Source organism: Streptomyces scopuliridis, assembly GCF_042790125.1.
Classification (GTDB): domain Bacteria; phylum Actinomycetota; class Actinomycetes; order Streptomycetales; family Streptomycetaceae; genus Streptomyces; species Streptomyces scopuliridis_A.
This window is the reverse complement of sequence record NZ_JBHTZS010000045.1, coordinates 1-45,206: the sequence shown is the minus strand read 5'-3', so window position 1 is coordinate 45,206 and position 45,206 is coordinate 1. Positions and strand designations below refer to the sequence as shown.

At 69.3% G+C, this 45,206-nt stretch carries 31 protein-coding genes; 11 read left to right on the top strand and 20 right to left on the bottom strand.

All coding sequences use genetic code 11. The features are described 5' to 3' along the window. The 4 genes from ACFRKB_RS36585 to ACFRKB_RS36570 form a co-directional block, all read right to left on the bottom strand. A partial coding sequence (locus tag ACFRKB_RS36585) for a DUF6079 family protein (protein ID WP_383110925.1) occupies positions 1-1,790 on the bottom strand: 1,790 nt, incomplete at its 3' end. Positions 1,791-1,882: 92 nt separating this feature from the next. Further along, positions 1,883-3,823, bottom strand: a complete 1,941-nt coding sequence (locus ACFRKB_RS36580) for a DNA/RNA helicase domain-containing protein (protein WP_383110924.1) — start codon at positions 3,821-3,823, stop codon at positions 1,883-1,885. 188 nt (positions 3,824-4,011) lie between these two features. Further along, positions 4,012-4,242 carry a hypothetical protein gene (locus ACFRKB_RS36575; protein ID WP_383110923.1) on the bottom strand — a complete coding sequence of 77 codons (231 nt, stop codon included), beginning with the start codon at positions 4,240-4,242 and terminating at the stop codon, positions 4,012-4,014. Further along, positions 4,239-4,478, bottom strand: coding sequence for a hypothetical protein (locus ACFRKB_RS36570; protein WP_383110922.1), 240 nt, complete (start codon positions 4,476-4,478; stop codon positions 4,239-4,241). The genes ACFRKB_RS36575 and ACFRKB_RS36570 overlap by 4 nt, the downstream gene beginning before the upstream one ends. A 224-nt stretch (positions 4,479-4,702) precedes the next feature. On the opposite strand from ACFRKB_RS36570, the gene ACFRKB_RS36565 reads away from it, so the two are divergent. Beyond that, positions 4,703-5,545 carry a helix-turn-helix domain-containing protein gene (locus ACFRKB_RS36565; RefSeq protein ID WP_383110921.1) on the top strand — a complete coding sequence of 281 codons (843 nt, stop codon included), beginning with the start codon at positions 4,703-4,705 and terminating at the stop codon, positions 5,543-5,545. After that, the gene (locus ACFRKB_RS36560) at positions 5,527-5,736 is read left to right on the top strand and encodes a DUF397 domain-containing protein (RefSeq protein ID WP_383110920.1); all 210 of its coding nucleotides are present in this window, start codon (positions 5,527-5,529) and stop codon (positions 5,734-5,736) included. Before ACFRKB_RS36565 ends, ACFRKB_RS36560 begins: the two co-directional genes overlap by 19 nt. Positions 5,737-5,798: 62 nt before the next feature. On the opposite strand, the gene pglX is transcribed toward ACFRKB_RS36560, so the two are convergent. From pglX to ACFRKB_RS36540, 4 genes are all read right to left on the bottom strand, one after another. Then, positions 5,799-9,416, bottom strand: coding sequence for a BREX-2 system adenine-specific DNA-methyltransferase PglX (gene pglX, locus ACFRKB_RS36555; protein WP_383110919.1), 3,618 nt, complete (start codon positions 9,414-9,416; stop codon positions 5,799-5,801). After that, the gene (gene pglW / locus ACFRKB_RS36550; protein WP_383110918.1) at positions 9,413-14,101 is read right to left on the bottom strand and encodes a BREX system serine/threonine kinase PglW; all 4,689 of its coding nucleotides are present in this window, start codon (positions 14,099-14,101) and stop codon (positions 9,413-9,415) included. The genes pglX and pglW overlap by 4 nt, the downstream gene beginning before the upstream one ends. Before the next feature lie 261 nt (positions 14,102-14,362). Next, positions 14,363-15,046 carry a hypothetical protein gene (locus ACFRKB_RS36545; RefSeq protein ID WP_383110917.1) on the bottom strand — a complete coding sequence of 228 codons (684 nt, stop codon included), beginning with the start codon at positions 15,044-15,046 and terminating at the stop codon, positions 14,363-14,365. A 21-nt stretch (positions 15,047-15,067) separates the two neighbouring features. Beyond that, positions 15,068-17,950 carry a toll/interleukin-1 receptor domain-containing protein gene (locus tag ACFRKB_RS36540; protein WP_383110916.1) on the bottom strand — a complete coding sequence of 961 codons (2,883 nt, stop codon included), beginning with the start codon at positions 17,948-17,950 and terminating at the stop codon, positions 15,068-15,070. Positions 17,951-18,560: 610 nt separating this feature from the next. Between ACFRKB_RS36540 and ACFRKB_RS36535 the strand changes: the two genes are divergently transcribed. From ACFRKB_RS36535 to ACFRKB_RS36520, 4 genes are all read left to right on the top strand, one after another. Further along, positions 18,561-19,268, top strand: coding sequence for a hypothetical protein (locus ACFRKB_RS36535; protein ID WP_383110915.1), 708 nt, complete (start codon positions 18,561-18,563; stop codon positions 19,266-19,268). Positions 19,269-19,291: 23 nt separating this feature from the next. Continuing rightward, positions 19,292-19,510: a hypothetical protein gene (locus ACFRKB_RS36530; protein ID WP_383110914.1), complete on the top strand. Its 219-nt coding sequence runs from the start codon at positions 19,292-19,294 to the stop codon at positions 19,508-19,510. Positions 19,511-19,665: 155 nt separating this feature from the next. Beyond that, a complete protein-coding gene (locus ACFRKB_RS36525; protein WP_383110913.1) occupies positions 19,666-20,244 on the top strand; it encodes a hypothetical protein in 579 nt (192 codons plus the stop codon). 65 nt (positions 20,245-20,309) lie between these two features. Further along, entirely contained in the window at positions 20,310-23,042 is a 2,733-nt protein-coding gene (locus ACFRKB_RS36520) for a toll/interleukin-1 receptor domain-containing protein (protein ID WP_383110912.1), read from the top strand. Between the two features lie 198 nt (positions 23,043-23,240). Here ACFRKB_RS36520 and ACFRKB_RS36515 read toward each other — a convergent pair whose 3' ends face one another. Next, positions 23,241-24,113: an acyl-CoA thioesterase gene (locus ACFRKB_RS36515; protein WP_383110911.1), complete on the bottom strand. Its 873-nt coding sequence runs from the start codon at positions 24,111-24,113 to the stop codon at positions 23,241-23,243. 88 nt (positions 24,114-24,201) lie between these two features. Next, entirely contained in the window at positions 24,202-26,775 is a 2,574-nt protein-coding gene (locus tag ACFRKB_RS36510; RefSeq protein WP_383110910.1) for a DEAD/DEAH box helicase, read from the bottom strand. A gap of 75 nt (positions 26,776-26,850) precedes the next feature. Between ACFRKB_RS36510 and ACFRKB_RS36505 the strand changes: the two genes are divergently transcribed. Then, positions 26,851-27,642: a metal-dependent hydrolase gene (locus ACFRKB_RS36505; RefSeq protein WP_383110909.1), complete on the top strand. Its 792-nt coding sequence runs from the start codon at positions 26,851-26,853 to the stop codon at positions 27,640-27,642. Between the two features lie 108 nt (positions 27,643-27,750). Here the strand turns inward: ACFRKB_RS36505 and ACFRKB_RS36500 are convergent, their stop codons facing one another. From ACFRKB_RS36500 to ACFRKB_RS36485, 4 genes are all read right to left on the bottom strand, one after another. Beyond that, positions 27,751-29,532 (bottom strand): ABC transporter ATP-binding protein, encoded by a 1,782-nt coding sequence (locus tag ACFRKB_RS36500; protein WP_383110908.1) that lies wholly within the window; start codon positions 29,530-29,532, stop codon positions 27,751-27,753. Continuing rightward, complete coding sequence (locus tag ACFRKB_RS36495) at positions 29,529-31,361, bottom strand: ABC transporter ATP-binding protein (RefSeq protein ID WP_383110907.1); 1,833 nt, start codon at positions 31,359-31,361, stop codon at positions 29,529-29,531. The genes ACFRKB_RS36500 and ACFRKB_RS36495 overlap by 4 nt, the downstream gene beginning before the upstream one ends. Before the next feature lie 251 nt (positions 31,362-31,612). Further along, a complete protein-coding gene (locus ACFRKB_RS36490; RefSeq protein ID WP_383110906.1) occupies positions 31,613-33,097 on the bottom strand; it encodes a Gfo/Idh/MocA family protein in 1,485 nt (494 codons plus the stop codon). A gap of 149 nt (positions 33,098-33,246) precedes the next feature. Then, entirely contained in the window at positions 33,247-33,690 is a 444-nt protein-coding gene (locus ACFRKB_RS36485) for a MarR family winged helix-turn-helix transcriptional regulator (protein WP_383110905.1), read from the bottom strand. A 136-nt stretch (positions 33,691-33,826) separates the two neighbouring features. On the opposite strand from ACFRKB_RS36485, the gene ACFRKB_RS36480 reads away from it, so the two are divergent. Both ACFRKB_RS36480 and mltG read left to right on the top strand, forming a co-directional pair. Next, positions 33,827-35,668 carry an ABC transporter ATP-binding protein gene (locus ACFRKB_RS36480; protein ID WP_383110904.1) on the top strand — a complete coding sequence of 614 codons (1,842 nt, stop codon included), beginning with the start codon at positions 33,827-33,829 and terminating at the stop codon, positions 35,666-35,668. Between the two features lie 210 nt (positions 35,669-35,878). Beyond that, positions 35,879-36,730, top strand: coding sequence for an endolytic transglycosylase MltG (mltG, locus tag ACFRKB_RS36475; protein WP_383110903.1), 852 nt, complete (start codon positions 35,879-35,881; stop codon positions 36,728-36,730). A 42-nt stretch (positions 36,731-36,772) separates the two neighbouring features. On the opposite strand, the gene ACFRKB_RS36470 is transcribed toward mltG, so the two are convergent. The 6 genes from ACFRKB_RS36470 to ACFRKB_RS36445 all read right to left on the bottom strand — a co-directional run bounded on the left by ACFRKB_RS36470 (position 36,773) and on the right by ACFRKB_RS36445 (position 42,124). Then, positions 36,773-37,846, bottom strand: a complete 1,074-nt coding sequence (locus tag ACFRKB_RS36470; RefSeq protein ID WP_383110927.1) for an NAD(P)-binding domain-containing protein — start codon at positions 37,844-37,846, stop codon at positions 36,773-36,775. An 82-nt stretch (positions 37,847-37,928) separates the two neighbouring features. Continuing rightward, on the bottom strand, positions 37,929-39,137 hold the full coding sequence (locus ACFRKB_RS36465; RefSeq protein ID WP_383110902.1) for an LLM class flavin-dependent oxidoreductase: 1,209 nt from the start codon (positions 39,135-39,137) through the stop codon (positions 37,929-37,931). Next, positions 39,134-40,189 carry an ABC transporter substrate-binding protein gene (locus ACFRKB_RS36460; RefSeq protein WP_383110926.1) on the bottom strand — a complete coding sequence of 352 codons (1,056 nt, stop codon included), beginning with the start codon at positions 40,187-40,189 and terminating at the stop codon, positions 39,134-39,136. Before ACFRKB_RS36460 ends, ACFRKB_RS36465 begins: the two co-directional genes overlap by 4 nt. A 43-nt stretch (positions 40,190-40,232) precedes the next feature. Beyond that, positions 40,233-41,009 (bottom strand): ABC transporter ATP-binding protein, encoded by a 777-nt coding sequence (locus ACFRKB_RS36455; RefSeq protein ID WP_383110901.1) that lies wholly within the window; start codon positions 41,007-41,009, stop codon positions 40,233-40,235. Next, the gene (locus ACFRKB_RS36450) at positions 40,982-41,842 is read right to left on the bottom strand and encodes an ABC transporter permease (protein ID WP_383110900.1); all 861 of its coding nucleotides are present in this window, start codon (positions 41,840-41,842) and stop codon (positions 40,982-40,984) included. Before ACFRKB_RS36450 ends, ACFRKB_RS36455 begins: the two co-directional genes overlap by 28 nt. Positions 41,843-42,040: 198 nt before the next feature. Then, positions 42,041-42,124, bottom strand: coding sequence for a putative leader peptide (locus ACFRKB_RS36445; RefSeq protein WP_349817350.1), 84 nt, complete (start codon positions 42,122-42,124; stop codon positions 42,041-42,043). A gap of 92 nt (positions 42,125-42,216) precedes the next feature. Between ACFRKB_RS36445 and ACFRKB_RS36440 the strand changes: the two genes are divergently transcribed. Further along, the gene (locus ACFRKB_RS36440) at positions 42,217-42,639 is read left to right on the top strand and encodes a secondary thiamine-phosphate synthase enzyme YjbQ (protein WP_383110899.1); all 423 of its coding nucleotides are present in this window, start codon (positions 42,217-42,219) and stop codon (positions 42,637-42,639) included. A 149-nt stretch (positions 42,640-42,788) separates the two neighbouring features. Then, positions 42,789-45,032, top strand: coding sequence for a protein kinase domain-containing protein (locus ACFRKB_RS36435; protein WP_383110898.1), 2,244 nt, complete (start codon positions 42,789-42,791; stop codon positions 45,030-45,032). The last annotated feature ends 174 nt before the right edge of the window (positions 45,033-45,206 follow it).

Sequence of the window (45,206 nt, the reverse complement as noted above, 5' to 3'; positions counted from 1 at the left end):
GGGATCGGGGCGACCACCGAGCCGTAGTTGAGCGCGGACAGGCGGCGGATGGTCAGGTCGGACAGGGCGGGGACGCTCGGGGCGAGCGCCGACAGCAGCAGCGTGCCGACGATCCGGTTGTCACCGGTGAACTGCTTGATCCGGGTGCGCAGATCCGGGTCGACGATGCTGTCGGGCCGATGCGCGTACTGCTCGATGACCTCCTCCGACACGTTGTGGGTGAGGATCAGGTACGGTCGCAGCTTCGTCCGGTACAGCTTGTCGGCCGCCTCGAAGACCACCTTGAGGCTGTCGGTGAACGGCTTGTCGCCGCCCGCCGTGATCAGCGGGTACAGATCGCCGACCGGGATCAGGTCCCCCAGCCGCAGCTCGGCCCGGTGGTCGGCGAGCAGTTGCCCCATCAGCTTCATGCCGGTCCGGTTGCGCTGGAGCGCGGAGGACACGTGCACAAGGGTGTCCATGAACGCCGGCGAGAAGGGATACGTCAGCCGGAAGCTCTCCTCGTCCGCGCCGACACCGTCCGCGCCGCGGTCGGAGCCCAGGAGTGTGTCCCAGACCTCCTGACGGATCTTGCGCGTCTTCTCGAACTCGGCGTCGACGAGGGCGGCGGCCTCGTCGTCCTTGGGCTTGAGCAGGCGGGCGTGCGCGACCTGGGGGAGGTTGCGGTCTTCCAGCGTGATCTTGTCGAACCGGCCCGAGGCCAGATTGAGCGTGTCCTGGATGGACGCCTCGGCCGCCCCCGACACCTCCTCGCCGACCAGTTCGCGCAGGTCACGCTGGCGGGCGATGAACGAGATCACCGGGACGGCACGGCGGGCGTCGCCGCCCTCCACGAAGTTCGTGATCTTGCCGGCTTCCCGGGCCACGAACTTCTGGTCGTGGATGAGGGTGGCCAGCCACAGGATCAGCTCGTCCATGAAGAGGATCAGCCCGTCGTAACCGAGCGACTTGGCATGCTCGGCGATCACGGACAGGCCGGCGTCGAGCGAGACGAAACCGTGCTCGTCCTCGGCGGCGTTCTTCGCGAAGCCCGGCAGGAGGTGCGTGCTCGCGTCCTGGACCAGCCGCGCCCGTAGTTCGGCGGGTGTGGACGGGCTGACCAGATTGAGCGCCTGTCCGCCCTCGTGAACCTCCTCGGCGGCGAGGGCGGTGTCGAGGAGCTGAGGTGTCCAGCCGAACGCCTCGCCCCACTCGTCCTCCTCGTCCGCGGTGCCGTCGCCGCCGTCCGCCGAGGTGAGGCCCCCGATCACCGCCTGGTCGCCCAGGCGGGAGCGCATCGCCCGGATGTCCTCGAACAGGGCATCCGTCCGGTACACCTGCGGCGTCGACGCCTCGGGGTGCAGCTTCTTGACGTGGCTGACATACCCACCGAGGACCCGCTGCTCCAGGGCCTTCGCCCCGAGCATGTGATACGGCACGAGCAGGAACCGCTTCCCCTCCGTGCCGAGCCACTCGTGCTTGGTGAGCACGGGGTCCAGGTCGGTCCGTGCGCGGGCCGCCGGGGCCCCGCTCAGCAGCGCGTGCAGCACCGACATGAAGTGCGACTTACCGGAACCGAAAGACCCGTGCAGGTAGGCCGCCTTCGACGTGTGCCCGTCGAGTGCGGCCCGGATCAGCCCGAGCGCCTCGTCGAAGTTCTCCAGCAGCCGTTCCGTGACCACGTAGTCCCGCAGGGCGCGTTCGGCACCCTCCGGGGTCGTCGCCTCCGAGAGCTGGAGGACGAAGTCCGACGTGGAGATGGACTCCTTGATGTCGATGACATCGCGGAGCAGGGGCGGCTGCTGGACCATGAACGATCACTCTCCGACGGGCGGCTGCGCGGACTCGTCCGATCGTATGGCGTACCACTGACAGCGGATGACCACTTTTCGCATATGACCGACTACACGAGGGCCGGCGCCCGAGCCCCGGACGCCGGATGCACGAGCGAGCGCAACTTGTCGCGCGTCTCCGGGTCTGTCGAGTAGATGATCGTGCCGACCATGCCACGCGTAAGCAGCACCTTGTAGGTATTCCTGATGAGCCGGTCGATCTCGCTGTCCGGCGTCGCCTTCGTGAAGATCGGGTCCTTCGACGCCGACCGGTCCACGACCCAGCCGTCCGTACGCCACACCAGATCGGGCCCGATGATCACGCCCGACCAGTCGTACTCGAAGCCCTGCGCGGTGTAGACGCAGCCGACCTGCCCGAAACCGGACGCTTCGGTGGCCCACAGGGGCGCGGGCGGGGCGCCGAGGACGGACCGGTCGCCGTACACGTTCCAGGGCCGTGCCCACGGCCCGATGACGATGTCCGTGGGCAGCTCGGTCATGCCCGGGGTGACCTTGGTGGTCCACTTCCAGCAGTAGCCGGCCGACATCCGCGCGCCGTAGCCGTCCGCCCGGCGGGCGACCAGGAAGTCCTCCAGTTCCTGAGGGCTCTCGGCGGTCCGCAGTTCCAGCCGGCCGTCCGGCTCCCACTGGCCGGGCGTGCCACCCTCCAGCCCGAGCAGGTCGACGACCCACTTCTCGTACGCGTCACTGCCGCCGCAGCGGAACTGCCCGTCCAGCTCCACGACGGTGCACTCAAGTCCCTGCGCGGCGGCGGCCCGCTGGATCTCCGCCTTCGTCCCCATCTCGCCGGGCCGCACCACCTGGTGCTGGTCGAGCAGGAACACCGGCACCCGGGCCGCGTCGATCAGCTCCGCCACCTGGGGGCGGCCGGTGCGCAGTTCCGCCCTGGTGTAGCGGTTGGCGGAGGTCTTGCGCAGCCGGTGGGCCTCGTCGCAGATCAGCACGTCGAGGTCGTTGGGCTCGGCGTCCATGAAGCTGTTGAAGTACATGAACAACTTCTGCACGGCTGGCTTCCGCGCCCCGGCGACCCTGCGCATGGTCTTGGTGAATGAAGCGGACCCGGTGGCGTGCAGAGCGGTCACCCCGCGCCGGTACAACTCACCGAGCAGCGAAAGCGCGACGACGCTCTTGCCGGAGCCGGGGCCGCCGGTCACCACGACGACCTGCTTGTGGTTGGACCGCTTGGCCTTGCGTACGGCGGACATCACCTTCTCGTAGGCCACCCGCTGCTCGGCGATGAGAACGAACTGCTCCCGGTCGCGGATCTCGGCCGCAGCGAGGGCCATCAGCTGCTTCGATGGCCGGATCTTGGCGTCTCGCAGTACGTCGGCGGCCTCGGCGCCGGGCTTCGCGGCGAGACGGGAGCGCAGGAAGTCCAGGAAGGCGCCGCGTTGTTCGCCGGTGTACAGGCGGCCATGCTGGTCCTCCTTGACGCTCCGCAGACCCGCGATGCGGGATTCGGTGGCGTTGTGCAGGAACGCCACTCCGGCCAGCGACTTCGGCATCCGTTCCAGCGCGCCGTTGAACGACAGCAGGTACTCGCAGTAGCCCCGGACCTGCTCTATGGGGTTGAGCACGGCCTCCGGGTACGCGTCGATCCGGCACAGCAGCGGCTCGTCCTCCTCGGGGTAGGCCGCGCTCCACTGCTTGAGTTCGACCACGACGTACGACGGTTCCCCCGTGGTGGGGTGCACGCCGGCGAGTACGGCGTCCGCGCGCTTGCTGGTGAGGGGCAGGCTGTACTCGATGATGACCTCGACGTCGTCGAGCCCGGCCTCGATGAGGGCGTTGAGGAGAGCGGGGAGGCTGCGTTCCCACGACCGTACCTCCGCCGACGCGGGCCTCCGGCCGTGCAGATGACGGAAGTTCTCGGTCAGATGCAGCGCCAGCGACCCTTCGAGGATGCGGGCGGCAACGGACGCCGCGGACTCACGGAACAGCAAGGAAATGCCCCCAGGCAGCACGAAGAAGACTCGTGCGGGTGGGGGCATGTCCTTCGAGGTCCGCCGCGCGTTCCCGCGAGGCGGATCAGGAAGCCCGTCGGGCCGCTGAGATTGGTTCTCGCCATTCTAGGGGAGCGTGTTGATCACGGGCAGGCGATTTGTGTGGAGTGGGCCAGGGGCGGGGTGGTCGGGATGGGCGGGTGCCCGGGTGCGGCTCCGGATGGCGAGTGGTGACGTCATCTGCGCTGTCTGCTCCGGGCGTTCGCATCGGCCACGAGGGCGCTCAGCAGTTCGGCCGGAGTCAGGGTACGGAGATGGTCGGGGTCGGCGTCCCATTCACGGCCACCGGCGAGGGGGCGCAGCTGGATGTACGGGCCTTCGTTCCCTATGACCCGCCCGACGCGGTCACGGGCGGTGTCGTGGACGCTCTCGCCGACGCCGGGGAGCCAGTGGGTGTCGTCCGTCACCCGGCGATCCCCTTGGTGATTACGTCCGCGAGCATGAGGGCGATGGGCGCTGAACATACGCCGAGGTGGACGAGCGCGTACTCGGTTTCGGCCCTGCGATCGTCGGCCCAGGGGGTGCGGATGTCCATCGCGGGGAGCTGGATACCGGCCTGGGAGAGGGCGGTGGCGAGGGCGTCGCGGGCATCGAGGGCTTCCTGGTACTTGGAGGTGTGGGGAAGGTGCGGCGTGGGGGTCATGTGGGTCCTCGTCGGTGCGGTTGTCGGTACGGTTCCGCTGTTTCCACGACCCGACTGTGCTGCGTGAATTACGCTGCGTAGTCCGGTCGTTACGAGGATGCGCCCGGATGTGAGCGACCGCGCTGTGGACAGGGCTGTGGTTCACCGCCGCGCGGAGGTGGTTCCACTGGTTCCACATCGCTCACACGAACGCACGAACGCACGAACATCCCGGAAGGAGCGGCATGCCGCAACGACGCGTCATCACCGGCCGCAGCCAGGAACCCCGTCAGCGGTTCGCCGAGGAACTGCGGACCCTGCGAACCGGCAGCGGGACGAGCCTGCGGGCGCTTGGCGAACGGCTGGGCTGGGACTGGTCGTTGTTCGGCAAGATGGAGAAGGGCGAGACGCTCGGCAGCCCGGAGGTCGTCCAGGCGCTCGACACGCACTACGGGACGCCGGGGCTGTTGCTGGCGCTGTGGGAGCTGGCAGCCGGGGACCATACGCAGTTCCGGGAGCGATACCGGCGGTACATGGCGCTGGAGGCGGAGGCGGTGAGCTTGTGGCACTTCGCGGTGAGTGTGCTGCCTGGGCTGTTGCAGACGCCGGGGTACGCGCGGGAGGTGCTGGCGGCGGGCGGGCTCAAGGGGAAGGAGCTTGAGCAGCAGGTCGAGGCGCGGATGGGGCGGCGGGAGTTGCTGGAGGGGGACGACGCGCCGCCGTTCCGGACGATCCTGTCGGAGGCGGTGCTGCGGACGCCGTTGAAGGATGTGGAGGAGTGGCGGGCGCAGTTGGAGTATGTGGCGGAAAGGGCGGAGCGGCCCAATGTGACGATGCAGGTGCTTCCGCTGAGTGCGGGCATGCATGGCCTGGATAGCACTGCACTGATGTTCCTACGGCTTCCGGGTGGGCTTACCGTTGCCTATACGGAGAACGCACACCGTGGCGAACTCATCGAGGCGGACGCGCCGGTTGAGCGACTGCAGCGTGCGTACGATGCGATGCGCGACCTGGCGCTGTCCCCGGCCCAGTCGCTGAAGTTCGTCCTGGCCATCTTGGAGGAAGCACCGTGCGAGGCATCGACCTGAGTGGCGCTAGCTGGCGCAAGAGTTCATACAGCAACTCGGATGGTGGCGAGTGCGTCGAGGTCTCCGACGACTTTGCTGGTGTCGTCCCGGTACGGGACAGCAAGGTTCCGCACGGCCCGGTGCTTGTGTTCCCGGCTGCTGGCTGGGGCTACTTCGTTTCGGCAATCAGGGGTGGGCAGTTGGGCGACTGACCAGATATGGCAACGGCCCCGCGATCTGAGCAGATCGCGGGGCCGTTGGCGTGGCCGGCGGGTTACTTCTTGGTGGTACGGCGTCCTCTGGTCGCGGCAGCCGGGCGCCAGGCACGCAGGTCATCGTCGGTGAGGCCGTGCTTGCCCTGCTCCATCTGTCGGTCACCCTCGAAGAACTTGGCGGGGGTCGGGGAGAAGAGCGGATCGGGCTCGTTGTGCCACTGGGTCAGCCAGGGTTGGAGTTCCAGCAGCCCGGCGAGGAGCGGGGTGACCTCTTCGGTGCTCAGGCCCTCGTGGGTGGCGATGTACGTGTCGAGCGCGATGGCCTGATCACGGTGGTCCCAGCCCGCCCAGCCGTACAGGTCGGGGGTGGCCATGTTGGCCCGCGCGTACGAGATGAAGCGCTCCTTGGGCACGTCCAGCTTGCCGCGCGCCCGCCAGTAGGAGGGGCGCAGGAAGTCAGCCGAGGTGTACTTCGGCGGTACGGGGATGGTGTCCCGGATCTTCCGCTTGGCCGGCTCGTCCGGAGCGGCGTCCTCCTGCCGCTGCAGATCCCAGACGTGCTCCCAGTCCGCGCGCTTCTTCAGCGCGGCGGGCTTGTAGCGCAGGGGTGAGAGGAACGGCACGTGCTCGTCCGTCATCAACTCCGCGACGACGGCGGGCAGTTCCCTGCGGGGCGCGAAGATCTTGGCGACGGAGACGAAGTCCTCGTCACGGGAGAGATTGTCGATGAGTCGGGAAAGGGTGACGAGAGCAGGCGTCCCGTTCTCATCGAACCAGTGCGCCCGGTCCTCGATCCGGTCGAGCAACCAGCTTCGCAGAGCCTTCTCCTGGAGGGAGTCCCACCCTTCGGTGGCCCAACGCCGCTTGTACTCGGGCCGCTCGACCATGCCGATTGCCCGGGACGACTCGATGGCATCGATCCGCTTTTGGACGACTTCGCGGTAAGCGGCGGGCCAGTGAGCGGGAATCTCGGTGATGGGCGTGGACCCGTGCCGCTTGAACCATTCGTCACTGACCTCACCTGCGGCGACTCGACGAGCGAGCACAATCTCGAAGGCCCTTTCCCCCAGGGCCAGTTCGGGGATGTCGAGGGAGCCCGGGGCCTCGGAGACACGCAAGTCTTCCGAGTGGAGGTTGTAGAGAGAGTAGACCTGCCAGTCCAGCTCCTCCTGGAGAGCGATCATCCGGGCGCGGATGGAACGCCAGATGGTCTGTGCCTCGCGGAGGGTTGAAAAAGACGGTGTGTCCGCGGCTACGGCTGCGGGGTTAGTGCTCGCCAGTTGCTGGGCGAGAGCGTCGATGGCCTTGGCGAAATTACCTGGGAGGGTTTGTGGTAGGGGGATACGGCCTAGATTGGCTCCCTTGATTTGATAATACCGTTCCCATTCTTGTGACTTGAAGCCCTCGTTTACCCCCTGACTGCCCTTGTCGTGGCAATTCATCTTCAACCAGAAGCAAACGGTAGAGCTGTTAAGTAGGCCTAGGAGTTGTAGATGCTCCTCCTCGCTGGCCCCCTCCTTTAGTTTGATCACTGGGGCTGTGTCCTTGAAGACCTTTCCGCCTCGGTCGAGCGTGAAGTGGTTGAGGGTGGTGGTCTCGGGGATCGCGATAGAAAGTGGAATTCTGTAGCGATTGGTGAAAAACATGGAATATTCGAACCATGCAAGTCCGCGCTGGGCCTGGTCCTTGCCGAAAGCCACGCGCCTGCGCAGCGGTGTGCGGAAAGGCCAGAGTGCGCGTTGCGTTGTGTCCGAAGCCTCTGCCTTCAAGGTGGAAGCGGAGTACGGCCAAATTGACCATTTTGGATCCCAGATTAGGTAGTCGCGAACTTGGGTTCCTTCGACGATGGGCCGCTGTTCGTCAGCAGTGATATCTCTGCGTCGGAGATATCCTGCACCAACCATATAGGCGTCGTCCTCACGTGTGACGGCACCAGCGCCAATCTCCTGGGAGATTTGAGCCAGGGTGGCTACTGTCGTGGCGGAAAGTGAAGCAATAAGCTCCGACCCTCCGTCCGATAGAATCCATGGTCGCTGGCCGAAGTGAGTTTCGCGGCTCAAGTCATCGGAGGATACCCAGCGGCTTGATGAGCCGGGTCTGTCGATCTGGTTAACGATTGCATTCCAGACAAGACCGTCCGCACCGTTCTTGGGCAATGCTGGTTCGCCTTGAATAGTGCGCACCGTGCGGATCGTCTGAGAGTGAAGGTTTCCTGTGCGCCGCCTACCAATTAGAATCACCGTTGGTGTTCCATGCCCGGGGATGTAAGCGCCTGAGGTGTCGATAACTTCGGTCAGTTCAACCTCGTGCACGAAATAAGTCTCGATAAGTCGGGTACCGAACTCCCGTTTCATGAAAGAATTCGCCGTGATCTGGCCGACCGTACCGTACCCGTGCCCGCTCTCGGCGTTGCCTGATTTCGCTAGCTCGAAGAAGCGCTGCGCGAATGGCACCGACAAGGCATAGGTCCCCGCGCAGGCGTCGTACAGACTCCGATAGAGCTCGTTGAGATCCTTATCCTTTACCTGAATATACGGTGGATTCCCCACCACCACGTGATACCGCCCCGGCCGCAAAATCTCCGGGTGCTCGTCCAAGTCCTCCGTCTCGTACTTGAAGTCGGCCAGCTCATCCGCGCCCTCCTCCTCCAAGCCGTCAAACAGGTTCCCCTGCTTGTGCCGGTGCTTAATGAGCGAGTCACCCACCGCCAGATGGATCGGCCACTCGTACTGGGCCGCCTCCGCCAGCGTCCGCACCCCACTCGCCGCCATAGCCGCCACCAGCAACCGGAACCGAGCGATAGCCACCGCGAACGGGTTCAGGTCCACCCCGTGCACCGAGTCCAGCGCCTCCCGCACCCGCTCGTGCACGTCCTTCCCCGGCCGACCCTCACCCCACAGCCGCACCAGCCGCCGGAACGCACCCAGCACGAAGTGCCCCGACCCGCACGTGGGGTCGATCATCTTCAGGCCCTCGTACCCGAACTCCCGCACCGCCGGATTCATCGTCCGGTCGAGGATGAACTCCTCCACGAACTCCGGTGTCTGAAGCAGCGCGTACGTCTTCCGGGCGGCCTCGCTCAGGTCCTGGTACAGGTCGCCCAGGAACCGTGTGTCCCAGCCGCGCGTACCGTCCCCCTCCTCCTCCAGCGGGTCTGTGAAGTCGTGGACGAGAACACCGTCCTCATCCCGGCCCCGCCAGAAGTCCACCAACTCACGCGCACCGTCATGCGACAACGGAATCTGGAACAGCGGGTTGTGCCTCCGGTCGAACAGCAGCCGTCCCGCCTGCCCCGCGCCCAGTTCCTCGAATGCCCGCTCCAGCCAGCCCCGGTACGTCGGGTCCTCCGACCGTGCGACGTATTCCTCGAAGCGAGCCAGCGCCAGGTCACGCCGATCGCCCTCCGGCGCCGTCAGATACGGCTCCGGGATCAGCCCGTTGTCCTCGCAGAAGCGGACGAAGACAGTCCCCAGCACCCACGCCACCGCGACCTGCGTGACCCGCTCGTCCAGCCAGGAGTTCCAGGTGGCCGCGGTACGGCCCAGCTTGCGCGCACGCTCGTACTCGCCGCGCAGCTTCTCGCCCTCCGATACCACCTTGACCTGCTTGCCGAGGTCGGACTCGACCGCCTTGACCTGTTGCTTCAGGTCTTCCAACAGGGCCTTGCGATCGATCACTTGCCGTCTCCCTCGGTACCGTTGACACCCACGACACTCACGTCTGTCACACCGGACAGATAGTCCTTCTTCACCCACGAGTCAGGCAGGTCGATCCACTCGCCCAGGCCGGCCTGGTAGGCAACGGCCGTGTGTCCCAGCTTCGGCTCACGCCCGGGATCCGCCTGCGGTACCAGCAGCCACAGCCCGCGCCCGCCTTGGCGCGCTGCCTCCGCCAGCCGGTCGAGGACGCCCATCCCGTCGTACCGGGCGAACACGGCCACGTCGGTCAGCAGGACCGGGCCCGAACCCGCCCCCGGGGCGAGTAGTTGTCGTACCTGAGGCTCCACCGTGCCCCACGCGGTCCGGGCGTACTCGCTGAACTTCAGCGCGCCTCGTGAGCCGGGCTCCGCGACGTCCGCCTTCAGGAGTGTCTCCCAGGTCGGCTTCGTGCCCGGTGGGACCAGGGCATGCATCGATTCCAGGAAGAGTTCGGTCATCGACACCGCCTGCGCGCCCACGCGCAGGCCCCCCAGTCTCCGTACCGCCTCGACCGTACGGGCGTGGTGCACGGTCAGGACCCGGTAGCCGTCCCGCCGGGCCGAGGCCAGCAGCCTTTCGTCCGCGCGGACGCCGCTCGCCACGAGCGGGTCGTCGGAGTAGCGCGTCACCGCGCCGGCCTGCGTCGACTGACGCCAGTTCGCGCCCGTCAGATAACTGGACGCGCTGTCCATCCGCGTCGGCAGATAGCGCGGTGTCCTCGTGCCCTCGCGGGTCGACAGGGTGAGGTCGAAACCGGCCTCGCGTAGCGCCTTGGTCAACGGGCCGCCGAGCGGCAACTCGTGCGCGCTCGTACCCCGCTTGTCCCTGATGACCAGCTCCGGGAAGCGGGCCCGTACCCGCTCGTGGACGTCCTCGCCCGTGAGACCGGGCTGCCGGGCCTCGGGCACGCCCGGGATCAGCCGTACCAGGCCGGCCTGGGTGAGACGCAGGGCCCGTACCAGCGGCAGGTCGCGCGGGTAGATCTCCAGGCGAGGCGTGGCGGCTGCGTTTACCGAGGCGGCAGCGGCCAGTTCGGCCAGCCGCCGTTCGTCCCAGTCCACCGCACCGGGCGGTGGGGTCAGTGCGCCCAGCTCGCTCAGCACCGTTGTAGCCGTCGGCAGGGTTTCCAGGCGGGTCAGCCGGTCGGCGGTCCTGCCCAGGCGGGCCGCGTAGTCGAGGAGCCCCGGAGCCGTCGGGGTGTCCGGGGCATCTCCTTCCCGCACGTCCAGTGCGAGAAGGCCCGCCGCCAGTACGTCCTCTGTCGCTCTGCGGTTGGCCTGGTGCTGGAACTCCGCCTCCTCCGGCTGGAGTTGTTCCACCTCCACAACGGCCCGCACCGCAGCCAATGCCAGCGCGCGCCGCTGTTCGCGTTCCGGCAGCTGCGTACCGCGGCGTACGGCGAGCGCGTCGGCGATCTCCACGGCGGAGGCGACCCGGCCGAGGTCGACCAGCAGGCCGATGATCTCATCCCGCAGAGACAGGACCGCCGGGTGCTTCTTCCACCGTTTGCGTTCCTCCTTCAGCATCTGCGGGATGCGCCCGGCGGACAGGCCGAGCGCTTCCGCGACGTCCTTCTGCTTGGGCCAGACGCCGATGCCGGGCAGCTCTCCGTGCTCGTTCGGCAGCCGCAGCAACAGCCGTACCATCTCGACCTTGTTGCTGTTGGACCGGTTGTTGTTCAGCTCCGGGACAAAGAGAGTGGCGAGGGTGTCCAGGCTCACCGAGCGGAGGGCGGACTCCGTCAGGCCCGCGGCTCCCTCACTCATGGCCAGGGCTCCGGCGACCGCCGATTCGGTGGCAGTGAGCTGGGCCAGCTCTTCCTTCGCCTCGGCGCGGCCCTTCGGGGTGAGCGGGGAGAGCGGTGCCTCGCGCAGCAGCCTGCCCCACTGGCGCTGGCGGCGCTGCACCTCGGTGCGGGTCTTGGTGCCGAGGCCCGGCGCGTTGAGGAGCTTGCTGCGGCTGTAGTCGAGGAGGCCACCCACGGTGGTGATCTCGAGGCCGTAGAGGAAGGACTCGGCGGCCGGGGTGAGACCGGCCGCGGACAGATGGGTATCGCGGGTGACCGCGGCCGCCAGGCGCTCACGCTGCTCGTCCGCGGTGAGCGGCTCGGCGTCTTCGATCGTCACCGCGCGCTCGCCGACCGCTGTCTTCTGAGGTACGGGCTCGGGGTGGCGGGAACGGTGGCTGGACGGAATCGTCTGCGAGGCGTCCAGGAAGATCTTCTTCCAGGCGTCCCGCATCGGCTTCAGCTCGGGGAAGCGCTTCGCCGCGTCCCGGTGCAGGGCCTTGCGGAAGAAGGCGACCAGGCCGTCCCGTACGGCAGGCTCGAAGGCGTCGGCCTGGACCGTCGGATACGGGAGCGCCTTCGGGTCCGTCATCCGGGGCGGGACCGAGCCGTCGCCCCACTTGGGCAGTTCCCCCGAAGCCATCTGGTGCAGGGTGACGGCGACCGCGTACCGCTCGGCGTGCGAGTCGTACGCGGTCCGGGTCAGGGTGCCGATGAACGGGTCGAGGTAGCCGTCGGTGCCGGCCTCGTAGTCCTTGGCCGGGTAGCCCGCCAGGGAGAAGTCGATGAGGACCAGCTCGCGGGTGCGGTTGGGGCGGATGCGGATGGCGATGTTGTCCGGCTTGATGTCGCGATGCCAGACGCCCTCGCCCTCCAGGAAGTCCACGGCCCCGAACAGGTAGTCGCCGTACGCCTCGAGCTGGTCCATCTTCAGACGGCCGTGTTCCCGCAACTGGCGCGCGACCGTCTCCTCGCGGCGGCGGGTGCGTGTGCCGGTGCCGGATTCGGCGGACTCGGCGTCCTGGTCGGCGGTCTCGCGCTCGTCACCCACGTACTCCAGGGCGAGGACCGTACGGGGTCCGATGCGCAGGGGTTCCGGCTCGACGAGCCGGATCACCCGGGAGTCGGGCCGCAGCCGGTTCATCACCTCGGCCTCGTGGACCAGGACCTGACCTCTGCCGTCCGAGAGGCCCACCTTCAGGACAGCCAGCGGGCGGGTCCTGCGCGCATCGGCCTGGAGGTCGCGGACGAGGAAAGCCCGGCTGGTGGAGCCCGTGCCGAGGCGGCGGCGCACTTCCCAGCGTCCTCCGAGCACATCGCCGGCCACCGCTTCGAGGGGGTCCTTCTCGGGGTCCTCGGCCGGTTCGGGGTCGGGTGCCGAGGCCGGCGCGGTCAGGCCGTCCTCGACGATCTCCAGCATCTCCAGGAACTCGTCCACCGAGGACAGCCGCTGTCCGGGCCGGTAGGCGGTCGCCGCCTGTACCAGGAAGTCGATGTCCTCGGAGAGGTCGTCGACGAGCGAGCTGGGGCGCAGGCCCTCGCCCGCCTCCAGCCGTGCCAGCAGCTCGGCCTGGCTCGCGGCCGGGGCCCTGCCGGTGACCAGTAGATAGGTCAGAACGCCGAGGCCGTACACGTCGAGGTAGACCGGGTCGGCCTTGAGGGCGGTCAGCTCCGGAGCGAAGTAGGGGTCGGAGCCCTCCGCCAGATGCATGGACGAGAGGGCGGTCGGCGCGAAGCGGGTCATTCCCTGTCCGCTGTCGCCATCGGTGCCGGAAGGGCGCTGGGTGGCGATCTGCCAGTCCGAGATCTCCAGGCGGGGAGTGAGCCAGGCGGTGTCCTCCCCGACTGTCTGTCCGCGGCGGCCTCGGTTGCGGGGGACCACATGAACGGCGCGGGCTGCCAGCGCACGGTGGTGGATGCGGGCGGAGTGCGCGGAACGCATCGTCTCGGCGAGCTGACGGACCAGCGCCATCCGACCGAGGATGTCGAGGGCCTTGCCGTGCTGGAGCAGGTACTCGTCCAGGCGGAGCGTGCGCGGGTCGTAGTCGAAGATCAGGGCGGGGCCCGCGGAGTGCCCGGACGGGTAGTACTGCTTGAGCTGGACGACGCCCGGGTGCTTGAACCGCTGCAGTACTGCTGCCTCACGACGGGCCGCGTTCTCCACCGACCGGCGGATCGACGCGTCCGATCCACGCTCGCTCAGATAGACCCGGACGCGAGCGATCTCGGGCAGCTCGCTGTGGCTCGCCTTGTAGTCGGCCCAGGTGGGGCCCGAGTCGAAGGACTTGCGGTCCAGCTCGTATGGGCCGACCTTGTATTCGGCGTCACTGCGCCGGATACCGATCCGTTCGAGCGAAGTCCTGATCTCACGGGATTCGACGGCTGTGATGCGGCGCCGCTCGTCGCGCGGAGGCTGCTTCAGCATGGTGACCAGCTCGTCGACGCTGTGAACGCCGTTCTGGTCGTGGGTGGGCAGGCGGACGCGCAGACCACCGTCGGTGAAGCAGACGGCCTCGCCGACCCACACCCGCCTGCCGTTCTGGCCGAGCAGCGTGGCCAGCTCTTTCGCCTTCTTGTTGACCAGGTGGAGCGGGTTGCCGTGCGGGCGGCGGTGACCGCTGGGGGTGGTCTGGACCCAGGTGCCGTTCTCGCTGGTCACGGAACCGTGCCAGTCCTTGAGTTCGATCATGTACACGCCGCCAGGGGTGACGACGAGGAGGTCGACCTCCCGGACGTGGCCGGTGTGGGCGGTGAATGTGAAGTTCGACCACGCCCGCCAGGGATCGGCGTCCGGCAGTTTCTCCCGGATGGCTTCCAGGCCACGGCGCTCATGGTCGAACTCGGACTCGGTGACCGTGCTCCACCGGCCTTCCCGCATGCGCCGTCCCCGCCCCTTGGTTCCGTCCCCGGTCACTGTCCGTTCGTGGCATTGCGTGCCGTTACCGCCACATCACAGACCTGATGAATCCTAGCCGTGGCCTACGACAGCGGGGGAGCCGTGCACGCGAGGTTCTGCGGGGACTGGACAGCGCCCAGGTCCGCTTCGCCCCGCCTGAAGCGCCGCGAATCACGGAAGGCGTGAAAGGGTCGGAACTGCTGACTCCGGAGGTCGTGCTCATCCTCGGGTACCAAGGCCGCGTCAGGAGACGACACGGGGTTCGCCAGGGGTCAGGCGGTCCCCCTCTCGTGTCCAGACTGTAGTGGCGTCCCCAGTGGGGCAGCAATGGGGGTCGGTCTGGCGGTACCACTTCTCGTGTGCAGTGATCCGGCCGGGCGCGAACTCCAGTCCGACGAGCGCGGTGATGTATGAGGCGGACTTCTGCCGCGGCGTGATCGCACCGATCGCGGCGAGGTTGTCGCCCTTGCGGGTGAACACGACGTATGCAGCGACGAGTTGCCCGCTCATCGTGGCCCCGTTGTCATCACACGCCATGTAGATGGCTGCCTCGTCGCGCTGGTCACCGTCGGTGTCGCCGTACTTGATCGTGTTCCCGCCCTGGATGCCCACGGTGCCCCAGGTCCGGGATGTGGCCGTGGCCTCGCCCTCGGCATTGAGGTGTACGAGTCCCGGGACATCGCAGAACTCTCCCGGAACGGGGGTCTTCGCCCAGTCCACATCGTGCAAGTCGGCCGGCGCCGGGCCGACGATCACCGGGCCCTGCGCGGGCGAGGGCGACGGGGAGACGGGCCCCGGGGCGGCGGGTGAGGGGGTGACGGGTGGGACGGGCGGCGCCGGGCGGGGCGAGCTGCATGCGGCGGTAAGCAGGAGAAGCGTGAGCAGCGCGATGGACGGGGCGCTTGGGCGCCGTAAGCCGCCTGCCATGTGTCCTCCGTTCTCGTGCGCTCAGGCGCACGGCGGGTCGTACGCTCGGTTGGGGAGGTACTGGTGCCACTGTTCGCGGGTGATGCGAGGGGACTCCGCACACAGCCGCCGCAGGATCGCGACCCGGTCCACGCTCCACAGCCGCGTGCCCCGATCGCCGCTGACCGCGAGAAGGCTGCCGTCCGGGCTGAACGCCAAGGTCGCCTGCGGGTACAGGCCGCCGCTGCTGAGCGAGGCGATCTCGACGAGGCGGTCCGGGTCACTGACGTCCCACAGCCGGATGCCGCCGTCCGTTGCGGCACTGGCCGCGAGCGCGCCGTCGGGGTGATAGGCGAGTCCTGTGATGGTGCCGGCGTGCCGCGCGGCAGTGGCCCTGCGCGAAGGCTGTCCGGGACGCGAGACGTCCCAACTGGTGATCGCCCCTCTGTCGTCACCGACGAGCAGGGTGCGGCTGCGCGGGCCGAAGACCAATGCGGTGGCCTTTCCCCTCACCATGGCGATGTCTGCCGCGACGGTGGGCCTGATGTTCCGGGCAACGTTCCAGAGTCGTACGGCTCCCGCGTCGGTCGGCGCAGCGAGCAGCCCACCGTCCGGGCTGAAGGAGATTGCCTGACGGTCGGCCATGGTGCCGTCGAGCGTGTCGACGAGGATGGGCCGTGTCCGGTTGTCGACGTCCCACAGCTGTACGGTTCCCAATTCAACCTGTTCAGGTGCCATGGGCCCTGCTCCCGTCGCCAGCAGCGGAAGCGCGGGGTTCAGGCTGATGCCCTGCGCACCGAGCGAGCGCGTGGCCTGTGAGGTCAGCTTCCGCGGGGCCGCCGAGTCGGCGATGTCCCACGCGACCACAGGCAGACCGGAGAACAGAGTGTGGCCGTCCGGGCCGAAGGCCGCAGCCTGACCGCCGGCGTTGAACGACTCCACGGTGGCGGCGAGGTGTGGTCCGGTGCTGTCGTTCATCCTCCACACGGTGGTGGGACTGCCACCAGCGGCCAGCAGGTGGCTGTCGGCACTGAAGGAGGGTGGAAACGATCCCTTCACCGGCAGGGTCGTGACGGTGGAGGTCCGGTCGATACCCGACACGGCCCACAGCCGTACCGTATTTTCGGGAGGAATCTGGGCGTCCGGCGCCAGCTTCTCCCGGTTGCCGGCGATGGAGGCAAGTGTCTGCCCATCAGGGCCGAAAGCGAGGCCGAAAACGGATGCGAATGCCGGGTAGCCGGTCAGGCGCGCACCGGAGCGGGGGCGGAAGGGATCAGAGACGTCCCACAGAGTGATCACGCCGTCGCTGCCGCCCACGGCCAGGACAGTCCCGTCCAGAGAAAACTCCATGCTGCTGACGCCGTCGCGGCCCTGTGCGTTCAGGTCCGAGCGGATGGCCGGACGGGTGGGATCGTCGATGTCCCACAGCCGCACCCGGTTGTCTCCACCGCCGACCGCCAGAGTGCGGCCGTTCGCGCTGAACGCGGCGCGGCCGTCGGTGGCGAACACACCGTCGGACGGCGAGGTGACGGTGGCGGCTCGGGTCAGCCGCGCGGAGCCGGACAGGATCCACAGGCCCAGTACGGCGCTCGCACGCGCCTCCGTGAGGATCAGTGCGCCCGTAGGGCTGGCCGCGATCGTGTCGGGGGGCAGGGATCCCAGGGAGCGGGGCCGGGAGGGGTCCTGGACGTCGAGGACGGACCCGCCCGCCCGAGCCAGGACGAGGAGCTTGCCGTCGGGGGCGAACACAAGTTCATTCGTGCCGTCCGCCGCCGCAGACACTGCCCCCAGGGTCCTGGGACTGTCCGCCGACGTCACGTCGAGCAACCGCACCCCGCCGTCGGCGTCGCCGACCGCGAGTAGCCGTCCGTCCGGGCTGAACGCGACGGTGGCGACGCTGCCGTCCAGGTCCTCCAGCGAGGCGCGGAGTGCGCCAGTTGCAAGGTCGTAGAGCCGGACCTGGTCGTCGGCCACGGCGAGGAGGCCCTCGCTGCTGTACGCGACTCCGCGGACATCGCCCTTCCCGTGGATGACGCGGGGAAGACTGCCGCTGTCGACGAGTGCCCCCGTCGCCTCGGCTGTCGGAGCGAGTCGGTAAGCCTGGACCAGCAGTTGGCGGGCCAGGTCGGGCTGGGTGTCGCGGATCGACGAAGCCTCCGCGACGAGCTGGCGGGACAGGGCTACCAGGGTCTGGGATCGAGCGGTGTTGCGCTGGGTGTACGCCGTGACGCCTCCGGCGAGTGCAACCAGGAGCAGGGCGATGAGCACGGCGACGGTCGACCACACCAGGCGCATCGTCCGGCTGTGCCGGCGTACATGGTCGCCGATCACCTCGTCCTTGGACCTTCCCGTGATCGGGGCTGCGAACTCCGCTACGCACTCGACCAGCCGCGGGTCGGCCGCACTGGCCTGCTCCGGGCTGTGCAGCCAGCGCAGGTCGACCCAACGGGGCTCCTGGTCGAAGATGCCGTCCATCTCCTCGCACGGGAGGGCGTCGGTCCTCGACCAGTCGAAGGACGTCCGCGAGTCGTCCCAGACGAGCGTGCCGTCGGTCCACCCGATGAGCAGGGTGTCCACCGATCGGTGTGTGAGCCACCAGCGGATCTCCTGCCTCACCCACGGAGAGGCGGCAGCCGAAGGGCTAGCCATCACCACGAGCCACCGGGACCGGGACAGTCCCTGTTCGATCTCGCGCCAGAGATGAGGACTTGCCGCGAGGTTGGTCTCGTCCCGGAACAGCTTCAGGCTTCTCGGCCTGTACCAAGGACGGTCGAAGCCCTGCAAAGCGCTCTGGAAGGCTTTCGCGATGCCCTTGTCCCAGGCGTGGCTGTAGGAGATGAAGGCGTCGTAGATGACTGCCTGGTTTGCATCTCCCCGCCTTGCGTCTGTCTTGCCGTCGATTGCCTCGCTGCGTCTGCGGCTCACTTTCTCACCCCGCCTCCGGGATGTTCACCGCAGGTTCCGGCCACAGCCGTTGGCCGGTCTGGGCGCTCCACTCAGGCCGAACCTGCGCCAGACGACTTGGCGGGAACCATTCTTGACGGCGAGTGTGAACTCCCTCAACTGCGGGACGGTGACCTTTGCCTCGGTGAACTGGGCAATGCGCCGGTAGCACGGGAGAACAGTGACGCTCGCCGCGCCCACGGGAAGCCGCGAGGCCGGGCGACCCAACTGACTTCTCATCGGCTCACCCGCTCCCCCCAGCGCGTCCGCACCATGAGCCCCCGGCCACATGTCGTACTTTCAATTCCCTTGTCAGGGTGAGGGAAACATCGCGCCCATGGGGATAATGCCGCCGCCTGCTCCACATTCAGGCGGCGCGTGGCCGTCGCCCGCAGGTTCAACACCTTTACCTGTGGAGCTTTTTGGTCCCGCCCGGAGGCTGTTGGCGATATGTTCGTAGTTCCCGGTCAGCTCACCGGGAGGTAAATCGCACGGTGGCTCGAGGGACCGGTGGGAGTGGATGAGCACAACGCAGCCCGGTGGGGGACCGAACCGGAGGTGGAGGATCCTGAGGGGCACGACGTTCCGGCTGATGAGCGCGACGGTCATCGGCGCGCTCACCGGGCTTGCCGTCTTCAGCCTCACACAGGTCACGAGCCGCATTTTGTTTGCCATCACCGGTGGCATCTCGGGCGCGGCGGCGGTACTGGCGGTCCAGTGGTACCAACGTACCGCCCGGCTCACCGAGGTGAAGGTCACGGTCCCGCAGTTGAGCGAGCTCACCTTCGCGGTCAACAACGACTCCCGCCAGGTGGCCTGGCAGATGTTCGTGGAGACGGTGACGAGGGTGTCCACCCAGCCGCTCGCCAGTGACCAGGGTGTGGTCCGGGAGGCACTCACCTCGATGTACGGGCTCTTCGCGACGACGCGCGAGACGCTCAAGACCAGTCGCCCTTCCGCCGCGGTCCCGGGCGGACAGACGGTGGAGTACCTGGCCATCACTATGCTCAACCAGGCACTCAGGCCTTTCCTGTCCCACTGGCACCCTCGCCTGCAGGAATTCGAGAGGGACCACCCTGACGGCCCGGAGTCCGCATGGCCGGAGAACGCGGACTGCAGGGCCGCGCTGCGAGAGGTCCAGCGCGACATCTACGACTACGCGGTCGGTTTCGCCCGCCTCGCCGGTGTGCGTGAGCCCGAGACGCTGATCGGAATTGTCCCCGCCCCCCGCTCTCCCGACGACGAGCCCGGCGGCAACCACAGCCCTGTGGCAGGCAGCGGCACGCGTGCCCGCCATTGAAGCGCCGTCTTGTGGAGGCCAGGATGGAGACAGAGGGTCGGCAGGCCGACTATGACGCGTTCATTTCCTACTGCCATGCCTGGGACAAGGACATCGCGAAGGCATTCCACGGCCAACTGCGGTCCTTCGGCCGGCCCTGGCACCGGTCACGAAACCTGAAGCTGTTCCGGGACGCGACCAACCTGGCGGCGAGCCCACAGCCGGACTTGATCGGGGTCTCCTGCCGCGCATCCGCTAGGTAGCGCTTCGGGTAGTTCAACCCAACTGATCGGTCCCACTCCAACACAGGGGGAATGTTATGCCTTCCAGTCAATCCTCGTGTTTACGTTGGCGGTCCTTCTGGCGCCCCCGCGGATCGGGGGCGGCTCGGACCGCGCTGCTGGTCTCGGCTCTGGCGATGGTGTTCGCCGGCGGATGCGACGGCACAAGCGGGGCAACCCCAGCGGCCTCCTCGCCCGCCTCATTTCCGCCCAGCCCGCCGGCTGCCGCGCGGTGCGCCGGCACGGTGCTCGATCACCGGGACATCCAGCATCCGGACCTCGGTGCGGTCCGCGTATTCCTGGTCAGGCGGTCTGCCTCCGGCGAGCCCGTCGGGTGCGTCGCGGCCGTCACCGGCAGCGGTCGCGCACTGGCGACCACGGACGTGGACATCTACGAAAAATCCCTGCGCTTCGCTGACCCCGCAACCGATGCCACCAAGAACACCTTCGTGATCTACAACCCGGGGCGCTACGACGGGGTGCTGGTGCTCGTACCCAACGCGGACGGATTCGAGGACATCGGCTGGAGCGATACGACGGATCACTACGGAGGCGGGAGGTTCGCCTATTACAACGCACGGCTCGCCGGTCCCGGCGAAGACGGTCGATACACGATCAGCCGTTCGAGCAATTCGTGCGATCCCACCTGTGCCGAAGGCGCCACGGCGATGGTGACGTTGCGTTGGAACGGTCACGATTACCTACCGGCCGAATGATGCCGAGGCGCTTGTCGGCACGGGTTTGGGGGCTCGGGACGGCGTTCGCATGGCTGCGGTCCTCCTTGGCCCGCCGCAGGCGGGTCAGGGCCGAGATCGGGTACGGCGTTTTCCTCTCCTACAGCGGTGACCGCGACCGGCGATGGCTGCCGCATCTGCAGCGTGTGATCGAAAAGCAGTCCCGTCCGTGGTACAAGCCACCGCGTATCAGGGTATTCCTCGACGACAGCGGTGTGTCGATCGGGCCGCAGCTCTGGGGCAAGATCGAAGCCGGTCTTGCCCGCTCTGACTGGCTCGTGGTCCTGGCGTCGCCCGAGTCGAGGGCCTCGGTGTGGGTCGACCGGGAGATCGAGTGGTGGCTGGAGCACAAGGCGGTAAAAAACGTCCTGCTTGTCGTCACCGCCGGACAGCTGGTGTGGGACGAGCAGCGGGGCGACTGGAATCCGGAACTGTCAACGGCGCTGCCGGCCCGGCTGTCGGGAAAATTCGAGCAGCAACCGGTCTGGAAATCTGTGGACCTTCGCCGCCTCGACAGGCATAAGGGCTTCTTGCCCGATGTCGAGAGTGTTGCATTCGGCATTGCTTCCGTCGTGCGCGGCCTTCCTGAGGGTGAGCTCAGGTCGGAAGGTCTCCGCGACACCAGGCGCAACCTGCGGACAGCCAAGATCGTCGCGGCCGTGTTGGGCTTTCTGCTCCTGGCCGCGAGCACGGTGTCGGTGATCGCGGTGATCTCACGTGCCGAGGCCACCCGCCAGCGTGACCATGCTGTCGCGCAACAACTGATCATCCAGAGTTCCCTGCTTGCGACCCGGGATCCGTTCGGCGCTCGGCTGAAAGCATTGGCAGCGTGGCGTATCGCCCCCTCGCCGGAATCCCGCTTCGCGGTTCTCAACGCCTCCGTCAATCCGGAATCCGGTTTGCTCTCCCACTCCTGGCCCGTGGCCGCGGTGGCCTTCAGCCCTGACGGCAAGACTGTTGCTTCCGGCGGTGGCGACGGCGTGGTGCGGCTCTGGAGCACAGCCAAACAGCAGAAGGCGGGGAAGCCGCTCATCGGGCACCATCAAGGCGTCACGTCGGTGGCCTTCGGGCCGGGCGGTAAGACGCTGGCCAGCTCAAGCGGTGACGGCACTGTCCGGCTCTGGGACGTCGTCAGCCGCACACAGATCGGTGCCCCGTTCGATGCCCACGCCGGGACGATCAATTCGGTTGCCTACAGCCCCGATGGCAGGACCCTCGTCACCACTGGCGGGACAGACTCCGGGTTCTTGCAGGTATGGGATGTGGCAACCCACCGTCAGATCGGCACACCACTCGGCGGTCACACCTACGGTGCAGGCGCAGTGGCTTTCAGCCCCGATGGCAGGACTTTCGCCTCTGGATCGGGCGACGGTGTACAGCTCTGGGATACCGCCACGCGGACCCCGATGGGGAAACCGTTCGCCTCCACCTGCCTGGCGGTTGGGTCGGTGGCTTTCAGCCCCGATGGCAGGACTTTCGTCTGTGAATCCGGCGACGGTGTACAGCTCTGGGATACCACCACCCGGACCCCGATGGGGAAACCGTTCGCTTCCACGTCCATAGGGATTGAGTCGGTGGCGTTCAGTCCCGACAGCGCGGTGCTCGCTGCCGGGTACGCCGACGGCAGCGTGCGGCTCTGGGATGTCCTGCGGCACAGCCAGATGGGAGGGCCGTTCATCGGCCACACCAGTAGTGCCGGGGCCGTTGCTTTCAGCCCGGACGGTTCGGTCCTGGCCAGTTCGAGTGACGACACCACAGTCCGCCTTTGGGACATCCGCGCCCAACAGCAGGCCGGAGCACCGATCGTCACCGGTGCCCAGACGGGGACAGCACTCAGCCCCAACGGCCGGATCCTGGCTGCCGTGGACACTCATGACGCCGTGCGCTTCTGGAACGTCGCCACACGTCGCCAGACCGGCGATCCTCTGGTCCACGGTGTCGAAGGATGGGGCTTCGACATGTCCTTCAGCCCCGACAATGCTGTGCTTGCAATCTCCTCGTTCAATGGATTACGACTCTGGGATGTCGCAGCCCGCCGCCCCATCGGCAAGCCGCTGCTTGACACAAGTGACGTTACTGCGCTGGCTTTCAGTCCGGACGGCGAATCCCTCGTCAGTGCAGCCGCGGACTCCGTGCACGTATGGGATCTGGTGGCACATCGCCGGACCGGCGCAGCACTCGATGTCAGGGCAACGAGCGTCGCATTCAGCCCCGACGGCCGCATCCTTGCCACCAACACGGAGAACGACACAGTGGCGCTCTGGGACATTGCCACGCACCGCCGTATCGGCGAGACCTCGGCCGGTCACACCGCGCAGATCACGGCGGTGGAGTTCAGCCCCGACGGCACGACGCTCGCGACTGCGAGCCGCGACAACACCGTCCGGCTCTGGGACGCGGCCACACGTGAGCAGATCGGGGATCCGCTGACCGGCCACCGCAGCGGCGTCACGTCCGTGGCGTTCAGCCCCAACGGGAGAACTCTCGCCACCGGCAGCATGGACCACACGGTCAGGCTCTGGGACGCCGCCACCGGGCGCCAGATCGGCGGTCCACTTGAAGGACACATCGCCGATGTCACCGGTGTGGCCTTCGGCCCCGGCGGCAGAACGCTGGCCAGCTGGGGCAAAGACGGCACAGCACGGCTATGGAACGTCGAAGCGACGGTGGACCCGGTGCGTTCACTGTGCAGATGGGCGAGGGGGGCCTTTACCGCCGACCGGTGGCGTGATGGGGTGCCGCCAGGCCCCGCTTCTCGCCCGCTCTGTCCAAGGTCCTGAAGTGCGCGTCTATCGCGGTCGGGCTTGGTGTTCTCCGACTCGGCACGTTTGACCCAAGTGCTGAGAGGCGAGGGGCCCTGCGCTATAAGGGGAACGATCAGCCCCCGCTCCACGGCTCGGACCTCTGCAGTGTGCGGCCCGGTGGCGTCGCGGGGAGGGGCCGACGGTCAGCCGCGTCGCGATCGGTATCGTCGCGGGTCAGCTGTCCAGCTTGCGGAACAGCCCCTCCTGCACCACCGACACCAGCAGGTGGCCGTCCCGGTCGTAGATACGGCCCCGGGCCAGCCCCCGGCCGCCCGTCGCGATCGGCGATTCCTGGTCGTAGAGGAACCACTCGTCCGCGCGGAACGGGCGGTGGAACCACATCGCGTGGTCCAGCGACGCCATGTCGAAGCCCCGCGGGCCCCACAGCGGCTCCACCGGGATGCGCACCGCGTCCAGCAGCGTCATGTCGCTCGCGTACGTCAGCGCGCAGGTGTGGACCAGCGGATCGTCGCCCAGCGGGCCCACCGCGCGCATCCAGACCGCGCTGCGCGCGTCCGCGTCCCTGATCTCCTCCTGGGTCCAGCGCAGCCGCTCCACGTAGCGGATGTCGAAGGGGGTGCGCCGGGCCATCCGTTCGAGCTGGTCCGGGAGTTGGCCCAGATGCGCGCGTACCTCCTCCGAGACCGTGGGCAGCGACTCGGGGTCCGGGAAGTCCAGCCGGGGCGGCAGCTGGTGCTCGAAGCCGCCCTCCTCGGGGTGGTGGAAGGAGGCCGTCAGATTGAAGATCGTGCGGCCCTGCTGGACGGCCGTGACCCGGCGCGTGGTGAACGAGCGGCCGTCCCTGACCCGTTCGACCTGGTAGACGATCGGGACACCCGGGCGGCCCGGCCGCAGGAAGTACGCGTGCAGCGAGTTGACCGGACGGTCGCCGTCCGTGGTGCGGCCGGCCGCGACCAGCGCCTGGCCCGCCACCTGCCCGCCGAAGACCCGTTGCAGGGACTCCTGGGGGCTGCGCCCGCGGAAGATGTCGACCTCGATCCGCTCCAGGTCGAGCAGATCGACCAGTCTCTCGGCGGGGTTCGTCATGGCGCGGTGTTCTCCCGTTCTCGGTGCTCGGTGCTCGGTGCTCGGTGCTCGGTGCTCGGTGCTCGGTGCTGTGCCCGCGTTGTGCGTCTCAGAGCTGACCCACGGACGTGACGCGCACCACCGCGAGGCCTTCCTCGTCGGAGGCCGCGAGATCGACCTCCGCGCTGATGCCCCAGTCGTGATCGCCCTTCGGGTCGGCGAAGGTCTGCCGGACCCGCCACAGGCCGTGCGCCGGGTCCTCCTCGATGGAGAGCAGCTTCGGCCCGCGGGCGTCGGGACCGGTGCCCAGGTCCTCGTACTCGTCCCAGTACGCGTCCATCGCCTCGCCCCAGGCGTCCTCGTCCCAGCCCGACTCGGCGTCCAGCTCGCCCAGTTCGCGGACATGGTCCAGCGCGGCCAGCTCGACCCGGCGGAACATCGCGTTGCGTACGAGGACCCGGAAGGCGCGGGCGTTGGCCGTGACCGGCCTGACCTGGTCGGCCTTCTCCTGCGCCTGCTCGGCGGTCTCCACCTCGGGGTTGGCCAGCTGCTCCCACTCGTCGAGCAGACTGGAGTCGACCTGTCGGACCATCTCGCCGAGCCAGGCCGTGAGATCCTCCAGATCCTCCGACTTGAGATCGTCCGGAATGGTGTGTTCCAGCGCCTTGTACGCGCCCGCGAGGTAGCGCAGCACAATGCCCTCGGTGCGGGCCAGCTCGTAATGGGACGTGAACTCCGTGAAGGACAGGGCCCGTTCGTACATGTCGCGGATCACGGACTTCGGTGAGACCGGGTGGTCGCCGACCCACGGATGGCTCGTGCGGTACGTGTTGTACGCGTGCACGAGCAGCTCTTCGAGCGGCTTGGGGTACGAGACCTCCTGGAGCCGCTCCATCCGCTCCTCGTACTCGATCCCGTCCGCCTTCATCGCGCCGACCGCCTCGCCGCGCGCCTTGTTCTGCTGGGCGGCCAGGATCTGCCGGGGATCGTCGAGCGTGGACTCGACGACGGAGACCATGTCCAGGGCGTACGACGGCGATTCGGGGTCCAGCAGCTCGAACGAGGCCAGCGCGAAGGTGGACAGCGGCTGGTTGAGCGCGAAGTCCTGTTGGAGATCGACGGTGAGCCGGACGATACGGCCCTCGGAGTCGGGGGTCGCCAGCTGCTCCACCACCCCGCCGTCCAGCAGCGAGCGGTAGATGGCGATGGCCCGCCTGATGTGCCGCAGCTGCTGCTTGCGCGGCTCGTGATTGTCCTCCAGCAGATGCCGCATCGCCTCGAAGGCGTTGCCCGGCCGCGCGATGACCGACAGCAGCATGGTGTGAGTGACCCGGAAGCGGGAGGTCAGCGGCTCGGGATCGGAGCCGATGAGCTTCTCGAACGTGGTGTCCGACCAGGCCACGAAGCCCTCGGGGGCCTTCTTCCGCACCACCTTGCGGCGCTTCTTCGGGTCGTCGCCGGCCTTCGCGAGCGCCTTCTCGTTCTCCACGACATGCTCCGGCGCCTGCGCGACGACGAACCCCGCCGTATCGAATCCGGCCCGCCCCGCCCGGCCCGCGATCTGGTGGAACTCCCGGGCGCGCAGCGTGCGGACGCGATTGCCGTCGTACTTGGTGAGCGCGGTGAACAGCACCGTACGGATGGGGACGTTGACGCCGACCCCGAGCGTGTCCGTACCGCAGATGACCTTCAGCAGACCGGCCTGGGCGAGCTTCTCCACCAGCCGCCGGTACTTGGGCAGCATGCCCGCGTGGTGCACCCCGATGCCGTGGCGCACATAACGGGAGAGATTGCGGCCGAACTTGGTGGTGAAGCGGAAGTTGCCGATGAGATCGGCGATCCGGTCCTTCTCCTCGCGCGTGCACATATTGATGCTCATCAGCGACTGCGCCCGCTCGACGGCGGCGGCCTGCGTGAAGTGCACGATATAGACCGGTGCCTGCCTGGTCTCCAGCAGCTCGGTCAGCGTCTCGGTGATCGGGGTGAGGCGGTACTCGTACGAGAGCGGCACCGGCCGGGTCGCGGACCGTACGACGGAGGTCGGCCGGCCCGTGCGACGGGTCAGATCCTCCTCGAAGCGGGAGACATCGCCGAGCGTCGCCGACATCAGGATGAACTGCGCCTGCGGCAGCTCCAGGATGGGGATCTGCCACGCCCAGCCGCGGTCCGGCTCGGCGTAGAAGTGGAACTCGTCCATCACGACCTGGCCGATGTCGGCGTGCTTGCCGTCGCGCAGCGCGATGGAGGCCAGCACCTCGGCCGTACAGCAGATCACCGGGGCGTCGGCGTTCACGGAGGCGTCGCCGGTCAGCATGCCGACGTTCTCCGTGCCGAAGAGCTTGCACAGGTCGAAGAACTTCTCCGAGACCAGCGCCTTGATCGGCGCGGTGTAGAAGGTGACCTTGTCCTGCGCCAGCGCCGTGAAGTGCGCACCCGCCGCGACCAGGCTCTTTCCGGAACCGGTGGGGGTGGAAAGGATCACATTGGCCCCGGAGACCACCTCGATCAGCGCCTCCTCCTGCGCCGGATAGAGCGTGATGCCCTGGCCCTCGGCCCAGGAGGAGAAAGCCTCGAAGAGGGCATCGGGGTCGGCATCCGGCGGCAGCTGATCGATAAGGGTCACGCACCCATCTTGCCTGCCTTCCGTCCCGATCAGGGAACCGGACGGCGGGTGGAAGATCACGGACGATACGCTGGCCCGTCAACTGGGCCTCGCCACACTGGCCTTCACCACAACCGCACTGGGACGGGTACGACCATGATGGGACCGGCACACTCTCTGTCAGGGGCAGCGGCCTGGCTGGGGGTGGGTGCCGCCGCGGCCGCCGCCGGCCACACCATGCCGTGGCCCGTCCTGGTGGTCGGCGCGCTGATCACCGCGGGCGCCGCGCTCGCCCCCGACCTCGACCACAAGGCCGCGACGATATCCCGGGCGTTCGGGCCCGTCTCCAAGGCGCTCTGCGAGATCGTCGACAAGCTGTCGTTCGCCGTCTACAAGGCGACCAGAAAGCCCGGAGACCCCCGCAGGACCGGCGGCCACCGCACCCTGACCCATACCTGGCTGTGGGCGGTCCTGATCGGCGGCGGTGCCTCGCTGCTGGCGATCACCGCCGGGCGCTGGGGGGTGCTCGCGATCCTCTTCGTCCATCTGGTGCTCGCGGTGGAGGGCCTGCTGTGGCGGGCCGCCAGGGTCTCCAGCGATGTCCTGGTCTGGCTGCTCGGCGCGACCAGCGCCTGGATGCTGGCGGGCATCCTGGACGAGCCGGGCAACGGCGCGGACTGGCTCTTCACCGCGCCGGGGCAGGAGTACCTCTGGCTCGGTCTGCCGATCGTCCTCGGCGCGCTGGTGCACGACATCGGGGACGCGCTGACGGTGTCGGGCTGCCCGATCCTCTGGCCCATCCCGGTGGGCCGCAAGCGCTGGTACCCGATAGGCCCGCCGAAGGCGATGCGCTTCCGGGCCGGCAGCTGGGTGGAGCTGAAGGTGCTGATGCCGGTGTTCATGCTGCTGGGCGGGGTCGGCGGCGCGTCCGCCCTCAATCTGTTCTGACCCCGCTTCCCGACGCGGTGGGAGTACGCGGGGGCGACGTGGGGGCGACACGGAGGCGTCCCGTACAGGCCGTACGAGCCGTACGGGACGCCCCCGCGCTCCGTCATGTCATCCGTGCCAGGAGCGCCACAGCGCGGCGTACGCGCCGTCCGCGGCCACCAGCTCGTCATGGCTGCCCAGCTCGCTGATCCGGCCCTCCTCGACCACCACGATCACATCCGCGTCATGCGCGGTGTGCAGCCGGTGGGCGATCGCCACGACCGTACGGCCGTCCAGGACGCGGGCCAGCGAACGTTCCAGATGCCGGGCCGCGCGCGGGTCCAGCAGCGAGGTCGCCTCGTCGAGCACCAGTGTGTGCGGGTCCGCGAGGACCAGCCGGGCCAGCGCGATCTGCTGGGCCTGGGCCGGGGTCAGCGCCGTACCGCCGGACCCGACCTCGGTGTCCAGGCCCTTGTCCAGCGCCCGCGCCCAGCCGTCCGCGTCGACCGCCGCCAGCGCCGCCCACAGCTCGGCGTCCTGCGCGCCCGTGCGCGCCAGCAGCAGATTGTCGCGCAGCGCGCCCACGAACACATGGTGCTCCTGGTTGACCAGGGCGACATGCTCCCGTACCCGCTCGGCGGGCATCTTCGACAGCTCGGCGCCGCCCAGCGTGATCCGGCCCGTGCGCGGACCGTAGATGCCCGCGAGCAGCCGGCCCAGCGTCGACTTCCCGGCGCCGGACGGGCCGACCAGCGCGAGCCGGGTGCCGGGGCTGACGTCCAGCGTCACCCGGTGCAGCACGTCGACGCCCTCGCGGTAGCCGAAGTTCACGCCGTCGGCGCTGACATCCCGGCCGTCGGGGACCACCGACGCGTCGCCCGCGTCCGGCTCGATGTCCCGCACGCCCACCAGCCGGGCGATGGAGACCTGCGCGACCTGGAGTTCGTCGTACCAGCGCAGGATGATGCCGACCGGCTCCACCAGCATCTGGGCGAGCAGCGCGCCCGTCGTCAGCTGTCCGACGGTGATCCAGCCCTGGAGGACGAAGGAGCCGCCGATCACCAGCACGGCCAGGAAGATCGTCGTATGGGTGAGGTTGATGACGGGGAACAGCACCGACCGCAGCCAGAGCGTGTACCTCTCCCAGGCCGTCCACTCCTTGATCCGCCGTTCCGACAGCTCCACCCGGCGCCCGCCCAGACGGTGCGCCTCCACGGTCCGTCCCGCGTCCACCGTCTCGGCGAGCATGGCCGCGACGGCCGCGTATCCGGCGGCCTCCGAGCGGTACGCGGAGGGCGCGCGCTTGAAGTACCAGCGGCAGCCGATGACCAGCAGCGGTACCGCGAGCAGCACCGCGAGCGCCAGCGGCGGCGCGGTCACCGACAGCGCGCCGAGCAGCAGCGCCGCCCACACGAGGCCGATCGCGAGCTGGGGCACGGCCTCGCGCATCGCGTTCGCCAGCCGGTCGATGTCGGTGGTGATCCGGGACAGCAGATCGCCGGTGCCCGCCCGTTCCAGCACGCCGGGCGGCAGCCCGACGGATCGCACGAGGAAGTCCTCCCGCAGATCCGCCAGCATCTCCTCGCCGAGCATCGCCGCGCGCAGCCGCATCATCCGTACGAAGACGGTCTGGACGACCAGCGCGATCGCGAACAGCGCGGCGGTGCGCTCCAGATGCAGCTCGCGCGCGCCCTCGGAGAGCTTCTCGACGATGTCGCCGAGCAGATACGGGCCGACCATCGAGGCGATCACGGAGACCGTGTTGACCGAGATCAGCAGGATGAACGGGGTGCGGTGACGGCGCAGCAGCTCGCCCACATAGGCGCGTACGGTCGCGGGCGTCCCGACGGGCAGGGTCGTCGCCGACTCCGGCGCCGCCGGGTCGTACGCCGGAGGGGCCACGCCGATCATGCTGATTCCTCGATCTCTTCCCGTGCCCGCGCTGACGCCGGCGTCATGATCTGTCTCTTCGCGGCCGCGGTCCCGCTCTGTTCGTCCTCGGTCTCGCGGGTGACGACCGCCCGGTAGCCGGGGTCGTTCCGTACCAGCTCGCGGTGGAGACCGACCGCGGCGACCCGGCCCTCATGGACGAACACCACACGGTCCGCGTGGTCCAGCAGCAGCGGCGAGGACGCGAACACCACCGTCGTACGGCCGGCCCGCAGCTCCTTCACGCTCTGCGCGATCCGCGCCTCCGTATGCGAGTCCACGGCGGAGGTCGGCTCGTCGAGCACCAGCACCTCCGGATCGGTCACCAGCGAACGGGCCAGCGCCAGCCGCTGGCGCTGGCCGCCGGAGAGCGACCGGCCGCGCTCGGTGATCCTGGACCGCATGGGGTCGCCGCTGCCGTCCACCGACGCCTGGATGAGCGCGTCGAGGACATCGCCGCACTGCGCCGCGGCCAGTGCCTTCTCCGGATCGACCGCGCCGGAGGCCGGGATGTCCAGCAGCTCCGCGAGCGTCCCCGACAGCAGTACCGGGTCCTTGTCCTGCACGAGGACGCTGGCCCGCGCCGCGTCCAGCGGGAGATCGTCCAGCGCCACCCCGCCGAGCAGCACGGACTCGCTCTTCTCCTCGGCGGCGGCGTGCCCGCCGAGGCGCTCGGCGAGCCGGCCCGCCGCGTCGGGATCACCGCACACCACGGCGGTCAGCAGCCCGGACGGGGCGCGAAGACCGGTGGCGGGGTCGTACAGATCCCCGGTCGGCCGGGCGTCGTCCAGTCCGCCGCGCTCGTCCTCGAACGCGGTCCGCTCCAGCGAGAGCACCCGGGCCGCGCGCTTCGCGGAGGGCCGGGAGAAGGAGTACGCCATGGCGATCTCCTCGAAGTGCCGCAGCGGGAAGAGCAGCAGCGTCACCGCGCTGTAGACGGTGACCAGCCCGCCGACCTCGATCCTGCCGTCCAGGACGAGCCGGGCCCCGTACCAGATGACGGAGATCAGCATGATGCCCGGCAGCAGTACCTGGATCGCCGAGATCAGCGACCACATCCGGGCGCTGCGCACGGCGGCCTTGCGCACCTCCTGCGAGGCGGCGCGGTAGCGGCCGAGGAACAGCTCCTCGCCGCCGATGCCGCGCAGTACCCGCAGTCCGGCGACGGTGTCCGAGGCCAGTTCGGTGGCCTTGCCGGCCTTCTCGCGCTGGACGTCGGCCCGTTGGGCGGCGCGGGGGAGCAGCGGCAGTACGGCGACGGCGAGGACCGGCACACCGACCGCGACCAGCGTCCCCAGCTCCGGCAGATACAGCACCAGCCCGACACATACCAGCACGATCGCGATGACGGCGGCCAGGAAGCGCGAGAGCGCCTCCACGAACCAGCCGATCTTCTCGACGTCGCCGGTCGAGACGGCGACGACCTCACCGGCGGCGACCCGCCGGGTCAGCGCCGCGCCGAGCTGGGCGGTCTTGCGCGCCAGCAGCTGCTGGACGCGTGCGGCGGCGGTGATCCAGTTGGTGACGGCGGTGCGGTGCAGCATCGTGTCGCCGACCGAGATGGCGGCGCCGCACAGCGCGATGAAGCCGCCGGCGAACGCGAGCCGGCCACCGGAGCGGTCGATCACCGCCTGCACGGCGAGCCCGGCGCCCACCGAGAGCCCGGCGATGCCCGCGAAGTGCAGCAGGCCCCAGCACACGGCCTTGATCTGTCCGCCCAGCTGACTGCGTCCGAGCCACAGCAGGAACCGGGGGCCTGACCTGGCATCGGGAATCCCCGGATCGGGATACGGAAGGTCGCGAATCTGCATGATGTCCCATGACTCGTGTGGTGGCCCAAACCGTGCAAGGTTCGCCTTATTGGAGTCCCTGGGGCAATGGGTTTTCCGCGGAATGAGCCAGAACGAGCCAGCGGGAGGGGTACGGGGAGAGGCGTTCGGAGGAGCGCCGGGAGGGTTCGGGCCGGACGGGTGCGGGGGCCGTACGGGTGCGGGCCGGACAGCTGCGGGGGCCGTACGGAGCGTTCCGTACGGCCCCCGCGGGCACGAGGTCCGGCTCACTCCTAGGGTTTGCCGGAGTCCACCCCCGCCCGGGCCTTCCGCCATTCGCCGCGCGTGAAGTCGGGGATCTGCTGCGGGGCCCCGTTCGCCTTGAGCGACGCGTGGCTGAGCGGCACCGGCGCGGTCCAGGTCGCCGCGTCGTACACGTCGAAGTCGGGCACGAGGCCCAGCCGGACGCACTGCATCAGCCGGAAGACCATGATGTAGTCCATCCCGCCATGGCCGCCGGGCGGATTGGCGTGCTCCTTCCAGAGCCAGTGGTCCCAGTCCGCGTACTTCCCGAAGTCGCCCCAGGAGTCATCGGTGTGGTCCGGCTCGATGTAGATGCGCTCGGGATAGTCCTCGAACACACCTTTGGTACCGCCGAGACTGTTGATCCGGCTGTACGGGTGTGGCGTCGACACATCGTGCTCCAGCCGGATGACCCGGCCCTTCGCCGTCCTGACCAGACTGATGGTCCGGTCGCTCTCGATGTACGTCTCCTTCCAGCTCGGGTCGCCCGGCGGCATATGGGCGGCGCGGTACTCGGCGAGCCCGAGCGCGGGCGTGCCGGCGCTGGTGATCGAGACCGCGCGGTCGCCCCGGTTGATGTCCATGTAGTTGGCGACCGGGCCGAAGCCGTGGTTGGGGTAGAGATCGCCGCGCAGCCGCGTGTGCCAGAGCCGGCGCCAGGGGCCTTCGTAGTAGTCGGGGTCGAACATCAGGCCGCGCAGATCGTGGTTGTAGGCGCCCGCGCCGTGCAGCAGTTCCCCGAACTTGCCCGCGTGGGCCATCCGCAGGACCCGCATCTCGTTCTTCCCGTAACAGCAGTTCTCCAGCTGCATGCAGTGCCGCCGGGTGCGTTCGGAGAGATCGACGAGCTGCCACAGCTCGTCGAGGCGCATGGCGACCGGACACTCCACTCCGACGTGCTTGCCGTTCAGCATCGCCGACTTGGCCATCTCGAAGTGCGCGTCCCAGGGCGTGGCCACATAGACGAAGTCGAGATCTCCGCGGGCGCAGAGATTCTCGTAGTCGTCCTCACCGTTGGTGTAGACGGCGGGCGCGGGCTGGCCGGCGCCCACCACCTTCGCGGCGGCGCTCTCGGTCTTCGCCTTCACCGGGTCGCAGAGCGCGACGACCCGGACGCCCGGGACGGCGAGGAAGAGGTCGATCATGCTGCCGCCGCGGTTGCCGAGGCCGATGATGCCGACCCGTACCGTCGTGCGGCGTTCGAAGGGGACCCCGGCCATGGTGCGGCCCTTGCGCGGAGGTGCCGGGGAGTCGGTGAACGCGGCGGCTTCCGCGGCTCCGGCGACTCCGAGGGGTTCGGCCGCGGCGGCGGTGCCGCCGCCGAGTGCGGAGAGGCCGAGTCCGGCGCCCGCCACGCCTGCCGTGGTCCGCAGGACCGAGCGGCGGCTCACCTCTCCTCGGGCGCTTCCCTGGGCGTCGTTCTCACTGGGGGATGTGTCTTCCGTACCGGGGTTCTCCGGTGCTGCGTCGTGCATCGACCCTCCAAGGGGGGAGTTGACGTGCGCGGCTGGTGCCTGAACCTCGGAAAGGACCTTGGCCGCCGACGCGGGCGATGCGCAAGGTGATGGGCAAGGGTCTGATTGGACTCTTGGGAACGGGCTGTTGGACTTCTTCCGCGCCGGGGTCAGCAGCGGCGCTCGGGGCCGCCGTCGACCAGCGTCGAGAGCAGCCCGCCGAGAATCTCGCGCTGGTCGGCGGCGAGCGGCGCCAGCACCTCTTCGGCGGCCGACCGGCGGGCCTCGCGCAGGGCCCGCAGCGTGGCCCGGCCGGTGTCGGTCAGCTCGATACGGACCACGCGACGGTTGGTCGGATCGGGGGCGCGGCGCACCGAGCCGCTCGCCTCCAACCCGTCGACCAGGGAGGTCACGGCCCGGGGCACCACTTCGAGACGCTGGGCCAGGTCGGCCATCCGCGGCGGCTTGTCGTAGTACGCGACGGTACGCAGCAGCCTGGCCTGCGCGGGAGTGATGCCGATCGGCTCCAACTGCCGCTTCTGGATGCGGTGGAGCCTGCGGGTCAGCCGCAGCAGCTGCTCCGCCAGCAGGCCGTCGGCGTCGGGGGTGTTCATGGGGGAATAATATCAGGACCAAGGTCATTGTGAACATAGGTAACAGTGAGCTAGGCTCGATGAGGCGCGTGGATACGCCCGTAACCGCGTACGTCCGCGTACCTCCGCCCGAGCCCCGAAGCCACCGAAGGAGCCAATGAAACCCGAACACTCGACGTGGACGCCGTCGTCCCGCCCCGGTGATCCGGGGCAGCCGGAGCCGCCCGCCCAGCTGCGGCGCATCTTCGGCCTATTCCGTCCCTACCGCGGGCGGCTCGCGATCGTCGGGCTGCTCGTTGCCGCGTCCTCGCTGGTCACGGTCGCCTCGCCGTTCATGCTGCGCGAGATCCTGGACACCGCCATACCGCAGGGCCGGACCGGCCTCCTCAGCCTGCTCGCCCTCGGCATGATCCTCACGGCGGTCGTCAACAGCGTCTTCGGCGTGCTCCAGACCCTGATCTCGACCACGGTCGGCCAGCGCGTCATGCACGATCTGCGCACCGGCGTCTACGGGCGGCTCCAGCGCATGCCGCTCGCCTTCTTCACCAAGACCAGGACCGGTGAGGTCCAGTCCCGTATCGCCAATGACATCGGCGGCATGCAGGCGACCGTCACCTCCACCGCGACGTCCCTGGTCTCCAACCTCACGGCCGTCGTCGCCTCGGTCGTCGCGATGCTCGCTCTGGACTGGCGGCTCACCGCCGTCTCGATGGTGCTGCTGCCGGTGTTCGTCTGGATCAGCCGACGCGTCGGCCGCGAGCGCAAGAAGATCACCACCGACCGCCAGCGGCAGATGGCCACCATGGCCGCCACCGTCACCGAATCGCTCTCGGTGAGCGGCATCCTCCTCGGCCGCACGATGGGGCGCGCCGACTCGCTCACCAAGTCCTTCGCCGACGAGTCCGAGCGGCTGGTCGGCCTGGAGGTGCGCTCCAACATGGCCGGCCGGTGGCGGATGTCGACCATCGGAATCGTCATGGCCGCCATGCCCGCCCTGATCTACTGGGCCGCCGGCCTCGCGATCGGCGCCGGAGGCACGGCCGTCTCCATCGGTACGCTCGTCGCCTTCGTCTCGCTCCAGCAGGGCCTGTTCCGGCCCGCCGTGAGCCTGCTCTCCACCGGCGTGGACATGCAGACGTCGCTCGCCCTCTTCCAGCGCATCTTCGAGTACCTCGATCTGCCCGTCGACATCACCGAGCCCGAGCGGCCCGTCAGGCTCGACTCGATCCGCGGTGAAGTGCGGTTCGAGGACGTCGACTTCAGCTATGACGACAAGGGACGCAGGACGCTGCGGGAGATCGATCTGACGGTCCCGGCCGGCGGCAGCCTCGCCGTCGTCGGCCCCACGGGCTCCGGCAAGTCGACCCTGAGCTATCTCGTACCCCGGCTGTACGACGTGACCGGCGGCCGGGTCCTCATCGACGGCGTCGACGTACGCGATCTGGACTTCGACACGCTCGCGCGGGCCGTCGGCGTCGTCTCGCAGGAGACCTATCTGTTCCATGCCTCGGTGGCGGAGAATCTGCGCTTCGCCAAGCCGGAAGCCACCGACGAGGAGATCGAGACGGCCGCCAGAGCCGCCCAGATCCACGACCACATCGCCTCGCTCCCGGACGGTTACGCGACGCTGGTCGGCGAGCGCGGATACCGCTTCTCCGGCGGTGAGAAACAGCGGCTCGCGATAGCCCGCACCATCCTGCGGAACCCACCGGTGCTGATCCTCGACGAGGCCACCAGCGCACTGGACACCCGCACCGAACACGCGGTGCAGCAGGCCATCGACGAGCTCTCCGAGGGCCGTACCACCATCACCATCGCGCACCGGCTCTCGACCGTGCGGGACGCGGACCAGATCGTCGTCCTGGACGCGGGCGCCATCGCGGAGCGGGGCACCCACGACGAGCTGATCGAGCAGGACGGCCGCTATGCCGCCCTCGTGCGCAGGGACAGCCGGCCGGCGCAGCAGCCGGCCGAGGCACTGGCGTCGGTCTCCCCGTGACGCGGCCGTGCCGCCGCTCCCGTGTGATGGCGAGCGACGGCACCGCGTTCGGCGAGCGGGGGGCGTGCGCACTCTCCGTGTCCGGTCGGACCGCCGTCGGCGGGTGACTCCCGGTCCGTTCGTATGCCGTTCGTATGGTGTTGCCGCGTCGCCCGTGTCGGCACGCCTGAAGTGCCGGGTTCGCTGATCACTCCGGGTTAGCGTGCCCGCATGATGAACGAGCACCGGGAGGCGAGACCCGGGAGCAGACCCCGTCTGACCCGCCGGGGCCGGCTGGTCGTACTGCTGACCGCGGTCCTGGTCGTGGCCGCCGCGGTGCTGGTTCCCGTACTCCTGCTGACCGGGGGCGACGAGGGCGGGAAACGGACGACGCTGGTCATTCCGGAGGGCCGGCGCGCCGCCGATGTCTATGTCTCCGTCGACCAGGCGCTGGGCCTGTCCCCGGGCGCCACCCACAAGGCGGCGTCCACCGCGCGGCTGCGGCTGCCCGAGGCGGCCAAGGGCAACCCCGAGGGCTTCCTCTTCCCGGCCACCTATCCGGTCGGCTCCGCGACGACCCCGGCCAATCTGCTGAGCTATATGGTCAACACCGCCAACCAGCGGTTCGGGGCAGGCCGGATCAGCGCCGGGGCGCAGCGCGCCGGGATGTCGATCTATCAGGCGGTCACCATCGCCAGCATCGTGCAGGCGGAGGCCGATTCGGTGGCCGACATGGGGAAGGTCGCCAGAGTCGTGCACAACCGGCTGTCGCTGGGCATGCCGCTCCAGATGGATTCGACGCTGAACTACGCGTTGAACCGTTCGACGGTGGACACCAGTCACGCGGATACGAAGATCGACAGCCCGTACAACACCTATGAGCGCAAGGGGCTGCCGCCCACGCCGATCGGCAATCCGGGGGAGGAGGCGATGAACGCGGCGCTCAACCCGGCCGGCGGGGACTGGCTGTACTTCGTCACCGTGAAGCCCGGGGACACCCGCTTCACCAACAAATACGCGGAACAGCGGCAGAACGTCGAGGAGTTCAACCGGAACCGCAAGGCCGCGAACGGCTCGGACTGACCGGGTCGCCGCCGGGGGCCCGAGATAAGGGCGTTCACGGTGTCAGGCCGCGGCCGGTTCGCGCTCCAGCAGCCGGCTGATCTCCCGTACGGCCGCCCGCCCGGCCCGGTTGGCGCCGATCGTCGACGCCGAGGGCCCGTACCCCACGAGGTGGACGCGCTCGTCCCGTACGGCCCGCGTCCCCTCCAGCCGGATTCCGCCGCCCGGCTCCCGCAGCCCGAGCGGTGCCAGATGGCTGACGGCGGGCCGGAACCCGGTCGCCCAGAGGATCACCTCGGCCTCCACCGTCCGGCCGTCGTCCCAGGCCACGCCGGTGGCAGTGATCCGGTCGAACATCGGCAGCCGGTCGAGGACCCCCGTCTCACGGGCCCGCGCGATCGCCTCCGTGAGCGGCAGACCGGTCACCGACACCACACTCCGCGGCGGCAGTCCCCGCCGTACCCGCTCCTCGACGAGCGCGACGGCCGCCCGGCCCTGCTCCTCGCCGAACGGGCCCTCGCGGAAGACGGGCGGCCGGCGCGTCACCCAGGTGGTGTCCGCCGCCACCTCCGCGATCTCCATCAGATGCTGGGTGCCGGAGGCCCCGCCGCCCACCACGATCACCCGCAGTCCGGCGAACTCCCCGGGGCCCGGATAGTCCGCGGTGTGCAACTGCCGCCCCCGGAAGGTCTCCTGGCCGGGGTAGCGCGGCCAGAAGGGCCGGTCCCAGGTCCCGGTGGCGCTGATCAGCCCCCGGGCCGACCAGCTCCCCTCGGACGTCTCCACCAGCAGCCGTCCGCCGTCGCCCTCGCGTACCGCCCGTACGTCCACGGGCCGGTGGACCCGCAGGCCGAAGCGCCGCTCGTACGCCGCGAAATACTCGCCGATGACCTCGGAGGAGGGCCGCGCCTCAGCGCCCTCCGCGGGGGTCAGCTCCATGCCGGGGAGCGCGTGCATGCCATGCACCTTGCCGTACGTCAGCGAGGGCCAGCGGAACTGCCAGGCGCCGCCGGGGCGCGGGGCATGGTCCAGTACGACGAAGTCGCGGTCGGGTTCCAGCCCCGACCGCCGCAGATGGTAGGCGCCGGACAGACCCGCCTGTCCGGCGCCGACGACCACCACATCGATGTCCCGCACCCCAAAGTCGTTCACGTTTCTACCAACAGCTTCCGGGGCGGGAATCTTCCCCGCGCCTCCCGGTCCGGACCGGGAGGTTCTGTCACCGGCCTCCGGAGAGCAGCAGCGGAGCGCCACCGGGCGCGGACGCCGGGCGGCCGTTCACCGCCGGCACGCCCAGCAGCGGCGAGGCCGGGACCTGCGCGAGGAGCCCGCGCGCGGCCAGTTGAGGGGTCACGCCCTCTCCGAACCAGTACGCCTCCTCCAGATGCGGATAGCCGGACAGGACGAAGTGCTCGATGCCCAGCTCGTGGTACTCCTCGATCCGGTCGGCCACGTCCGCGTGGCTGCCCACCAGCGCGGTGCCCGCTCCGCCCCGTACCAGTCCCACCCCCGCCCACAGATTGGGCGCGATCTCCAGCCGGTCGCGCGACCCGCCGTGCAGGGCGAGCATCCGTTGCTGGCCCACCGACTCGCTCTTGCCCAGCGCCCGCTGGGCCGCCGCGACCGTCTCGGGATCGAGATCGTCCAGCAGCCGGTTCGCGGTGGCCCAGGCGTCCTTGGCGGTGTCCCGCGAGATGGTGTGCATCCGGATGCCGAAGCGGACCGTACGGCCCCGCTCCTCCGCGAGACCACGGATCCAGTCGATCTTCTCCTTGACCTGGGCCGGCGGCTCGCCCCAGGTCAGATAGACATCCGTGTGCTCGGCCGCGACCGGTCCGGCCGCCGCGGACGATCCGCCGAAGAAGATCTCCGGCAGCGGGTCGGGCGGCAGCGCGGTCAGCCCGCCCTCCACCTGGTAGTGCTCACCGTCGAAGTCGTAGGGCCGGCCGCCCCAGACACCCCGGACCACCGAGAGGAACTCCGCGGTCCTGGCGTAGCGGCGGTCGTGGTCGAGATGGTCGCCGAAGCGGCGCTGCTCGGTCGAGTCGCCGCCGGTCACCACATTGAGCAGCAGCCTGCCCCGGGTGACGCGCTGGTACGTGGCCGCCATCTGCGCCGCGAGCACCGGTGAGATCAGCCCCGGGCGGAAGGCCACCAGGAACTTCAGCCGCTCGGTCTGCTGCGCGAGCGCCACCGTCGTCAGCCACGAGTCCTCGCACCAGGTGCCCGTCGGTGTCAGTACCGCCTCGAAGCCCAGATGCTCGGCGGCCTTGGCGATCTGCGCCAGATAGTCGATGTCCGGGGCCCTGATCCCGCTCACCGGTGTGATCCGGGAGCGCTTGATCCCCCCGTCGGTGTACGCGTGGCGGTCCACGAGCGTACGTCCGTCGCCCCCGGTCGGCAGGAACCAGTGCAGATGAATACTCATCGGGAAGTGGCCTTTCCGTAGCTGCGCGCCGGCGAGGTCGACGGCGGGAGGTCCTTGTTGAAGCGGTCGTCCACGTAGTCGGCGAAGTCGAACGCCCGCGGGATGAGCTTCAGTTCGGTGAAGGTGTCGGCGATCCGCTGCTCGGAGGCGATCGCGGCCTTGTCGAGGGCCACCGGTACGCGCGTGCCGAGGGTCAGTTTCACCGCGTCCAGGGCGACTTCGTACGGCAGCCCCGTTTCCTTCGCCCAGACCTTCGCCCACTCCTCCGGATGGCCGAAGACCCAGTCCTGCGCCCGGCGCAGCCGCTCGATGAAGTCACCGATGGCCGCCGACTTCTCCGTGTCCTTGAGCGCGGCGGGCGCGGCGACCTGGAAGTTCAGCCCATTGACCACGCCCCGGCCATCGGTCAGCACCCGTCCCTGCCCGCCGCGCAGCACCTGAGAGGTGTACGGGTCCCAGACGGCCCAGGCGTCCACCTTGCCGGTGGTGAACGCGGCCAGGGCGTCGGCCGGCTGCAACAGCGAGACCTTGATGTCGTCGAGGGTGAGGCCGGCCTTGGCGAGCGAGGCGATCAACTGGTAATGGGCGGAGCTGCCCTGGGCGACCGCGACGGACTTGCCCTTGAGGTCGGCGGTCTTCTTCAGCGGCGAGTCCTTCCGTACGAGAATGGTCTCGCCCCGGGAGTCGCCGTGCGACGCCGCGACGACCGTGATCTTCGACTGGGCCCCGGCGGCGAAGACCGGCGGCGTGTTGCCGACGGAACCGAGGTCCACGGCACCGGCGTTGACGGCTTCGAGCAGCGGCGGTCCCGAGGTGAAGGTGGACCACGTGACCCGGTAGGGGAGATCGTCGAGTTCACCGGCGGCACGGAGGACCGCCTCCGAACCGCCCTTCTGGTCACCGATGTTGAGGGTCAGGGAGCCCTTGCCGTCGACGGAGCCCCCCGCGCCGCCGGAGTCGTCGGCGGACGAACTGCCGGAGCAGGCGGTGAGGAGGAGGACGAGAGGGAGGGCGAGGGGGAGCAGGGCGGCGGGGAGGAAGCGTTTCATCAGCGGACTTTCTGTGGGGGCAGGAGGGGACAGCGGACCTACTCGTCTAGGCGACGGCGCCGGTGGGGGCGGGCTCATCGACCCCCAGCTCGGTCAGGAGCCGGGAGCGGAGGGCGGCGAAGCCGGGATCGCCGACGGCGCGCGGCCGGTCCAGCGGGACCGGCGTGTCGTACGCGATCACCCCCTCCCGCATCACCAGCGCCCGGTCCGCGAGCAGCAGCGCCTCCTCCACGTCATGGGTGACCAGCAGCACCGCGCAGCCGCGCCGCTGCCACAACTCGGCCACCAGCCGCTGCGCCTTGATCCGGGTCAGCGCGTCGAGCGCGCCGAACGGTTCGTCGAGCAGCAGCAGATCCGGTTCCCGTACGAGCGCCCTGGCCAGGGAGGCGCGCTGGGCCTCGCCGCCCGAGAGCGTCTTGGGCCAGGCCCCCGACCGGTGACCGAGCCCCACCTCCGCCAACGCGCCCTCGGCGGCGTCCCGTTGGGGCTTGCCGTCGAGACCGAGCAGCACATTGCGCCAGACCCGCTTCCAGGGCATCAGCCGCGGCGCCTGGAACGCGACCGCGCGCCGCTTCGGTACGAGTACGGTCCCCTCGATCTCGCGGTCGAGGCCCGCCAGTACCCGCAGCAGGGTCGACTTGCCGCAGCCGCTGCGGCCGAGCAGCGCGGTGAACTCCCCGGGGCGCAGGGTCAGATCGAGCCGGTCGATCACGGGACGCCCGTCGAAGGCCCGGGTCAGCCCCTCGACCCGTACCGCCACCGCGCCGTCGGACACCGGACCCGTGCTCGCGGGGCTCACTTGCCCCGGAATGTCGGTCGCCATTGCAGCAGCAGCCTTTCGAGAGTGCGGACGACGGCATCGGCGAGCAGGCCCAGGAAGGCGTAGACGACCAGGCAGACGACGATGACGTCCGTACGGAAGAACTCCCTGGCCTGGTTCATCAGGAAGCCGATTCCGGCGTCGGCGTTGATGGACTCGCCGAAGACGAGGGCGAGCCAGGCGGTGGCGAGCGAGTACCGCAGCCCGGTCATCGCACCGGGCAGCGCGCCCGGCAGGACGACATGCCGTACGAGACCCCAGCGGCCGAGCCCCAACGACTGCCCCGCCTCGATGAGTTGTTCGTCGACGCCGCGAATTCCCGCGTACACATTGAGATAGAGATGGAAGGCCACCCCGAGCGCGATGAGCGCGATCTTCGGAGCTTCGCCGATGCCGAGCCAGATGATGAAGAGCGGGATCAGCCCGACCCAGGGCACGGTACGCAGCATCTGTACGGTCGCGTCGACCAGATCCTCGCCGAGCCGGGAGAGACCGGAGACCAGCGCGAGCGAGATCCCGATCACCCCGCCGAGCAGCAGCCCCACGGCCACGCGCTGGAGCGAGATACCCATGGCGGCCGGGAGGGTGCCGTCACTGATCAGCTCGCCGGCGGCCGCGGCGATGGTGCCGGGGGAGGCGAGGATGTCGGGGTGCAGCACCCCGGTCGTGCTGAGCACCTGCCAGCCGGCCAGGAGCAGCAGCGGCCCGACGGTACGCCGCAGCCAGCGCGGCGCGGCACGGCGCCGGGAGCCGGCCGCGGGCGTCACGGGCTCCAGCGCGAGGGGTTCGTTCTTCGCCGGCGCGGACAGGTCCGGCGGGGCGTGATCGATGGTCATGGCGGCTCCTCGGGCGGGGGAGGGGGAAGGAGCGGACGGAAGAGACGCGCGCTTCAGCGCCGGCGCGCGGGGATACGGCGACGGCACCCGGTCAGCGGGACACGCCGACCGGGACGACGGGAGAAACGGGGCGATGCCGGAGGGAAAGGCTCCGGAGGGAAAGGCCCCAGAGGGGAAGGACCCTGCGGGAGAAGGGCGTCAGCAGCCGCGACGACACGCGGCGGAAGCCACCCGCAGCAGGTCGATGTGACCGCGCGTGGTGAGCAGAGCTGAACGCAACATGCCGCAGAACGTAGCGAGCGTTTCCGGATCCGGTCAATGGCGTCTCGGCACGCGGACGCGCGTTCCCGCGGGGCGGGCGGGAAGATGGAGGCATGCCCGACGCATTCACCACCAGAACCCTGAACGTCACCACCGGAACCCATGAGGCGGTGACCGATCTGACCCATGCCTGCGAGGAATTCCTCCAGGACAGCGCGGCGGGCCGGGACGGCCTGCTGAACATCTTCGTACCGCACGCCACCGCGGGCGTGGCCATCATCGAAACCGGCGCCGGCAGCGACGACGACCTGCTCGCGGCGCTCCGGACCCTCCTGCCCGCCGACAACCGCTGGCACCACCGCCACGGCACCCCCGGCCACGGCAGAGACCATGTACTCCCCGCCCTGGTGCCCCCTCACGCGACACTGCCGGTGATCGGGGGACGCCTGGAACTGGGCACATGGCAGTCGGTCTGTCTGGTCGACACCAACAAGGACAATCCGAACCGTCAGGTCCGGTTGAGCTTCCTGGGCTGAGCGGGAATGCGCCCGCGCGGGAGCAGCCCCGGGCTCCCTGTTCGTCACCCTCTTTGCTCTCCCGTCATGCCCTGCGGCTAGTTTGTAAGCAGGACAGGTACGCGGGCCCGTGGTGGCAGAGGTGCACGGGGGACGAGAGGTCGGGAAGAGTGTCGCTGCGCGGAGGCGATCCAGCCGAGATCGGCGGTTACGCGCTTGAGGCGCGGCTCGGCTCGGGGGGCATGGGCACGGTCTTTCTGGGCCGCACGGGTTCGGGGCGACCTGTCGCGATCAAACTGATCCACCAGCAGTTCGCGGGGGACGACGAGTTCCGCATCCGTTTCCGGCAGGAGGTGGCCGCGGCGAGGCGGGTGAGCGGCGCGTTCACCGCCGCCGTGGTCGATGCCGCCCCCGAGGCCGAGCAGCCGTGGATGGCCACGACCTATATCGAGGGGCAGACGCTCGCCCAGCGCATCGCGACGAATGGCCCGGTGAACGGAGCAGAGCTGAGGGGGCTCGCCATCGGGCTGGCGGAGGCGCTGCGCGACATCCACCGGGTGGGGGTCGTCCACCGTGACCTGAAGCCCTCGAACGTCGTGCTCTCGCCCGAGGGTCCGCGCGTCATCGACTTCGGCATTTCGCGCGCCGTGGACCAGCAGACGCTGACCATGACAGGGCGGGTCATCGGTACGCCGCCCTTCATGTCGCCGGAGCAGTTGCAGGCGCCGCGTGGCGTGGGGCCGCGGTCCGATGTCTTCTCGCTGGGAACGCTGCTGGTGTACGCGGCGACGGGCCACGGGCCCTTCGACGCGGACAGCCCGTACATGACGGCATATCAGGTGGTGCACGAGGAGCCTTCGCTCGGTGCCGTGCCGGAGGCGTTGCGCGCGGTCGTCGAGCCGTGCCTGGCCAAGGAGCCGGAGGGGCGGCCCTCGACGGACGAACTCCTCGTGCTGCTGCGGGACCTGCCGGCCGACCTCGGCGGGACCGACGCGAACGGGGTGGGCGCGGGCCGCGTCCGCGACATGGTCACCCAGCATGACTTCGCGGCGCCGGCCACCCCGGCGCCGATTGCCCCGACCACCGCCCCGGCCGGTCCCGGTACGGGGAGCACCGGCGCTCCCGTCGGCCGCCGTCTGCGTCGCCGGTGGCGTCCCGTGCTCGCGACCGTGGTCGCGGTGGCCGCGATCGGCGGGGGAGCCGCAGCGCTGAGGGCGGGCGGCTCCGGGGCGGACAGCGGCGGCGACAAGAACAACGGTGTCGCGGCGCCGGGTGCCGCGCATGAGGACGGCTTCGAGCCGTGGCGCACGTCTGTGCTGGGCGGTCGCGAGGACATTCCCGACGAGCTGCGGTGCGTCGCGCGCGGCGACGCGCTGTTCTGCGGAGGCGGCGGTGTGGTCGCGACCCGTATCAGGCCCTTGGACGGCTCGCGGGTGTGGACGGTGAACAGTCCGGGCGTCCCCGTCCAGGGGATGCACCTGGTGGGCGCCACCGACGACACGGTGCTCGGATACCGTTTCGCCGACCAGGACGCCCCGCAGGGCCCTCCCAGTGAGGTGGTGGCCATCGACGCGAACGATGGCCGGGAACTGTGGGCCGTGCCGTCCGGTGCCCAGTCGCAGGCCGTCACGGGCCGGACTCAGGACGCCGTTGTGGTCGGCTCCGCCGTTGTGACGGTCGACGCTTCCAACTCCCGCTTCGAGGCCCGGGACGCGCACAGCGGGACGGTTGACTGGAAGACGCCGTTCCCCGCGGGCACACAGTGCGCTCCCGTCCCGGTGGGCCCCGAGCTTTTCGCGATGTGCGCGACGGATGCGGAGGTGGATGCCTTGGAGGTGCGCCACCCCACCCTGTACGCGGTCGACCGCGCCTCGGGAAATCTGGGCAGGCCCATCGCGGTGGACGGCCCCGCCGTGCCCATGGGCGTCGCCGACGGCAGGCTCGTACTTCTTCAGGTGCGCATGGAGGGACCGGAGCTGGCCGGCTACGACGGGGTGGCGCGGGTCCACCCGGCCTCGCGGAAGGTCACGTACTCCCGGCTGGCCAAGACGTACTCGGGGACGCCCGGCATGGCGGACGGCACCCTCTACGTGAGCAGGCAGATCGGTCTCGTCACGGCGCTCGACCCCGCGACGGGCCGGGAGAAGTGGTCCCGGCAGACGGGCGTGGAAGGTGCGTCGGGTCCCGTGGCGGCACGTGGCGCACTGTATTTCAGCTCAGCCACCGGCCGGGTGGTCGCGCTGGCGCCGCACGATGGCAAACCCCTGTGGACCACAGATCCGCAGGCCGACGGTTTGACGGGTGAGCAGGGCGCCAGCCCGCGCGTGACCGTCGCGGGGCGTGCGGTGATCGTGGCCGCGGCCGAGAACACTCTCTTCGCCTTCGACGCGCGGAAGCCGCCGAAGTCGGGCTGACCCGGGCGGGACCGCGTCGGGCCGGGTCCGGGCCGAGCCCGCCCGTACGGAAAAGCGCCGCGCGCCCGGGGTTTTGCCCGGGGGCCCGGCGCGTGGGGTGTGGCTGTTAAGGGGCAGGGGGGGGCATAGGGGGGGTGGTCTACACCCCGTGCACGTCGAAAGAGTGGTTATGCG

Coding starts and splice junctions, on each gene's coding strand:
- ACFRKB_RS36515 (WP_383110911.1), bottom strand. CDS start 24,113: ATGACGAACCCCGCCGAGAGACTGGTCGATCTGCTCGACCTGGAGCGG.
- ACFRKB_RS36455 (WP_383110901.1), bottom strand. CDS start 41,009: ATGGCGACCGACATTCCGGGGCAAGTGAGCCCCGCGAGCACGGGTCCG.
- ACFRKB_RS36500 (WP_383110908.1), bottom strand. CDS start 29,532: ATGATCGGCGTGGCCCCTCCGGCGTACGACCCGGCGGCGCCGGAGTCG.
- ACFRKB_RS36485 (WP_383110905.1), bottom strand. CDS start 33,690: ATGAACACCCCCGACGCCGACGGCCTGCTGGCGGAGCAGCTGCTGCGG.
- ACFRKB_RS36525 (WP_383110913.1), top strand. CDS start 19,666: ATGGTGTTCGCCGGCGGATGCGACGGCACAAGCGGGGCAACCCCAGCG.
- ACFRKB_RS36490 (WP_383110906.1), bottom strand. CDS start 33,097: ATGCACGACGCAGCACCGGAGAACCCCGGTACGGAAGACACATCCCCC.
- ACFRKB_RS36565 (WP_383110921.1), top strand. CDS start 4,703: ATGCCGCAACGACGCGTCATCACCGGCCGCAGCCAGGAACCCCGTCAG.
- pglW (WP_383110918.1), bottom strand. CDS start 14,101: ATGCGGGAAGGCCGGTGGAGCACGGTCACCGAGTCCGAGTTCGACCAT.
- ACFRKB_RS36530 (WP_383110914.1), top strand. CDS start 19,292: ATGGAGACAGAGGGTCGGCAGGCCGACTATGACGCGTTCATTTCCTAC.
- ACFRKB_RS36465 (WP_383110902.1), bottom strand. CDS start 39,137: ATGAGTATTCATCTGCACTGGTTCCTGCCGACCGGGGGCGACGGACGT.
- ACFRKB_RS36440 (WP_383110899.1), top strand. CDS start 42,217: ATGCCCGACGCATTCACCACCAGAACCCTGAACGTCACCACCGGAACC.
- ACFRKB_RS36505 (WP_383110909.1), top strand. CDS start 26,851: ATGATGGGACCGGCACACTCTCTGTCAGGGGCAGCGGCCTGGCTGGGG.
- ACFRKB_RS36545 (WP_383110917.1), bottom strand. CDS start 15,046: ATGGCAGGCGGCTTACGGCGCCCAAGCGCCCCGTCCATCGCGCTGCTC.
- mltG (WP_383110903.1), top strand. CDS start 35,879: ATGATGAACGAGCACCGGGAGGCGAGACCCGGGAGCAGACCCCGTCTG.
- ACFRKB_RS36570 (WP_383110922.1), bottom strand. CDS start 4,478: ATGACCCCCACGCCGCACCTTCCCCACACCTCCAAGTACCAGGAAGCC.
- ACFRKB_RS36580 (WP_383110924.1), bottom strand. CDS start 3,823: ATGCCCCCACCCGCACGAGTCTTCTTCGTGCTGCCTGGGGGCATTTCC.
- ACFRKB_RS36450 (WP_383110900.1), bottom strand. CDS start 41,842: ATGACCATCGATCACGCCCCGCCGGACCTGTCCGCGCCGGCGAAGAAC.
- ACFRKB_RS36535 (WP_383110915.1), top strand. CDS start 18,561: ATGAGCGCGACGGTCATCGGCGCGCTCACCGGGCTTGCCGTCTTCAGC.
- ACFRKB_RS36445 (WP_349817350.1), bottom strand. CDS start 42,124: ATGTTGCGTTCAGCTCTGCTCACCACGCGCGGTCACATCGACCTGCTG.
- ACFRKB_RS36480 (WP_383110904.1), top strand. CDS start 33,827: ATGAAACCCGAACACTCGACGTGGACGCCGTCGTCCCGCCCCGGTGAT.
- ACFRKB_RS36495 (WP_383110907.1), bottom strand. CDS start 31,361: ATGCAGATTCGCGACCTTCCGTATCCCGATCCGGGGATTCCCGATGCC.